This is a genomic window from Herbiconiux oxytropis (genome assembly GCF_024979315.1).
In the GTDB taxonomy this organism is placed as follows: domain Bacteria; phylum Actinomycetota; class Actinomycetes; order Actinomycetales; family Microbacteriaceae; genus Herbiconiux; species Herbiconiux oxytropis.
On record NZ_JANLCK010000011.1, the window covers coordinates 1 to 55,260 of the forward strand.

The 55,260-nt window shown below is 71.1% G+C and carries 53 protein-coding genes, 1 tRNA gene and 1 pseudogene; 20 read left to right on the forward strand and 35 right to left on the reverse strand.

Annotated elements, in window-relative coordinates; all coding sequences use genetic code 11:
• Positions 1–4,047 (reverse strand): beta-L-arabinofuranosidase domain-containing protein (locus tag N1028_RS16255; RefSeq protein ID WP_259530442.1); only part of this gene is annotated, 4,047 nt, incomplete at its 3' end.
• A 278-nt stretch (positions 4,048–4,325) separates the two neighbouring features.
• Between N1028_RS16255 and N1028_RS16260 the strand changes: the two genes are divergently transcribed.
• Positions 4,326–4,568 carry a hypothetical protein gene (locus N1028_RS16260; RefSeq protein ID WP_259530443.1) on the forward strand — a complete coding sequence of 81 codons (243 nt, stop codon included), beginning with the start codon at positions 4,326–4,328 and terminating at the stop codon, positions 4,566–4,568.
• 13 nt (positions 4,569–4,581) lie between these two features.
• Here the strand turns inward: N1028_RS16260 and N1028_RS16265 are convergent, their stop codons facing one another.
• The 4 genes from N1028_RS16265 to N1028_RS16280 all read right to left on the reverse strand — a co-directional run bounded on the left by N1028_RS16265 (position 4,582) and on the right by N1028_RS16280 (position 6,870).
• Positions 4,582–5,241 (reverse strand): MBL fold metallo-hydrolase, encoded by a 660-nt coding sequence (locus tag N1028_RS16265; RefSeq protein WP_259530444.1) that lies wholly within the window; start codon positions 5,239–5,241, stop codon positions 4,582–4,584.
• A gap of 71 nt (positions 5,242–5,312) precedes the next feature.
• Entirely contained in the window at positions 5,313–5,447 is a 135-nt protein-coding gene (locus N1028_RS16270; RefSeq protein ID WP_259530445.1) for a hypothetical protein, read from the reverse strand.
• Positions 5,425–5,811 carry a hypothetical protein gene (locus N1028_RS16275; protein WP_259530446.1) on the reverse strand — a complete coding sequence of 129 codons (387 nt, stop codon included), beginning with the start codon at positions 5,809–5,811 and terminating at the stop codon, positions 5,425–5,427. The genes N1028_RS16270 and N1028_RS16275 overlap by 23 nt, the downstream gene beginning before the upstream one ends.
• Before the next feature lie 105 nt (positions 5,812–5,916).
• Positions 5,917–6,870 (reverse strand): helix-turn-helix domain-containing protein, encoded by a 954-nt coding sequence (locus tag N1028_RS16280; RefSeq protein WP_259530447.1) that lies wholly within the window; start codon positions 6,868–6,870, stop codon positions 5,917–5,919.
• A 153-nt stretch (positions 6,871–7,023) separates the two neighbouring features.
• On the opposite strand from N1028_RS16280, the gene N1028_RS16285 reads away from it, so the two are divergent.
• From N1028_RS16285 to N1028_RS16295, 3 genes are all read left to right on the forward strand, one after another.
• Complete coding sequence (locus tag N1028_RS16285; RefSeq protein ID WP_259530448.1) at positions 7,024–8,784, forward strand: alpha/beta hydrolase family protein; 1,761 nt, start codon at positions 7,024–7,026, stop codon at positions 8,782–8,784.
• Positions 8,785–8,788: 4 nt separating this feature from the next.
• Positions 8,789–10,333, forward strand: a complete 1,545-nt coding sequence (locus tag N1028_RS16290; RefSeq protein WP_259530449.1) for a M1 family metallopeptidase — start codon at positions 8,789–8,791, stop codon at positions 10,331–10,333.
• Between the two features lie 108 nt (positions 10,334–10,441).
• The gene (locus N1028_RS16295; protein ID WP_259530450.1) at positions 10,442–10,666 is read left to right on the forward strand and encodes a hypothetical protein; all 225 of its coding nucleotides are present in this window, start codon (positions 10,442–10,444) and stop codon (positions 10,664–10,666) included.
• Between the two features lie 26 nt (positions 10,667–10,692).
• Here N1028_RS16295 and N1028_RS16300 read toward each other — a convergent pair whose 3' ends face one another.
• The gene (locus N1028_RS16300; RefSeq protein ID WP_259530451.1) at positions 10,693–11,433 is read right to left on the reverse strand and encodes an SDR family oxidoreductase; all 741 of its coding nucleotides are present in this window, start codon (positions 11,431–11,433) and stop codon (positions 10,693–10,695) included.
• A gap of 102 nt (positions 11,434–11,535) precedes the next feature.
• On the opposite strand from N1028_RS16300, the gene N1028_RS16305 reads away from it, so the two are divergent.
• On the forward strand, positions 11,536–11,955 hold the full coding sequence (locus tag N1028_RS16305) for a MerR family transcriptional regulator (RefSeq protein WP_259530452.1): 420 nt from the start codon (positions 11,536–11,538) through the stop codon (positions 11,953–11,955).
• A 34-nt stretch (positions 11,956–11,989) separates the two neighbouring features.
• On the opposite strand, the gene N1028_RS16310 is transcribed toward N1028_RS16305, so the two are convergent.
• Genes N1028_RS16310 through N1028_RS16325 form a run of 4 tightly spaced genes read right to left on the reverse strand, consistent with a single transcriptional unit; the run spans position 11,990 to position 16,780 of the window.
• Complete coding sequence (locus N1028_RS16310; RefSeq protein WP_259530453.1) at positions 11,990–13,042, reverse strand: ABC transporter substrate-binding protein; 1,053 nt, start codon at positions 13,040–13,042, stop codon at positions 11,990–11,992.
• Positions 13,039–14,031 carry a helix-turn-helix domain-containing protein gene (locus N1028_RS16315; RefSeq protein WP_259530454.1) on the reverse strand — a complete coding sequence of 331 codons (993 nt, stop codon included), beginning with the start codon at positions 14,029–14,031 and terminating at the stop codon, positions 13,039–13,041. The genes N1028_RS16310 and N1028_RS16315 overlap by 4 nt, the downstream gene beginning before the upstream one ends.
• The gene (locus N1028_RS16320) at positions 14,028–14,960 is read right to left on the reverse strand and encodes a hydroxyquinol 1,2-dioxygenase (RefSeq protein WP_259530540.1); all 933 of its coding nucleotides are present in this window, start codon (positions 14,958–14,960) and stop codon (positions 14,028–14,030) included. Before N1028_RS16320 ends, N1028_RS16315 begins: the two co-directional genes overlap by 4 nt.
• 5 nt (positions 14,961–14,965) lie before the next feature.
• On the reverse strand, positions 14,966–16,780 hold the full coding sequence (locus tag N1028_RS16325; protein WP_259530455.1) for an FAD-dependent oxidoreductase: 1,815 nt from the start codon (positions 16,778–16,780) through the stop codon (positions 14,966–14,968).
• Between the two features lie 212 nt (positions 16,781–16,992).
• On the opposite strand from N1028_RS16325, the gene N1028_RS16330 reads away from it, so the two are divergent.
• Positions 16,993–18,249, forward strand: a complete 1,257-nt coding sequence (locus tag N1028_RS16330) for an acyl-CoA dehydrogenase family protein (protein WP_259530456.1) — start codon at positions 16,993–16,995, stop codon at positions 18,247–18,249.
• 30 nt (positions 18,250–18,279) lie between these two features.
• On the opposite strand, the gene N1028_RS16335 is transcribed toward N1028_RS16330, so the two are convergent.
• Positions 18,280–18,969 (reverse strand): hypothetical protein, encoded by a 690-nt coding sequence (locus N1028_RS16335; protein WP_259530457.1) that lies wholly within the window; start codon positions 18,967–18,969, stop codon positions 18,280–18,282.
• A gap of 92 nt (positions 18,970–19,061) precedes the next feature.
• Between N1028_RS16335 and N1028_RS16340 the strand changes: the two genes are divergently transcribed.
• Positions 19,062–19,808, forward strand: coding sequence for a DUF429 domain-containing protein (locus N1028_RS16340; RefSeq protein WP_259530458.1), 747 nt, complete (start codon positions 19,062–19,064; stop codon positions 19,806–19,808).
• A gap of 58 nt (positions 19,809–19,866) precedes the next feature.
• On the opposite strand, the pseudogene N1028_RS16345 reads toward N1028_RS16340, so the two are convergent.
• From N1028_RS16345 to N1028_RS16365, 5 genes and pseudogenes are all read right to left on the reverse strand, one after another.
• Positions 19,867–20,244, reverse strand: a pseudogene (locus N1028_RS16345) (VOC family protein); the annotation flags it as partial.
• An 88-nt stretch (positions 20,245–20,332) separates the two neighbouring features.
• Positions 20,333–22,102, reverse strand: coding sequence for a cation:proton antiporter (locus N1028_RS16350; protein ID WP_259530459.1), 1,770 nt, complete (start codon positions 22,100–22,102; stop codon positions 20,333–20,335).
• A gap of 54 nt (positions 22,103–22,156) precedes the next feature.
• Positions 22,157–23,338 (reverse strand): ABC transporter substrate-binding protein, encoded by a 1,182-nt coding sequence (locus N1028_RS16355; RefSeq protein ID WP_259530460.1) that lies wholly within the window; start codon positions 23,336–23,338, stop codon positions 22,157–22,159.
• A gap of 63 nt (positions 23,339–23,401) precedes the next feature.
• Positions 23,402–24,028 carry a flavin reductase family protein gene (locus N1028_RS16360; protein WP_259530461.1) on the reverse strand — a complete coding sequence of 209 codons (627 nt, stop codon included), beginning with the start codon at positions 24,026–24,028 and terminating at the stop codon, positions 23,402–23,404.
• A complete protein-coding gene (locus N1028_RS16365; protein WP_259530462.1) occupies positions 24,021–25,115 on the reverse strand; it encodes a DUF1989 domain-containing protein in 1,095 nt (364 codons plus the stop codon). Before N1028_RS16365 ends, N1028_RS16360 begins: the two co-directional genes overlap by 8 nt.
• A gap of 98 nt (positions 25,116–25,213) precedes the next feature.
• Between N1028_RS16365 and N1028_RS16370 the strand changes: the two genes are divergently transcribed.
• Positions 25,214–25,927, forward strand: a complete 714-nt coding sequence (locus tag N1028_RS16370; protein WP_259530463.1) for a GntR family transcriptional regulator — start codon at positions 25,214–25,216, stop codon at positions 25,925–25,927.
• Between the two features lie 5 nt (positions 25,928–25,932).
• On the opposite strand, the gene N1028_RS16375 is transcribed toward N1028_RS16370, so the two are convergent.
• The 5 genes from N1028_RS16375 to N1028_RS16395 form a co-directional block, all read right to left on the reverse strand.
• Positions 25,933–26,802, reverse strand: coding sequence for an anti-sigma factor (locus N1028_RS16375; RefSeq protein ID WP_259530464.1), 870 nt, complete (start codon positions 26,800–26,802; stop codon positions 25,933–25,935).
• Entirely contained in the window at positions 26,789–27,313 is a 525-nt protein-coding gene (locus N1028_RS16380; RefSeq protein ID WP_259530541.1) for an RNA polymerase sigma factor, read from the reverse strand. Before N1028_RS16380 ends, N1028_RS16375 begins: the two co-directional genes overlap by 14 nt.
• 273 nt (positions 27,314–27,586) lie before the next feature.
• Positions 27,587–28,276, reverse strand: a complete 690-nt coding sequence (locus N1028_RS16385) for a class F sortase (protein WP_259530465.1) — start codon at positions 28,274–28,276, stop codon at positions 27,587–27,589.
• 47 nt (positions 28,277–28,323) lie between these two features.
• Positions 28,324–29,154 carry a DUF4397 domain-containing protein gene (locus N1028_RS16390; protein ID WP_259530466.1) on the reverse strand — a complete coding sequence of 277 codons (831 nt, stop codon included), beginning with the start codon at positions 29,152–29,154 and terminating at the stop codon, positions 28,324–28,326.
• 101 nt (positions 29,155–29,255) lie between these two features.
• Positions 29,256–30,674: an NAD(P)/FAD-dependent oxidoreductase gene (locus N1028_RS16395; RefSeq protein WP_259530467.1), complete on the reverse strand. Its 1,419-nt coding sequence runs from the start codon at positions 30,672–30,674 to the stop codon at positions 29,256–29,258.
• Between the two features lie 230 nt (positions 30,675–30,904).
• Here N1028_RS16395 and N1028_RS16400 point away from each other — a divergent pair, with 230 nt between their 5' ends.
• Both N1028_RS16400 and N1028_RS16405 read left to right on the forward strand, forming a co-directional pair.
• Positions 30,905–32,632, forward strand: a complete 1,728-nt coding sequence (locus tag N1028_RS16400) for a long-chain-fatty-acid--CoA ligase (protein ID WP_259530468.1) — start codon at positions 30,905–30,907, stop codon at positions 32,630–32,632.
• Positions 32,633–32,691: 59 nt separating this feature from the next.
• Positions 32,692–33,630 (forward strand): NADP-dependent oxidoreductase, encoded by a 939-nt coding sequence (locus N1028_RS16405; RefSeq protein ID WP_259530469.1) that lies wholly within the window; start codon positions 32,692–32,694, stop codon positions 33,628–33,630.
• A 114-nt stretch (positions 33,631–33,744) separates the two neighbouring features.
• Here N1028_RS16405 and N1028_RS16410 read toward each other — a convergent pair whose 3' ends face one another.
• Positions 33,745–35,547, reverse strand: coding sequence for an AMP-binding protein (locus tag N1028_RS16410; RefSeq protein ID WP_259530470.1), 1,803 nt, complete (start codon positions 35,545–35,547; stop codon positions 33,745–33,747).
• Positions 35,548–35,720: 173 nt separating this feature from the next.
• On the opposite strand from N1028_RS16410, the gene N1028_RS16415 reads away from it, so the two are divergent.
• Entirely contained in the window at positions 35,721–36,503 is a 783-nt protein-coding gene (locus tag N1028_RS16415; protein ID WP_259530471.1) for a glucose 1-dehydrogenase, read from the forward strand.
• 79 nt (positions 36,504–36,582) lie between these two features.
• Positions 36,583–36,747, forward strand: coding sequence for a hypothetical protein (locus N1028_RS16420; RefSeq protein ID WP_259530472.1), 165 nt, complete (start codon positions 36,583–36,585; stop codon positions 36,745–36,747).
• Positions 36,748–36,856: 109 nt separating this feature from the next.
• Here N1028_RS16420 and N1028_RS16425 read toward each other — a convergent pair whose 3' ends face one another.
• From N1028_RS16425 to N1028_RS16455, 7 genes are all read right to left on the reverse strand, one after another.
• Positions 36,857–37,600, reverse strand: a complete 744-nt coding sequence (locus N1028_RS16425; protein ID WP_259530473.1) for a histidine phosphatase family protein — start codon at positions 37,598–37,600, stop codon at positions 36,857–36,859.
• Positions 37,597–37,863 carry an HPr family phosphocarrier protein gene (locus tag N1028_RS16430; RefSeq protein ID WP_259530474.1) on the reverse strand — a complete coding sequence of 89 codons (267 nt, stop codon included), beginning with the start codon at positions 37,861–37,863 and terminating at the stop codon, positions 37,597–37,599. The genes N1028_RS16425 and N1028_RS16430 overlap by 4 nt, the downstream gene beginning before the upstream one ends.
• Before the next feature lie 33 nt (positions 37,864–37,896).
• Complete coding sequence (locus N1028_RS16435; RefSeq protein ID WP_259530475.1) at positions 37,897–38,742, reverse strand: PRD domain-containing protein; 846 nt, start codon at positions 38,740–38,742, stop codon at positions 37,897–37,899.
• Between the two features lie 38 nt (positions 38,743–38,780).
• A complete protein-coding gene (locus tag N1028_RS16440) occupies positions 38,781–40,253 on the reverse strand; it encodes a family 1 glycosylhydrolase (RefSeq protein WP_259530476.1) in 1,473 nt (490 codons plus the stop codon).
• Entirely contained in the window at positions 40,240–42,195 is a 1,956-nt protein-coding gene (locus N1028_RS16445) for a beta-glucoside-specific PTS transporter subunit IIABC (protein ID WP_259530477.1), read from the reverse strand. Before N1028_RS16445 ends, N1028_RS16440 begins: the two co-directional genes overlap by 14 nt.
• Positions 42,196–42,383: 188 nt before the next feature.
• Positions 42,384–43,331, reverse strand: a complete 948-nt coding sequence (locus N1028_RS16450; protein ID WP_259530478.1) for an NAD(P)H-hydrate dehydratase — start codon at positions 43,329–43,331, stop codon at positions 42,384–42,386.
• Positions 43,306–44,103 (reverse strand): histidine phosphatase family protein, encoded by a 798-nt coding sequence (locus tag N1028_RS16455; RefSeq protein WP_259530479.1) that lies wholly within the window; start codon positions 44,101–44,103, stop codon positions 43,306–43,308. Before N1028_RS16455 ends, N1028_RS16450 begins: the two co-directional genes overlap by 26 nt.
• A gap of 123 nt (positions 44,104–44,226) precedes the next feature.
• Here N1028_RS16455 and N1028_RS16460 point away from each other — a divergent pair, with 123 nt between their 5' ends.
• The 4 genes from N1028_RS16460 to N1028_RS16475 all read left to right on the forward strand — a co-directional run bounded on the left by N1028_RS16460 (position 44,227) and on the right by N1028_RS16475 (position 49,012).
• Positions 44,227–45,471: a multidrug effflux MFS transporter gene (locus N1028_RS16460; RefSeq protein WP_259530480.1), complete on the forward strand. Its 1,245-nt coding sequence runs from the start codon at positions 44,227–44,229 to the stop codon at positions 45,469–45,471.
• Between the two features lie 62 nt (positions 45,472–45,533).
• Positions 45,534–48,197, forward strand: a complete 2,664-nt coding sequence (locus tag N1028_RS16465; protein ID WP_259530481.1) for an ATP-dependent Clp protease ATP-binding subunit — start codon at positions 45,534–45,536, stop codon at positions 48,195–48,197.
• A gap of 227 nt (positions 48,198–48,424) precedes the next feature.
• Positions 48,425–48,589 carry a hypothetical protein gene (locus N1028_RS16470; RefSeq protein ID WP_259530482.1) on the forward strand — a complete coding sequence of 55 codons (165 nt, stop codon included), beginning with the start codon at positions 48,425–48,427 and terminating at the stop codon, positions 48,587–48,589.
• A 78-nt stretch (positions 48,590–48,667) separates the two neighbouring features.
• A complete protein-coding gene (locus tag N1028_RS16475; RefSeq protein WP_259530483.1) occupies positions 48,668–49,012 on the forward strand; it encodes a hypothetical protein in 345 nt (114 codons plus the stop codon).
• A gap of 22 nt (positions 49,013–49,034) precedes the next feature.
• Here the strand turns inward: N1028_RS16475 and N1028_RS16480 are convergent, their stop codons facing one another.
• Complete coding sequence (locus tag N1028_RS16480) at positions 49,035–49,628, reverse strand: hypothetical protein (RefSeq protein ID WP_259530484.1); 594 nt, start codon at positions 49,626–49,628, stop codon at positions 49,035–49,037.
• A gap of 135 nt (positions 49,629–49,763) precedes the next feature.
• Here N1028_RS16480 and N1028_RS16485 point away from each other — a divergent pair.
• A tRNA-Cys gene (locus N1028_RS16485) sits at positions 49,764–49,837 on the forward strand.
• A gap of 11 nt (positions 49,838–49,848) precedes the next feature.
• On the opposite strand, the gene N1028_RS16490 is transcribed toward N1028_RS16485, so the two are convergent.
• Both N1028_RS16490 and N1028_RS16495 read right to left on the reverse strand, forming a co-directional pair.
• On the reverse strand, positions 49,849–50,421 hold the full coding sequence (locus N1028_RS16490) for a CDP-alcohol phosphatidyltransferase family protein (protein WP_259530485.1): 573 nt from the start codon (positions 50,419–50,421) through the stop codon (positions 49,849–49,851).
• Positions 50,418–50,633: a hypothetical protein gene (locus tag N1028_RS16495; RefSeq protein ID WP_259530486.1), complete on the reverse strand. Its 216-nt coding sequence runs from the start codon at positions 50,631–50,633 to the stop codon at positions 50,418–50,420. Before N1028_RS16495 ends, N1028_RS16490 begins: the two co-directional genes overlap by 4 nt.
• A gap of 53 nt (positions 50,634–50,686) precedes the next feature.
• Between N1028_RS16495 and N1028_RS16500 the strand changes: the two genes are divergently transcribed.
• A complete protein-coding gene (locus tag N1028_RS16500; protein ID WP_259530487.1) occupies positions 50,687–51,019 on the forward strand; it encodes an STAS domain-containing protein in 333 nt (110 codons plus the stop codon).
• Complete coding sequence (locus tag N1028_RS16505; RefSeq protein WP_259530488.1) at positions 51,012–51,431, forward strand: ATP-binding protein; 420 nt, start codon at positions 51,012–51,014, stop codon at positions 51,429–51,431. The genes N1028_RS16500 and N1028_RS16505 overlap by 8 nt, the downstream gene beginning before the upstream one ends.
• 3 nt (positions 51,432–51,434) lie before the next feature.
• Here the strand turns inward: N1028_RS16505 and N1028_RS16510 are convergent, their stop codons facing one another.
• From N1028_RS16510 to N1028_RS16520, 3 genes are read right to left on the reverse strand one after another with little or no spacing between them, the layout of a single operon-like run.
• Positions 51,435–52,634: a PP2C family protein-serine/threonine phosphatase gene (locus N1028_RS16510; protein WP_259530489.1), complete on the reverse strand. Its 1,200-nt coding sequence runs from the start codon at positions 52,632–52,634 to the stop codon at positions 51,435–51,437.
• A 51-nt stretch (positions 52,635–52,685) separates the two neighbouring features.
• Complete coding sequence (locus N1028_RS16515; protein WP_259530490.1) at positions 52,686–53,171, reverse strand: nitroreductase family deazaflavin-dependent oxidoreductase; 486 nt, start codon at positions 53,169–53,171, stop codon at positions 52,686–52,688.
• A 40-nt stretch (positions 53,172–53,211) separates the two neighbouring features.
• Entirely contained in the window at positions 53,212–54,213 is a 1,002-nt protein-coding gene (locus tag N1028_RS16520; RefSeq protein ID WP_259530491.1) for an aggregation-promoting factor C-terminal-like domain-containing protein, read from the reverse strand.
• A gap of 271 nt (positions 54,214–54,484) precedes the next feature.
• Between N1028_RS16520 and N1028_RS16525 the strand changes: the two genes are divergently transcribed.
• On the forward strand, positions 54,485–55,225 hold the full coding sequence (locus N1028_RS16525; protein WP_259530492.1) for an NAD(P)H-hydrate epimerase: 741 nt from the start codon (positions 54,485–54,487) through the stop codon (positions 55,223–55,225).
• The last annotated feature ends 35 nt before the right edge of the window (positions 55,226–55,260 follow it).

A 55,260-nucleotide genomic window follows, 5' to 3' on the forward strand; every position in this document is an offset into this window, starting at 1 on the left:
CAGCAGGATCGGAGCACCCGCGACCGTCGCAGCAGGAGCCGCGGACAGCGCATCCGGGAACACAGCACCCGACGCCACATACACCGTGGACGACCCGTCAGGGAACCCCGCCTTCGACGTGTTCACCGCGACCTCGTACCGGTCCGCACCCGCGATCCGATCCACCGCGGTCGGCTCCGGCTCGGGAGTCGGCTCCTCACGGACGATCGAGATGCGGTACTCCTCGGCGGTGGTGTGGTCCTGAGCCAGCGACCGCAGCACGACCGCCGTGGGTGCGTCACCAGGAGCAACAGCCACCGTGCGAGCGACCGTGTCGTCGATCAGGATGCCGTCGACGTAGATGAGGCCGCTGGGCACCGCCGGGTCGGCGTCGAGCGAGACCGAGGTCGCATCCTTCGGCACGGTGATCGTGTAGTCGTTCACGCCCTCGGTGAGCGCCGGGGCGAGCGTGCCGCCCTCGACGCGGAGCGCCGAGAGGCCGGCGTCGGTGCCGAACGCCGTGGTGGTGGTCGTGTAGACGCCGAACACGCCTCCCACGTAGCTCGTGCCGTTGCCCTGGAAGCGCACGGTCACGACCGGGATCTTCTGGCCCTCGGAGTCGAGCACGTAGGCGCCGTTCTGGTCGCGCTTGTAGCTGTCGGCCTCCTCGATGCCCGCGAGCACGGCGGCCGGGATCTCGTCGTACTGCACGTACCAGGTGTCGGAGCCCTGCGCGTTCGAGACGCGCTCGGTCTTGAGCTTCACGTCGTTGAGGTACACGTCGAAGGTGCGCCCGTCGTCGCCGCCGTAGTAGCGCACGCCGAGGTAGTTCGTCGGCGCATCCGGGTCGACGATCATGTCGTACTGGAAGTACGCATCCGCCGCCCGCTCGCCGTCGCGGTAGCCCTGGCCGCGCCAGACACCCGTGCTCGACTTGTTGAACTCGTAGTTCTTGTCGGCCTCGCTGTTGTTGTTGTCGAACGAGGTCAGCGAGTCCGTCGTCATCTCGGCGATCCGCAGCTTCTCCTTGTCGCTCAGGATGAGCGCCTGCGCCTCGGCCGAGTCGGGCTCGATGAGGTTCAGGTAGATCGCGTAGCGGGCGTCGTAGAGGTTGTACCAGGGGCGGAACACGAGCGCCTCGGAGGCCGGGTCGGCGTTCTGGAGCCCGAACCGCATGGTCGAGGTGCCGTTGAGGTCGGTCCCGTCGTCCAACCGCACGAGGTTCTCGGCGATGGCCGCCTTCCAGGCCTCGGTGTCGGCCACCACGATGTTGTCGTTGACCGACTTGTCGGCCACGCTCATGCGCACCAGCACACCGGCGACGTAGTCGGCGTCGACGTTGGTGCGGTTGAGCTCGGTCGCGAGGAGCACGGGGCCGTAGCGGAACGCCACCCAGTCGGGGTTCTCGGTGCCGTCGTCGACGGTGACCTCGGCGGGGAGCGTGTACTGCAGGCTGTCGCCCGCGCTCACCGGCACCACCACGTAGCCCTCGCTCGTGAGCGCCGCGACATCCTGCTCGACGCCGTTGATGCTGAGCGTCGGGATCGCCGAGGCCCAGCCGGGCACGCGGAGCCGCAGCGTCGTGCCCTCGGGCAGCGCGCCGCCATCGATGCTCTCGACGGCGAAGCCCACCTCGGGGTCGGCCGGCACGTTCGCCGTCTGCGTGAGCTTGAGGTTCTGCGGCTCGGAGGTGAACACCGTCGAACGGAACATGTTCACGTAGACCGTCTCGTCCTTGCGGAAGTAGATCGAGTCGCCGAGCTTGGTGAAGCTCTCGGTGGCGGTGCCGTGGTCGCACCAGAACTCGTCCTCGGGAGCACCGAACACCTTCGCGTAACCCGCCGCCATGGGCTGGAAGTACGTCATCATGCCGGTCTCGGGGTTCTGCTGGGCGAGGATCGTGTTGATGTAGGTGTGCTCGTAGAAGTCGGGGTACTTCACATCCGGATCCAGCTGGAACAGCGCGTGGGTGAGCTTCAGCATGTTGTACTCGTTGCACACCTCGGAGGTGGAGTTCTCGCCATAGCCCGAGGTGACGCCGTTGGTGGCGTGCTCGTGCAGGGTGTCGGCGCCGTGGAAGTGCTCGGACTGGCTGTTGCCGCCGTTGGCGTAGGAGTGGTCGTCGACCACCATCTGCCAGAAGTTCTCGGCCGCGGTGCGGTACATGCCGAGGTCGTCCTTCTCGGCCTGGGTGAGCGTGGCGTAGAGCCGCGGGTTGTCGGTGAAGACCGTGTAGCGCTTCAGCGCACCGATGAGCTTCGGGATGGTCGTGTTGGCGTGACGGCCGTTCAGCACGTCATTGCCGGCGGCGAGCTCACGGAACAGCGAGACCTCGTCGAAGTACTCCGCCGCCCGCTTGTGCACGGGGTTCTCGGTGAGGGCGTAGAGGTTGTAGAGCGCCTCGTTCATACCGCCGTACTCGGTGTTGAGCATGCTCCCCGGATCGGCCTGACGCGAGGCCCAGCCCTGCAGCCAGGTGCCGAAGCCACCGGCCACCTTCAGCGCCTTCGCCGAGACCTCGGGAGTGCCGAGCTCCTCGGCGTCGAGCAGGCCCGCGAGCACCTTGTGCAGGTTGTAGAAGGGCACGAGCAGGCCGTCGCGGCCGTGCGGAAGGTAGCTCGCGGGGAACGGGGAGACGTAGCCCGCGTTGGCGGGATCCTGGGCGGCGTAGGCGGTCTGAGCGCGCTCGAGGCCGTCGACCGCGGCGCTGAGCTTCTCGAGCAGCGCCGCCTTCTCGATGGGATCGGTCGAGGTCGAGTAGGCCTGCGAGAGCGCCGAGATGAAATGGCCGAAGAAGTGGCCCTGGAACCGGGTGCCGGTGGCGCGCTCCCAGCCGCCGTACGGCTCGGCGGTGGGCTCGAGGCCCGCCTCGGTGTAGAAGCCGGTGAGGAACCGCTCGGGGTCGAGGGTCAGCAGGTAGTCGACCATCTTCTGGTTGCCGTTCACGAGATACGGATCCTCGAGCAGCACCTCGCTGAGCTCGGTGTCGTCGATGTAGATCGACTCCGTGGCGCCCTGCCCGGCTACGGTGACCGGGAACTGCTTCGAACGCGTCTCGCTGCCGCCGAAGCTCGCGGTGGCCGTGAGGGTGACCTCGACGTCACCGGATGCGGGGCGCGTCACGTGCGCGAGGGTTCCGTCGACCTCGATCACCTCGGGGTCGGACGACTCCCAGGTGAGGTCGGCGCCGTTCTGTGCGACGTCGGGGAGCGGGAAATCGGCGGCCGAGCTCGCGGGCACCGAGAGCGAGTCGAGGGCACGCTGGGCGAGCGCTGCGGGATCGAAGGCGGGGTCGGTCTCCTGCGCGAGGGCCACGACGTCGGTCGTGGAGGCGACCGAATCGTAGAGGCGGTAGTCGTCGAGCAGTCCCTTGACGTGCGATCCGTTGTAGGTGGGGCCGTTGAAGCCGAGGGTCTTGGTCGAGGTGGCTTCCGAGCCGAGCACGCCGGTCGAGAGACCCGAGGCCGGGAACTTCACCGTGGACGACTGGAGTTCACCGTTGCGGTAGAACGCCACCGCCTTGGTGGCGGGGTCGTAGGTGGCGACCACGTGGGTCCAGGTGTCGGCGGGGAAGAAGTCGGCCCGCGGGGTGTCGACCGCGACCTGGTAGGGCTGCGATCCGCCCGGGCCGATCGAGAGGGCGAGCGGGGTGGTGTCGCTCGCGGAGGTGAGGTACCAGCCGTCGGAGTTGTAGACGGTCTTGCTCCAGCTGAAGACCTGCTCCCCCGCCATGGCGCCGCTCGGCTTGAACCAGAACGAGGCCGTGAGGCTCGAGGGCTGCAGGTAGGCGGGGGTGCCGAGCGAGATGGCGCTCGAGCCCGAGAAGGCGAATGCTTCGCCGCGCGCGCCCTCGGAGAAGGCGGCGTCACCCTTCTGCATCGTCACCGCGGTGCCGCGAGGGCCGGAGTCGGCCAGATCGCCGTCGAAGCGGAGGTCGAGCACCTTCGCGGCTTCGAAGGCCGGGTCGATCGCCGCGACGGCGCTGGGGGCCGGCGCCGTGGCGACGAGGCCGCCGGCGAAGACGAGAGGGGCGGCGGCGAGGGCCACCATCCGGAGGAGTCGAGGCATCGTTGTCTCTCTTGCTGCTGTGTCGGGTGCCGATGGGGCGCTCGGATCGACGGCGTCGTGTGAGCGCTCACATGCGATTGAGACTCAAAGTAGAGGGTGGTCGGGAGACTGTCAACGCTCTCGAATATGTTGTGGAGATCGCTAAATGTGAACGCTCACATGGTGGCGCTAACAGGGTCCATACTGCTCAGTGGCGAGCACGACCCTGGGTGCCCGCCACCGATCGCGACCACCCGACGCGATCGGCACCTCTCAGCCCGAGGAGGACCGCAGTGCAGATGAGCGACGTCGATCGCCTGGACAGACTCCCGACGATCCCGGGCCGGCGGGCGTACTTCCGCCAGTCCGACGTGTCGTACTTCATCTCGGCCCTCGGGCCGGAGGAATGGATCGTGGGGCTGGTGATCACCGGTGAGACGGTGGCCGTGCTCAGCCCGCTGCCCGACGGCGGGTTCGAGCTCGCCGGGCCGGGGATAGACCTCTCCGGCGAGAGCTGGCTGCTGCTCCTGGCACGCCTGTGACCTCCCGTTGCGCTCAGCGACTCCCGCCCGCCGCCACCCGGGCGATGATCTCGTCGATGCGACGCCGCTTCTCCTCCGGGTCGCTCACCGGGAAGACGGGCGCATCGCCCTCCGTGACGCCCCACGGCACGAGCACGTCGAAGTCGAGGTCGCGCACGAGGGCGAGGCTCTCGAGGTAGGAGCCGCGGAGCGCGGGATCGAGCACCACGGCCTTCCAGACGCCGTGCTCGATCCAGATGAAGTCGCCGGTGAAGAGGAAGCGGTGGGCACCGTCGTCCCAGAGGAACGAGCACGTGCCAGGCGTGTGCCCGGGCGTCGGGATGACCTCCAGGTCTCCGTCGATCAGCTCCCTGCCCTCGAAGACGCCGGCGATCTCGAGGTCGGCACCCACCTCGGCCCGGTCGGCGCTGTGCATCCAGACCGGGACGTCGAGCTCGGGGCGCCCGTACATCGATTCATGCGCGTGGTTGACCAGCAGCCTGGCCGGGGAGCCGAGCTCCCGGATCGCGTCGGCCGCCTCGCTCACCCCGGGCGAGTTGTAGACGATGACGTCGCCGGCCGGCCGGCGCAGCAGATACGACCGCAGGAGCACGTCGTGCTGGTACGGCAGTCGGGACGCCGGGGTGGCCAGCAGTCCCTCGAACGGCGACTCGAGTGCGCTTCGATCCGTCACGGTGTCTCCTTCTCCTCGGCGTGGTCGTGGGGCCACGCTAAGAGCTCACCTGCGGTCGAGGTCAAGGGGCCTCAGCCGACGGGCGCGGCCTCGGGCTCCGGGATGATGCGGAGGTCGCCACGGTCGGCGGCGGCCGAGAGCTGCTTCAGCCACTCCCGGTTCAGGGGCCGCCCGTGCGGGTCGTCAGCGCAGAGCAGGACGCCCACGGTCGATGTCTTCTGTTCGCGGGGCCTCGACCCGATGGAGCTCCTCCCGCTCGCGGGACCTGATCTCGAGGAAGTCGCAGAGGAGGGAGGCGGTCTTGAGCTCTTCGCTCAGCAGCAGGAGCTCGAGGGAGTCGACCGTGATGTCGGCGTCGGTGCGGGTCAGGGTGATCACGAAGCGCGATGCACCGGGCGAGGCCGGCTCGAGGTAGAGCTCGGTGTCGACTCCGCGCGGCCGCAGCACGACGAGTCCCGTGTCCTCGTCGAAGCCGTCCTGGCGGAGCACCTCGATGGTGCTCGAGGTCGTGTGGGCGGCCGTGAACTCGGAGACCCATCTCGAGAGGAGGGTGTGGGTGCGGTACGGCATGGGGTGCTCCACTTCGTGACGCACCCGGGAAGTGCGCAGGAGACAGTGGAACCCACGCGACTTGCGGTCTGCTGGGATCTGTACCGAAAACGCGTCGGAGCGCCGTCAGCGGGAGAGGGTGCGGCGGGGGTACTCGCCGAAGCGGGCGACGTACGCCCCGGCGAACCGGCCGGGGTTCGTGAACCCCCACCGCGCGGCGACCTCGGCGACGGTGCTGTGCTCGGGGGCCAGGTTGGCGAGCTCGGCCCGCACCCGGTCGAGCCGGATGCCGCGCAGATACTCGGTGGGGCTCACCCCGAGCTGCCGCTGGAAGGCCTGCTGCAGGCTCCGCGGCGACAACCCCGCCTCCTCCGCCACCGCGCTCGTGCTGAGGGGTTCGTGCGCGTGGGCGTGCAGGAAGTCGACGGCCTGGCGGAGCCGGTGGTTGCGCGGCAGCAGCAGCTCTGGCGGCAGCACGGTGGTCTCGTGCGGAAAGGTGTCGAGCAGCGTCACGGCGGTGCGCCGGGTGAGTTCGGCCATCTGCAGCGTCGTCGGCGCCTTCTGCAGGATGTGCAGGGCGGTCTCGTCGACCACCGCCTTCCAGCGCGCGAGCGCCGCCGGCGCCGGTTCGGCGGTGTGGTCGAAGCGGATCGGCGCCTGCAGCGCGCCCTCGTGCTCCGCGGCGACCAGCTCGAGGAAGCCGGCACGGAAGTGGATGAGGCTCTGCCGGTAGTCCTTGAAATCGAAGGCGAACGGCCGTCCCGTGGGGAACATCGCGGGGCGGCCGAGGGTCAGTTCCGTCTCGTCCCGGCCGACGTCCATCACTCCGGAGCCCCCGAGGATCCACGACACCACGTACTCGTTCTCGGGCTGGATCGAGCCCTGGATCGAGCCGAGGAACATCGACGACCGCAGGGTCATGTTCTCGTCGCCCACCACGGTGTAGCGGTAGGCGAACGACTCGTCGCTGAGCTCGGCGACGAACCCCGATCCGGTGTAGTCGTCCTCGTACAGGGCGCGGGCCTCGTCTAGGTCGCGGCCGCCCATCCCCGTCCGGGAGACGGAAGCTTCCTCACTCATCGAGACGAATCATGACACACGGCAGGCCGCGAGTCAGGCCCGCGTGGGCCTCTCGTCCGATCCGGAGCGAGGGACGCACCGCGAGGCCCGGAACCGCGCCCGCACAGGATGCCCGTGCATCGATATGCTTCGGAGAACACCAGGGGGAGAACCATGTTCAGGCGCGGGACGAAGACGACCGACGGATCGATGACGGGTGCCGGGGCGCACCAGGTCGACGAGGAGAAGATGCGGGGCCTGAACAGGCGCGCACTGCTCGGCCTCGCCGCCGCCGGAGGGGTGGGAGCGGCGCTCGGCGCCGGCAACCCCGCCGCCGCTGCCGCGGCCGTGCGAGGTGCCACGATCGGGTCGGTCCCTGCCGCGCCTGCGCCCGCACCGGCTCCCACGACCGCCGTGAGCCTGGTGCCGTTCCCGCAGCAGGACGACCTCAACTTCCAGACCCTCTTCAACTACGGAGAGATCGCCTACCGTTCCGGCGAGGCCGGCGAGGTCTCGGTCGCGGTCGCCGCCGTGCAGGCCGCGATCACGGCGGCGGGCACCACCGCCATCCCCGCGTACCAGCCCTACAATGTCACCTTCGAGGCGCTCGCTGCTCGAACCAAGGCCGAGGCCGACGCCGAGCTCGCCGCCGGCCGCCTCACGACCGCGCGCGACCGCTACCTGCGGGCCGCCGCCTACTACAACAGCGTGATGTACTTCATCACCGGCGGCGACACTCCGGGCCGCGAGGGCGAGGTCTACGGCCTCATGCAGGCGTGCTGGGCCTCTGCCGCCGCCCTTCTCGAGCCGGTCTTCGAGCGCGTCGAGATCCCGGCGATCGTGCGGTTCCCGAACAAGGACGGCGTTGTGAGCACCCGCTCCGTCACCCTCCCGGCGTACTGGTCGCGTGCTGCCGGCGAGGGCCGGCCCACCGTGATCGTGAACAACGGCAGCGACGCCCAGCTCATCGACACGTACTCTTTCGGGGGCGCCGCCGGAGTCGACCGCGGCTACAACGTGCTCATGTTCGAGGGCCCTGGCCAGGGCTCGCTCCTGTTCGAGCAGGACATCCCGTTCACCCCCTACTGGCAGGACGTCGTGACCCCGCTGGTCGACTTCATCGTCGCCCAGCCGGGCGTCGACGCCTCGAAGATCGCGCTCACCGGCTGGAGCTTCGGCGGCGCTCTCGTGATGCGCGCGGCCGCCGCCGAGCCCCGCCTGGCCGCCGTCGTAGCCGACCCCGCCTTCTACGACGTGGGCGCCGAGTTCGACGAGCTCAAGAACGCGGTCATCGGCGCCTTCGGCAGCTTCAGCAACGAGAACTGGGCCGAGCTCTACAACTACTCGGACGTCCATGGCCCTATGGGACAGCTCTCGCTCAACTTCCTGGTGAACAAGCGCGGCGAGATCTTCTCGTCCGAGATCCACCAGCTCGCCCTCACGAAGACCTTCAACACCGACATCGTGGGCATGCTCGACCTCATCGCCACCTACGACGTGACCCAGGAGCAGTTCGGCGCCATCACCGCGAACGCACTCCTCGTGCGGTACGCCACCGATCAGTTCGCGCCCGAGGACCCCTCCCCGCAGGTCGCCGCCTGGCTCACGAAGGCCGCGTCGGTCGAGCGCCTCGTGCTCACGCCCGAGCAGGGCGCCGACCAGCACTGCTCCCCCGCCGCGCCCCAGGTGCGCAACGAAGCCGTGTTCGCGTGGCTCGACCGCGTGCTCGCCGTGGTGCCGGGACCGACCCCCGTGCCCGTTCCCATCGTGCCTCCCGCCCCGCCCGCTCCCCCGGTGGGGCCGGCCGGCGGCGGCGAGCTGGCCGCCACGGGAGCGTCGGCCTCCGCCGCGCCGGTCGCCGCCATCGCCACGGGGCTGGCCACGGCCGGCGCCGGAGCTGCCGCCCTCGCCGCGCGGCTCACGCGCAAGGCCTGACCGGGTGCGGCGCACGGTCGCTGCCGGAGCGGTCGCGGTCGGAGCGGTTGCGGCCGTGCTGCTCGGCACCGGATGCACGGCGGTTCCGGCGCCCGCCGGCACCTTCACGGCCGGCGCCCGCGGCATCGGCGACCCCTACTTCCCGCTCGACGGCAACGGCGGCTTCGACGTGCGGCACTACGAGCTCGACCTCGACTACGACGCCAGGACGGGAGCGATCGAGGGCAGCGCCACCCTCTCGGCGACCGCCACCCAGAACCTCTCGGCCTTCGACCTCGACTTCGACGACCTCGAGGTCGATGAGATCTCGGTCGACGGAGATCCGGCCGAGTGGAGTCTCGAGACCACCCCGATCAGTGCGCTGACGGGCCAGCCCGACGCGCCGGGCAGCGACGATCCGCTCACCACGCCCGGCCGCACCGAGCTCACGATCACGCCGGCAGCGGGCATCACCGAGGGCTCGGAGTTCACCGTCGAGGTGACCTACAGTGGCGTGCCCGAGCTGATCGAGGACGAGTTCGGGCAGGCCGGAGTGTTCCGCGACGACCGCGACGGCGGGATGCTCGTGGCCGGCCAGCCGCGCGTGGCCGCCACCTGGTTCCCGGTCAACGACCACCCCTCCGACAAGGCGACGTTCTCGGTGCGGATGGCGGTGCCGCAGGGACTCACGATGGTCTCGAACGGCCGCCTGGTCGAACAGACCACGGAAGAGGCCGGCGCAGAAGGAGCCAGCACCGAAGGAGCCAGAACCGTGTGGCACTGGGCCGCCGAGTCGCCCATGGCCCCGTACCTCGTGACCGCGAGCGTCGGCCGGTTCGAGCTCACGACCTTCAGCGTCGACGGCGTCGACTACTGGAACGCGATCGACCCCGCCCTGTTCGAGCAGGGCGTTCCCGGTGCCACCGAGACCTACGGGCAGGTGGCCAGGCGCATGTTCGAGGCGCAGCCCGAGATCGTCGCGTTCCTCTCCGGCGTGTTCGGCCCGTACCCCTTCACGGAGGCCGGAGGGATCGCCGACGACGTGCCCGAGCTCGAGTTCGCGCTCGAGAACCAGACCCGCCCGATCTACCCGGTCTGGGCGTGGGAGGATCCGGACGACCTGGGCCTCGTCGTGCACGAGTACGCGCACCAGTGGTACGGCGACAGCGTCTCGATCGAGCGGTGGTCCGACATCTGGCTGAACGAGAGCTTCGCCACCTACGCGGAGTGGCTCTGGAGCGAGCACACCGGAGGGCCGGGCCCTGCCGAGCAGGTCGAGTGCCTGATGGCGCTCCCGGGCGACGACGGGTTCTGGCAGGCCGAGGTCGCCGACCCCGGCCCCACCGGCATCTTCGACGACGCGGTCTACCAGCGCGGGGCCATGACCCTCGAGGCGCTCCGCACCGAGGTCGGCGACGACGCGTTCTTCGAGCTCGCGCGGTCCTGGGCGAGCTCGAACGCCGGCGGCACGGTGGGCACCGCCGACTTCGTCTCGTTCGCCGAGCAGAGCACGGGGCACGACCTCGACGACCTCTTCGCGCGCTGGATCTTCAGCACCGGCAAGCCCTGACGCTCCCCGGCCCGAACGGGGGGTACCCCGCGGGCGACGCGCACCCCTAGCCTTCGAGTGATCGGTCGTGCGACGAGACGGCCGGCAGCGACGGAGGAGAACCCACGCATGTCCACCGAGGATCCCTACGCCAACCCCCTCACCCGCAAGACCCCCCTCGGTGGCCGCACGGGGGTGGCCATCGTGTCGATCGTCCCGCTGGTCGCGCTCGTCGTGTTCCTCCTCATCGGATTCCTCGCCGACGGCTGGGCCTGGGCCTGGGTGTTCTTCCTCGCCGTGCCTATCGCCGCGATCGTCGTCTACGGCCTCGGCGGGCGCCCGAACGGGCGCTGAGCGCCTCGCCCGGGCACCCGGGCGGCTCAGGGACGCACGGTGCTGCCGCTGAGCGCCTCGGCGTAGAACTCGGCGGGGTCACGCGAGAGCGACGCCTTCACCAGGCGCGACCAGTCGTCGACGAGCACCTCGATCGCATCCGCCTCGACCCCGTCGAGAGCCGCCGCCGCGACCTGGCGCGGGCTCGCCATCGGGCCGTCGTAGCCGGCCATCATGTCGGTGTCCGCGGCTCCGAGGTGCACGCCCTGCACGAGGGTACCCTGGCCGGCGAGCTCGAGGCGCACGCCGTTGGTCATCGCCCACTCGGCGGCCTTCGCCACGCTGTAGGCGTTCGCACCGTCGATGGAGAACCACGACAGCGCCGAGTGGATGTCGACGATCGCGCCGCCGCCGTTCGCCGCGAGCACCGGCGCGAAGGCGCGGATGACGCCGAGCGTGCCGAAGAAGTGGGTGTCGAGCTCGAGCCGGATGTTCTCGAGGGCGCCCTCGGCCAGGAGGTTCGTGCCCGTGGTGATGCCGGCGTTGTTGACGAGGAGGGTGACGTCGGTGGCGCGGGAGGCGGCATCCGTGACGCTCGCGGCGTCGAAGAGGTCGAGCCGCAGCACCTCGACCCGCTCGTCGGCGAAGGTCCCCGCCGCCAGCTGACCGGGCCTGCGCACGGCCGCGTAGACCTTCGCCGCGCCTCGAGCGAGCAGCTCGTCGACGAAGCCGCGGCCGATGCCGCGGTTCGCGCCGGTGACGAGTGCAACGGATCCTCGGATGTTCATGGGTGTCCTTTCTCACGGGGCGCTCGCGGTCGCGATCGCCTCCATCCGCTACGCTAAGACCTCACGTTGACGTCAAGGGCAAGTCGGCGGAGAGGATGCGCGATGCAGAACATGAGGATCGGCGAGCTGGCGGCGCGCGCGCACGTGAGCACCCGGGCGCTGCGCTATTACGAGGAGCAGGGCATCCTGCACTCGGAGCGCACCCCGAGCGGCCAGCGCGTCTACGGCGAGGCGGCGGTGGAGCGCGTGCGCCTCATCCAGCACCTCTACTCCGCCGGGCTCGCGAGCCGCACCATCGCGCTCATCCTCCCCTGTGTCGACACCGGTCACGCCCCGCCCGAGATGCTCTCGAGCCTGCACACCGAGCGCGATCGCATCAGCACCGTGATCGCCGATCTCGAGCAGGCCCGCCGGCGCCTCGACCAGGTCATCGAGCTCACGGAGCACCCCGACCCGGAGCACTGCGCGATCGTGCGCGACGCGGCCGGTCGCACCACGGCGATCGCGGGCGTCGCGGCTTGATCGGCCGGCAGGCCCCGGGCCAACAGCCGCCGGGTCAGCAGTCCTCGGGCATCGGGATGGTGATGCTCGCCATGTCGAACTCCTCCTCGATCGAGCCGACGTTGAGGTAGATGTCGGCGTTCTTCTGCAGAGCGTCGGCCCGGCTGCCCGAGATGAAGGCGGGCGGCACATCCGCCTTCGCGGCCTCCGGGGTCATGCCGAAGACCGCGGTGAGCTCGCCGAGGTAGGTCTCCTCGTCGTCGAGCGCGAGCTGCGCACTCGCGGCGAGCGTGCACTGGATGGCCGCCGTGGTGTTCGGGTTGGCCTCCACGAACGAGCGCTTCATGATGTAGCCGGACTCGGCCATGCCCTCGTACTCGCCCGATCCGTAGTCGAACACCGTGACCGTGCCGAGGTCGTTCTTCGCGGCGGCGAGCGCAGCCCCCACCGCGCTCGAGGCGTCCACGGTGCCCTGCTCGAGTGCCGTCGCGACCTCGCCGTAGGGCAGCTCGACCCAGTTCACGTCGTCGGGGTCGAGGTCGGCCTTCAGCAGCTGGTCCTTGAGCTTGATGGCGTGGCTGCTGTTGAGCGACACGACGGCCACGGTCTTGCCGATCAGATCCTCCACCGACTCGATCCCCGAGTCCGGCATCGTCTCGAGCGAACCGGTGCCCGGCGCACTCGCCCAGCCCTCGGTCACCACCACGATGTCGAGCCCCTGCAGGGCGGCGTCGATCACGCCGAAGTAGCTCGAGTTGGCCGCCACGAGGTCGCCCGAGAGCACGCTCGTGACCGCGATGCCGCTGTTGTCGACCCACGAGGGGGTCCACTCGAGGCCGTAGTCGGCGGCGATGCCGGCGCTCTGGGCGAGCGAGAGCGGGGCGAGGCCGGGGGCGCGGATGCCGCCGACGGCGACGTCGGTCTGCTCGGGGGCGTGCGGATCTGCGGCGGCACCGCCTGAAGCACCGTCTCCGGTTCCGGTGGCGGCGGGGTCTCCGGATGCGCCGGAGCAGCCGGCGAGCACGAGCGCGGCGGCCGCGGTGAGCGCGAAGGCCGGCACGAGCCGGCGGGAACGGGAACGGGCGAGGGAACGGGATGCAGACGTCATCGTGTACTTCTCCTGGTGTCGGAACGGGATGGGGTGAGGTGGCGGATGTGCGGGCTCAGCCGGTGGTCAGAGGGCGAGCAGCCGAACTGCGCGCGGTAGGTGCGCGAGAAGTGGGCCAGGGAGCGGAAACCGCTCTGCTCGGCGATCTCGCCCAGCGCGAGGCCGGCGTGCTCGGGAGAGCTCAGGCGGCTGCGAGCGAAGCGCATCCGGGCCTCGCGGATGGCCTGCGGCACGCTCTGCCCGCTGCGGGCGAAGATGCGGGAGAGCTGACGCACCGAGACATTGATCGCCGCGGCGATCTCCTCCGCACCGAGCTCGGGATCGGGAAAGCGCTCGGCGATCACGGTTCTCGCGGCGTGCAGACTGGCCGCTTCGGGCTGCTCGTCGTCGAGCAGGGAGCGCAGGCAGTCGAGCATGCGGGACTGGAGGTCGGCGTCGGCCAGGGCCGGTCGGCCGGTGACGGCGGAGGCGAGCCGCGCGAGGTGAGCGCCGGCGACGGCCGCCCGCCCGGGTGAGCGGAGGTCGACCGAGGCGACCCCGCGCCGGCATCCCGCATCCGGGGCGAGCACGGCGGGCAGCGAGTCGCGCGGCATCGTCACGACGTACTCCGCGAGCCCGCGGGGGAAGCTCCGGCGGAACGGGGTGTCGCCGTCGACGACGATCATCGAGCCGGGCGACAGCACCGTGCGCCCCGCGGCCACCTCGAACGTGCTCGTGCCGCGGAGTGCGAGGTAGGCGACGAGCCCGTCGACGGGCGCCTCCGCGATGTGCGCGGCCGATCGCGACACGTCGTGGGAGGTGGCCGCGACCCGCGCCACCCGCAGCCGCGGCAGGGTCACCGTGAGCTCCTCGGCGTGCAGCGGCGCTCCCGAGCGAGTGCGGGCCGCGAGGGAGACGAGCTCCGCGTCGTTGTGGCTCTCCCAGGCCGCGGTGCGCCGCTCCGGCGGCACGCCACGGGTGGAGAACCACGTGACGGCGGGGCTCGTCACGCGGCACCGCCGGGGGCGGGCGCGAGCACGATGTCGAAGCGCGAGCGCGACCAGGTGCCCTCGGCCGCCCGGCCGTCGGGGGTGGCGGTGCCCGCCGGCTGAGACTCGAACCGCTTGATCAAGGAGTCCTTCACGCCGAACACACTGTCGCCGATCTCGAGCCGCTCGTCGCCCTCCACGAAGATGTGGGTGATGAGCGGGCGCATCCTGGGCGCCGTCACCATGAAGTGCAGGTGCGCGCACCGGATGGGCGAGCGGCCGGTCGCCGCGAGCATGGCTCCGACCGGTCCGTCGTCGGGAATGGGGTAGGGCGTGGGGGTGATGCCCCAGAACGAGTACCGCCCGGCGTCGTCGGCGAACAGATGCGCGCGGCCGGCCAGGCGCCCGTCGGAGTACTGCACGTCGTAGAAGCCGTCCTCGTCGGCCTCCCACACCTCGATCCGCGCTCCCGGCACGGGCGCGCCCGCGAGGTCGGTGACGCTCCCCTCGATCCAGCACGGCTCCCCCGGAGCGCCTCCGGCGATGTCGCCGCCGATGTCGATGAGCGGGGCGTCCTCGAGGAAGAACGGGCCGAAGACGGTCGCCTCGGTGGCGTCGCCGACCTTCTCGTTGTTGATGTTGATGGTCTGCATCGAGAGGCCGAGCACATCCGAGAGCAGGATGAACTCCTGGCGGCGGTCGTCGGTGATGTTCCCGACCGCGGTGAGGAAGGCGATGCCGGCGTTCCACTCCTCCTCGGTGAGCCGCACATCGCGGGCGAAGGCGTGCAGGTGGTGCACGAGCGACGTCATGATCTGCTTCAGCCGCGGATCGGGCGTGCCGGCGAAGCTCTCCACGACCTTCCGGAGCAGCTCCTCCTCCACGACGGTCTGCTCGGCCGTGACCGGCTTCGGCTCCGGCCCCTGCTCCGGTTTCGGTTCTCCTGCGATCTCGGTCACGGCGTCTCCTCCGTTCGGCCGAGCACCCTCAGCAGCGCCTCGCGCAACCGGGTGCCGGGTTCTCCTGGCAGGGCGGAGGCCCGCCACGCCACGTGCTTGTCGGGCCGCACCAGCACGGCTCCGCCCTCGTCGACCCCGTCGGCCTCGCGCAGCCTCGCCCAATCGAAGTAGAGGTCGGCAGTCTCGGTCCCGGGGGCCACGACGACGGTGCGCACCGCGACGCCGAGGCTCGCCGTCGCCTGCTCCGCCGCCTCCACCCACGGCGCACCGAGCGCTCCCGTGAAGAGGGTGAAGCCGTCGTAGGGCGCCACGTCGTGGGTCGAGACCTTGCGCTTCTCGTCCCCCACCCACGCGTGCGGCAGCCGGCCGCCCGGGCGGGTCGAGGGTGCGTAGTAGAGCTCCGGATCGCGGAGCGGCGGGGGAACGTGCGACCCGTCGGCCACGATCGCCGCCGACTCGTAGACCTGCCCGAGCTCCACGCCGTGCGCGTTGAACTCGTAGTCCTTCAGCTCGAGTGCCGACCGCAGGGCCGCGCGCTTCTCGGCACCCGCCTCCGTCGCATCCTTCCGGCTCTCGATCGCCCGCAGCATCTCCTCCTCGCTCTGCCCCGGCTCGAGGCCGAGGGCCTCGAAGATGCCACCGAACTCCCGCGCCGAGCGATTGGCGCGCAGCACGATCTGCCGGGCGACCGGCGCCCGCTCGGCGGTGTAGGTGTCGAGGAGCGCCGGCGAGGCCTGCCCACCCAGCACGGCCGCGAGCTTCCAGGCGAGGTTGTAGGAGTCCTGGATGGAGGTGTTCGAGCCGAGGCCGTTCGACGGCGGATGCTTGTGCACGGCGTCGCCGGCACAGAACACGCGCCCCCTCTGCAGCACGGTCGCGTACTGCTCGTTGTTGCCCCAGAGCGAGATGCCGGTGATCTCGGCCTCGAGCTCGGGCACGCCGATGAGGTTGCGCACGATCTGCAGGGCCTCGGCCTCCGAGACCTCGGGGGTGCCCTGGGCGATGTCGAAGCCCCAGACGATGAGCCACTCGTTCCAGGGCCGCACCATGCGCACGAGCCCCGCGCCGATGCCGCCGATGTCGGAGCCCGGCTGCACGACCCAGTAGAGGATGGAGGGCCGGTGGGCCACGAGGTGCGAGAGGTCGGCGGTGAACGTGATGTTCATCGATCCGGCGATGTCGGTGCGGCCCTCGTAGGGCAGATCGATGTCGGCGGCGACCCGGGAGCGCGATCCGTCGGCACCGATGAGGTACTTCGCCCGGATCGTGTACTCGTCTCCCGAGAGCCGGTTGCGCACCCGCACGCTCACGCCGTCGTCGTCCTGCTCGTGCGAGAGGTACTCGGTCGAGAACTGGGTCTGCGTGCCGCGCTGGGTGGCGTTCTTCAGCAGGATCGGCTCGAGATAGGTCTGCGGGATGTCGCAGTTCATCGACGGCGACGCCAGGCGGTAGTCGGCGTGCCGGGCGGGGTGGGTGCCCCAGGTGAGGATGCGGCCGATCTCCTCGCCGGCGACCGCCGTGCAGAACACGGTGTCGCCCATCAGCTCGTGCGGGGTCGCCTCCTGGAGCACCTGCTCCTCGATCCCCACGTCGCGGAAGATCTCCATCGTGCGCTGGTTCGTGATGTGGGCCCGCGGTGTGTTCGCGGTCCACCGGTACTTCGTGACCATGATGTTCGGGATGCCGAGGGTGGAGAGGAACAGGGCGGCCGATGCTCCCGCGGGGCCCGAGCCCACGATCAGGACGTCGGTGGTGACCACCCGGGAGTCGGGCAGCTCGGTCTGTGCGACGCCGTCGTCGAACTCGATCACGCTACTCCTTCGTATCGCTCGTGCTGGCTTCGTATCGCTCGTGCTGGTCGTCTCACAGAACCCCAGCGCACGCGGCCGGGGCAAGCCGAGAGGCCCGACCTGGCGGAAATGTGCAAATTGCGCCGCATTTCGTATGACAATCATGCAGACATTCGAAATCGGCGTCTAGGGTGGCAGGAGATTCCGCTCAGCAACGACGCCGAGGAGCCGCCATGACCGAGAGCCTGTACGCCCCGCCCATCCCCTCAGCCACTGCGGCCGCGGCGTCCGTCTCGCAGCCGGACGCCGACGGGCTCGTCCGCACGGCCGCGGCCCTGCGCCCGCTCATGCGGGAGAAGCAGACGGAGCACGAGGCGCTCGGCGGCTACGGCCGCGAGGTGCACGAGGCGTTCCTCGAGGCCGGCTTCTACCGCATCCTGCAGCCGCGCCGGTTCGGCGGTCTCGAGCTCGGCCTCGACGCGTTCATGCGCGTGGGGATCGAGATCTCGCGCGGCGATCCGGGTGTCGGCTGGGCCTTCATCCTCGGCGCCGGCCACGCCTTCCACGTGGGCTCGTTCTACTCGGAGGAGGGGCAGGCCGAGCTGTTCGGCGGCGGCGACTTCATCGCCCCCTCCCGCACCGTGCCCTCCGGCCGGGGCGAGAAGGTCGACGGCGGCTATCGGCTGAGCGGCACCTGGGACTACTGCTCGGGCTCGATGTGGAGCACGCACGCCCTCGTCGTGGCGCCCACCTTCGACGGCGAGCGGATGATCGGGATGCGGATGTACGCGATCCCCCGGAGCGACTACGAGATCCTCGACGACTGGGGTGGCGACACCACGATCGGCATGCAGGCGTCGAGCTCGAACTCGATCCGGGTGGCCGGGGCCTTCGTGCCCGAGCACCTCTCGATCGTCTACGAGTTCCGGGAGCACGAGCTCGGCGAGAGCGGCACCGTGGGCTTCGGGCTGCACGGCGCCGCCGAGTACGTGGGGCGCACGATGACGTTCTTCAATGCCGAGCTCATCGCCACTCAGATCGGCGCGGCCTGGGCGGCGCTCGACGAGTTCGAGGAGCTCATGACCTCGAAGAAGGCGAGCTTCCCGCCGCGCGGGCCCCGGCTCGACACCCCGGAGTACCACCGCTGGTTCGGCAAGGTCCTCGCGCTCACCGATGCCGCCGAAGCACTGCTGCTGGCGGGCACCCGGCAGTACATCGCGCTCGCGCAGCGCTGGATCGACACCCGCGAGGAGTTCACGCCCGAGCAGGACGCGAGGCTCCGAGCCGTGCTGCAGCAGGCCGCCCGGCTGGCCGACCAGGCGGTCGACCTCGCCTTCACGACCGCGGGCACGACCTCGGCGAAGAAGGGGTCGCGACTGCAGAAGTACTTCCGCGACGTGTCGATGTACCGCACGCACATCGCGGCGCAGTGGGACGTGACCTACTCCTCGGAGTCGCGGTTCCACTTCGGGCAGCCGCTCACGTTCTGAGCCGCCGGGTCGGCGATCTGCGATCCGCGATCAACGGTCGGTCTGGGCGTCGAGCACGGTCTCGAGTGCCGACTCGAAATCCGCCGCCTCCGCGGGCGTGAGGGTCTCGGAGAGGTAGGCCTGCACGAGCGTCCATGACCCGTCGTCTTCGGCCCACCAGGAGAGGTCCTCGCCGTCGTCGCCGGAGGCGGGACCGCGCACGCCCCGCCAGTCCCCGTGCTCGACCCGCGACTGGGCGGAGCCGTCGAGGCAGGTGTCGACCTCGGCGTCGATGCGGGCCACGATGCCGGCGGCGTCGGGATTCTGCACCACGGCCACGGCGACGGAGCCGATGAAGTCGGGGTCCTCCCCGAAGCCGTCGGCGAGATCGAGCGTGACGACCTCGGGCTGCACCTCGCGCCAACCGTCCCAGTAGGCGGCCTGGCGGGCAAGGTCGCAGGCCTCGGAGGTGTCGCCCCAGTCGGGGGCGTCGATCACGGAGGTGAAGACGGAGTACGACCAGGCGCGGCCGTCGAGGGCGCAGAGCTCGGTGGGCGTGACCACGGGGGTGCCGCCGTCCGAGCCCGAGGGCGAGGCGGGGGCCGAGATCGGGACGGGGCAGGGATCCGCCGTGGCGGCGCCGGTCTCCGCGGGAGTCACGGTCGCGCAGGCGGCCAGCGGAGCCGCCACCGCGAGCACGGCGATCGCCGCAAGGCGCCGGGTCACGTGTCGTGCAGTCATGCCCTCACGCTAGCCCCGGGGCGGCGGGGCGCCGATGGGGAGTTCTCACCACGGCCGCAGGATCCGGGCCCCGCGAGGGCTAAGGTGACCGCATGCGCACCGCCGGAGTCGACCTCGCCGCCGAACCGAAGGGAACGGCGCTCGCGGTGATCGAGTGGGGGCCCGACGCGGCCGCGCTCGTCGAGCTGCATCGGGGAGTCGCCGATCCGCTCGTCGTGGAGACGGCCCGGACAGTCGACAAGCTCGGCATCGACTGCGCGCTCGGCTGGCCCGACGCCTTCGTGGAGTTCGTCTCCCGCCACGCGGCGGGCCGCCTCGACGGCCCGCCGGCCGATGGCGGCATGGAGTGGCGGCGAACCCTCGCCTACCGCGAGACCGACCGCCGCACCCGCGCGGTGACGGGGCGCTGGCCGCTCAGCGTCTCGACCGACCGGCTCGGGCTCACGGCCATGCGCTGCGCCGGACTGCTGGCGCGGCTCTGCGAGGCCGGCCTCGACGTCGACCGCTCGGGGGCCGGCGACATCGCCGAGGTGTACCCGGGGGCGACGCTGCGCGTCTGGGGCTTCGACACCACCGGGTACCGGGTGGATGCCGGCGCTCGCGCACGGCTCGTCGCGCAGCTGGCGGCCGCCGCACCGTGGTTCGACGCCGCGGCGTTCGCGGAGCCGATGGCGGCCTCCGCCGACGCGTTCGATGCCGTGATCGCCGCGCTGGCGGCGCGAGGCGCCGCGCTGGGCCTCTCTGAGCGGCCCACGCCGGATGTGCTCGACCAGGCCCGTCGAGAGGGCTGGATCGCGCTCCCCGGCGCTGCGCTCGGCGATCTCCTGCCGGTCAGCTGAGGCCGGAACCCGCGCCCTGCCCGGCCGAGTCCGGTGTCGTCGAACCGGGCATCAGCGGCACCGGCGCCAGCCGCGCCCGCAGCAGGCAGAACTCGTTGCCCTCGGGGTCGCTCAGCACGTGCCACGACTCCTCGCCCGTCTGCCCCACGTCGGCCGGCTTCGCTCCCAGGGCGAGGAGCCGCTCGAGCTCGACATCCTGATCCTGATCGGTGGGATTGAGGTCGATGTGCAGCCGGAGCTGCTCCCGCTTGGGCGCCTCGTTCCGGCTCAGGTAGATCGTGGGCTGCGACCCGCCGAACCCGTCCCGCGCCCCGATCTCGACCGATCCGTCCTCCGCCCGGTCGACCACCACGAAGTCGAGCACCGCGCACCAGAACTGCGCGAGGGCTTCGGGGTCGCGGGCTTCGAGGACGAGTTCGCCGATGCGGGAGGCCATGCCAGGCAACCTACTCCGGTTCCTCCGACTCCGAACTCCGTCCGGGTCCCTCCCGCCATCGGCACCGAAGAGCTCGGAAACTGCTCGCTCACGACCCTGGCAGTCTGCTGCGCATCTCGAGCGCGATCTCGGAGGCGTCGAGGTTGGCGAGCTCCTCGGCGAGGATGTCTGCATCGAAGGTGCCGTTGTCGCGGGCGTCGAGGAGCGCCGAGCGCTGAGCGGAGAGCACCTGGAGCCGGTACCTCTTGGCGATGTCGAAGACCGCGGGCGACCGATCGCCCGAGCGCAGTTCGGGCGGCTCCGGGATGTCTTCGAGGCAGGAACGGAGGAGCGCGAAGAGCTCGGTGCGCTCGGCCTCGAGCTCGGACTCCTCGACCGAGGCCGCATCCTCGACCGCCGCGGCGCGCTGGGGCGAGAGCCTCCGCACGAGCGGCCCCACCGTGCCGCCCTGCACGACGAGCGACAGCGCCGCCACCGCGAACGCGATGAGCACGAGGGCCGAGCGCTGCGGTGTGTCCTCGGGCAGCGTCTGGGCTGCCGCGACGGTCACCGCTCCGCGCATGCCGGCCCACACGACCACCGTGCCCTCCCGCCAGCCGAGCGGCTGCCTCAGGAAGTACTTGATGTCGGCGAGCCCCTGCGTCACCCGCCGCGCGAACTGGTCGAGCTGCCGCCTCGATGTCGGCCGAGCCCGATCCGCTCGCGAGACCCGGCCGGCCGGACCATCCCGGCCGCCCGAGACGCCCCGGCGACCCCTGCGAACCCGCCCCGCCGTCAGCTCCTCGTAGGCCGACTGCGCACCACCGGGGCCGTCGAGCGTCGCCTTCATCTGCTCCAGCCGCGGCTGCAGCTGCTCGTTGCGTCGGCTCCGCCACGCGAGCACGCCGAGCAGGGGGAACACGTAGGCGGCCCGCACGAGCACGGTCAGCAGGAGGGCTCCGAGCGCGACGAGCAGGGCGGGCCCGACCCCCGAGTGGTCGCGCTCGACATCGGCGATGATCGACGAGATCTGCAGCCCCATGATGAGGAACACCGCGCCCTCGAGCGTGAGCTCGACCGTGCGCCAGTTCTGCGTATCCGACAGGCGGTTCTGCGGCGAGAGCTCCCGCGGTGCCCGGATGCCCGTGACCAGCCCCGCCACCACGGCCGCCACGAGCCCGGATGCGCCGAGCAGCTCCGCAGGGACGGCGGCCAGGAACGGCACGGCGAACGAGATGACGGTGTTGACGGTGGGATCGGTGACCCGCCTGCGCACGGCGAGGTTGAGCCAGCCGACGAGGCCGCCGAGCACGACGGCCACCACCACGGAATAGGCGAACGTGCCGACGGCACCCCAGAACGAGAACGACGCGGCCGTCGCCACGATGGCGGTGCGCAGCAGCACGAGGGCGGTGGCGTCGTTCAGCAGGCTCTCGCCGTCGAGGATCGCCACGACCCGCCGCGAGACCGGCGTGCGCTTGATGATGGAGGTCGCCACGGCATCCGTGGGGCTCACGATCGCGCCGAGCGCCACACCCCAGGCGAACCCGAGGTCGGGGATGACGAGCAGGAAGAACACGCCGAGCAGCAGGGCGGTGCCCACGACCAGCAGCACCGACAGCCCGCTGATGGCGCCGAACTCGCGCCGGAAGTTCATGGCCGGCATCGACACCGCCGCCGAGTAGAGCAGGGGCGGGAGGATGCCGGCGAGGATCCACTCGGGTTCGATCTCGATCCCGCCGAGCAGTGGGATGAAGCTCGCTCCCACCCCGACCGCCACGAGCACGAGCGGCGAGGCGATGCGCAACCGCGGGGCGATCAGGGTGGCGGCGGCGATCACCAGGAAACCGCCGACGAGCACCACGAGGAGTTCGGTCATGCCGACAGCCTGGCAGGCGAAGGCCGGTCCGGACGACCGGACCGACCTGATCCGTCAGAAGCCGATCGCCGGGTCGATGAACTCGTTCGTGGTGATCGTCTCGGGCGTGAGCCCGGAGGCGGGCGGGGTCCCCTGCTCCTCGAACAGCGGGGTCGTGATGTCGATGATCTCCTGCACCCGGTCGAGGTCGAAGTTGCCGACGGTGTCGTCCGATCCGTTGCCCACGAGGCCCAGGTCGACCTGCGCCTTCACGGAGTACTCGGCCACACCGGGGGTGTAGACCCAGCCGTTGTCGAACTCCTCGACCGCCTCGAGGATGAGCTCGTTCGTGACCGCGGGGTCGGCGTAGTAGTCGACCGTGGCCTGCTGGATGACCGGCACGAGCTCGGTGAGGCACGGCGAGAGCTCCTCGAGGTCGCCCGAGCGCACGGAGAGCGCGGAGGCGTAGATGGGGTAGCCGGCGTCGTGGATGAGCTCGAACGCGACGGGCTTCTCCCAGTCGGCGATCTCGTTCTCGTAGACGAAGGGCTCGACCGTGGCGAAACCCTGCTGCGCATCCGCCCCATTCGCCGCGATGAAGCTCGCCGGCGTGCCGTCGTAGCTACCGTCGACGTGGTCGGCGGGGAGGACGCCGCTGCCCATCAGGTACTCCATGTAAGCGGCGCCCCCGAAGTAGCGCACCACGGCGTCGGTCTTGCCGAGGTCGGCGATGGTCTCGACGTCGGGGTAGGTCTCCGGATCCCACATGATGATCTGCGGCCCCACCTCGAACGGCGCGAAGACGGCCGTCGTGGGCATCTCGTCCGAGAGCTGCACCGCCTCGTCGGTGTTGGCGTAGCCGAGCGTGATGTCGGGGTCGGTGTACTGCTGGCTCGTGACGGTCTGGAAGCCGATGGCCGGGCCGCCGGAGCGCACCTCCACGTTCACGCCCGTGTACTCGCCGCTCGCGAACAGCGGGCCCGAGACGGCCTTGTTTTGCGCATCGATCACGGCATCCGGGCCGATCAGCTGGTAGAGGTTGCCCTGCTCGGCCTCGGGGTTCCAGTCGGTCTGGATCACGACGTTCGCGGGGCAGCCGGCCGCCGCGAGGTCGACCGCGCCGATCTCGAGGTCGGCGGCGGCCGTGCTGCTCGTGGCGGTGCTGCTCGACGCGCAGCCGCTGAGGGCGGCGACGGAGGCGACGAGTGCGCCCGAGGCGATGGCGGCCCGGAGGCGGGGGTGGCGGGTGCGGTGCATGGGATCTCCTTCAGGGGGTGGGACTGGTGCAGGGGCGGGGATGGAATGGGGCGGATCGGGCGGTCAGAGCTCGTCGGCGTCGGCCAGGGCCGGGGCGCCGCGCAGGGTGAAGCGGTCGCGGGTGGTGGTGTAGAAGCTCGCGCCGAAGCGGGCCACGGGCGCGTAGTCGGTGAGGCGCACGCGCCAGGCCTCGGTGTCGATGAGGTCGTCGCGGGTGTGCAGCGACACGATCCGGCCGAGGAACACCTCGCGGCTGGTCGTCTCGAGCTTCTCGTGCAGCACGCATTCGAACGCCACCGGAGCCTCGACGATCGTGGGCGGCTGCACCCTGCGCGAGGATCGTGTGGCGAGGCCCACGGCCGCGAGCTCGCTCACACCGTGCGGGAGCGAGTCACCGCAGCGGTCGGCGGCCTCGGCGATCGGCTCGTCGACCATGTGCACCACGAACTCGCCCGAGGAGTCGATGTTGCGGGCCGTGTCGCGGCGGCCGTGCTCACCCGTGCGGTTGAGGCTGATCAGCACGAGCGGCGGCTCCTCCCCCAGCATGCAGAACATGCTGAAGGGCGCGGCGTTCGCCGATCCCGCGGGGTCGACCGTCGTGACGAGCGCGATCGGCCGCGGCACGATCAGGCTCGCCATGAGCTTGTAGCGCTCGTACTCGCCGAGGGTCGTGAAGTCGACGTCAGGCACGGTGCGCCGCCGCCCACCAGGCGAGCAGCACGTCGCGGAGGGCCTCGCCCTCGGTGGCGTAGAGGTCGTGCCGCCAGAGGCCGGCGAAGGCCTCGGCGGTCTCGGTGTCGAGCTGCACCTCCACGGCCTCGTCGTGGATCGGGGTGTTCGCGAACGCCGGCACGTAGGAGAGGTCGCGCTGCAACGCGCGCTCCTGGCGGATGACGGGCTGCCGGAACTGCTCGACCGTGCGCTGGGTGTCGTAGGCGCGGAGCTCGGGCACGGCGTCGAGATCGGCCGCTCCCGCCCGCCAGCGTTGCACCAGCACCGGCTTGATCGAGAAGTTGCTCGTCTTCATGACGTCGGCGCCGCAGATGTTCGGCACGGCCAGCACGTCCATCAGCGCGAGCAGCTCCACGTGGTCTCCGGGCTTCGACGACTGGTGGTGGATGCCGGGCATCCCGTCGTCGACGCTCGTGGCCATGAAGAGGTTGAACGAGTCGTGCACGTCGTCGGGCGTGAGGCCGTACTCGCGCTGGGCCTCGGCCTGGATGTCGGCGCAGTTGGTGTGCGTGGCGAAGCCGTACGCGGTCTCGTAGAGGTTGGCGCTGCAGCGCGGGAAGACGACGTCATTGCAGTGCACGGTGTCGGTGAGGATGAACATCATCGCGCGCTCACGGGGCGGAGACGACCACAGCACGTCGCCCGCGCCGGGGTTGATGCCGTGCAGCGTGCGGGTGCGGCCGGTGTGGAAGAACTCGCGGTAGTCGTGCAGGTTGAAGACGTTGAAGTCCACGCACTGGGCGCCCTCGATCTGCTCGATGCGCACGAGCTCGCCCGCTCGCACCTCGAGGGCCTTGCCGGTGCCGGGCTCGAGCACGAACTCCTCGAGCAGTTCGCGTTCGGTGGGCACCGGATGCGCCAGGCGGCTCCGCCAGTCGAGAGCACGCCCCGAGACAGCCGGCACCGTGAGCGCGGAGACCTCGCCGCGGGCGGTCTCGAGCACTGCTCGCTTGAGCAGGGCGGAGAGGTCGTCGGCCTCGTCGGCGTCGAGGCTGCGGGCGAGGAGCTCACGCTGCTGGGCGTTGAGGTGGAGGGTTCCGGTCATGCGTTCAGTATGCCGTTGATCTTGTTTCGGTATACGTAAACTCTATGTTTCGCATGCGTTTCCGTCGTGGTTCGTCGGCCGTCCTCTATGATCGGCTCATGGACACCCTCGGCCCGAGCACGGAGAACCGCAGCGCCGCGGCCTACGCCGCCCTGCGGGAGGCCATCATGGAGAACGCGCTGAAGCCCGGCACGAAGCTGCCCGAGGGCGACCTCGGCGTGCACTTCGGGGTGAGCCGCACGCTCATCCGCGCGGCGATCGCCCGGCTGGCGGCCGAGGGACTCGTCGACGTCGGCAAGACGAAGTCGGCCACGGTCGCAACGCCCAGCCGCGAGGAGGCCTTCGAGGCCTTCGAGGTGCGGCGCGCCCTCGAGCGCGAGGTGGTTCGGCTCGTGGCGCTGCGGTGGGACGAGCCCCTGCACGCTGCGCTGCTCGCGCAGATCGACCAGGAGCGCGAGGCCTCCGAGGCCGGACGGCACAAGCTCTCCGTGCGGCTCGCGGCCGAGTTCCACATCCTCCTCGCCGAGATGACGGGCAACTCGCTGCTCCGGCGCTACGTCTTCGAGGTGCTGGGGCGCACGACGCTCATCCTCGCCGTGTACGGCGTCGCGCATCCGCAGGACGACAGCCTGGCCGAGCACGTCGCCCTCGTGGAGGCGCTCGCCGCGGGCGACGTCGGAGCGGCCGAGCGACTGGTCGACGCGCACATCGCGTCGGTCGAGGGCCGGGCACTGCAGCCGCTCCCGGCCGAGGAGCCCGCCGGCCTCGGCGAGATACTGGGGCGGTTCTCGGGGCGCAGCGTAGGTGCCTGACCGGGTCAGAGCTCGCTGAGCTCGCCCCGCAGGATCGAGTCGCCCGAGTGGGTGGGGTCGCCGTCGTCGGTCTCGGCCGAGATGTCGACCAGGGAGTACTGCGCCAGATCGATCCCCGAGGGGACGTCGAAGCGGCCCTCCCGGCCGTCGAGGAAACCGATGCTCACAAGGCCCGTGCCGTCGCCGCGGATGAGCCAGACCTCGCGGAGCGGTGCCTCGCCACCTCCGGCTGCCGGGTCGACGGCCGGATCGACGGCGGCGTCGACATCGACCACGACCTGGCGGCGTCCGTCGCCCGACTGCTCCACGACCGCGCTGCCGCGCGCATCCGGCCAGTCGGGGAACGGGGCCAGTTCGGCTCCTGCCACCGCGATACCGCGCGGGGACTGCTGCGAGCCCTGCCACCAGACGCCGACGCCGGCGCCCGCGACGAGGCCGAGCACGAGCGCCGCCCCGGCGAGTGGCGCCCAGAGGCGGGCGCGACGGCGGGAGGCAGGCTTCCGGGTGGCCAGGTGGGACGAGGCGGCGGGCGCTGCCGCGCGGGTCGCTGCGGGGCTGGTCGCTGCAGGGCTGGTCCCTGCGGGGCTGGTCGCCGCGGGGCTGGTCTCTGCAGGGCTGGTCGCTGCGGGCGCCGATCCGCTCGCCGGGAGGTCGATGGAGAGCTGGAGCTCGTCGTGGATGCGGGCCCACACCGCGGCGGCGGGGTCGACGAGGGGTTCGGCGTCGGCGGCGCGAGCATGCTGCACCGTGCGGGTGAGGGCGTCGAGCTCGTCGGAGCACACGGCGCAGGAGGCGAGGTGCGCGCGCTCGCGGTCGGTCGCCGTCGTGTCGCCCAGCGCGATCAGCGCGAGCGCATCCGGATCAGTGTGTTCCATCGTTCACCTCCAAACGTGTTCGTAGCCGACCGAGACTTCGGCGGATGTGACTTTTCACCGTGCCGAGCGGCAGCCCCAGTCTGTCGGCGATCTGGGCGTGGGTGAGATCGGCGTAGAAGGCGAGTCGCATCACGCGCTGCGGTTCCGGAGCGAGGCGGGCGAGCTCGTCGGCCACCTGCAGGCTCTCGGCGAGACGGGCCGCGGCGTCCTCCTCCGGCGGCGGCAGCTGGGCTGCATGGGCCTCCTCGGCCCGGCGGGCCCGGTTGCGGGCCTCGAGGGCGTCGGCGATGCAGTGCCGGGTGATGCCCACGAGCCACGCGCCCAGCTGCGCCCGCGAGGGGTCGTAGCGGGTGCGACTGCGCCAGGCCTCCACGAACACCTTCTGCGTCACGTCCTCGGCGTCGCGCGGATCGCCGAGGGAACGGAGCGCGAGGGTGTGCACGAGGGCCGACCAGCGGGCGTAGGCCGCGGCGAGCGCGGACTCGTCGCCGTCGCGGAACGACTCGGCCATCGCCGCCTCGACGATCACCGCCGCTGCACGCTCGGCCTCGACGAGGTCGGCAGGATCGACGAGGTCGGCAGGATCGGCGGGTCGTGCGGCGTCGGCGGGCAGGGCGCCCCGCGCGGCGCCGGCGGCAGGAGCGGGCCTGTCCTCGGTCTCTCGGTCTGTCACGTCAGAGCGCTGCCTCCTGGTCGTGGCCGCTCCGTCGCGGGCCGGACCGCTCGGGCGGGGGCGACGCGCAGTCGCCGGCCCCGCCTTCGGTCCGAGCATACTCGCGGCCCCTCACGCGGCCGGAACGGGGACGGCGGTCACGATCACATTGCTGCGGTAGTGCCCGGTGTCGTAGTCGAACTCGCCGCCGCAGGTGATGAGCACGAGCCGGGCGGGGCCCTCGCGGTCGAACACCTGACCCCAGTCGATGCCGTCCTTCTCGGCGAGATCGACGTGCTGCACCTCGAAGTCGGCGACCCGGCCGTCTGCGGCGGTGACGCTGATCCGAGTGCCTGCCGTCGCATCCGGGAGCCGCGCGAACTGGCCGAGGCCGTACTCGAGCGAGTCGACGTGCGAGGCGATCACCGTGGCGCCCTCGGGGTTCCACGGCGACGGGCCCCAGCGGTACCAGGAGGCGACGTCCGGGTTCTCGGGCAGGGCCAGGGCTCCGGTGTCGTCGACACTCTCGGCCGCGATCGAGATGTCGATCCCGAGCGAGGGCACCTCGACCCGCACGGGCGGCACGGTCGGAGCGGTGGCCGCGGCGCCGAGGCTCGCGTCGGAGAGGGGCACGGAGGGTGCGGGTGCAGGTGCAGGTGGGACGTCCGGCGGGGCCGACGGCGTCGGGGACGAGGAAGGGGTGGAGGCCACCCTGTCATCGGACGCCGTGGCACCGGCGCCGGGCGCGGTCGCACCGACGGCGCATCCGCTCAGCACGAGCGACGCGGCGAGGGCGATCGCGGCGGGGAGGGCGGGCCGCACGGCCGGAGCCGAAGCCCCGGCCGTGGGCCGACCGGGGCGCCGAGCGGTCAGAGCCCGGCCTTCGCGGTGGTCCGGCGACGCAGCAGAGCAGCGCCGGCGAGTCCGGCCAGCACGAGGAACGCGGCGCCGATCCACAGCGGCGCACCATCGGCGGGCTGGTTCGTCGCGACGAGACCGGCGCTGCCCGCGGGCACTCCACCCGGGTTCGAGTGCAGGCCGTCGATGGTCTGCACGGCGAGTGCGAGGTTGCCGTCGGCGAGGCTGCCCCAGGCGTAGACGATCGTGTTGCTGCCCTCGGCGACCGTGACATCCGCCGGGCCGATCACGGGGTCGGTGGTGCCGGTGGCGGCCACGGTGGCCGAGACGGTGCCGGCCGGGAGGGTCAGAACCGACTCCCCCGGGTTCGACAGGTTGCTCACCACGGCGGCACCGCCGGCGAGCACGTCGACCGCGGGGGCCGCGGCGTCGTGGCGCACCGTGAGGCGTCCCTGGCCCGCGGCGAGGGTGGAGGTGTCGTTCGTGTAGAGCGTGGCCGTGGGTGCGCCGGCGGCGTCGAGGTGGGCCACGGCGGTGTAGTTGCCGTTCGCGGCGAGCGGCAGGTCGATCGGGCCGATCAGGGGTGCGCTGGCGTCGGCCGCGTCCGAGGCCGTGATCGCCACCGAGTAGGAGCCGGCAGGCAGCGCGAGGGGCCCGGCGAGGGTGCCGGGGGTGAAGTCGTCGAGGGTGAGCGCGCCGTCGACGTAGACGTCGACCGTCACGCCGGGCACGGCATGCAGCACCGAGAGCGATGCGTCGCCGTCGGCCGCGGCGGCCGGCAGGGCGGCTCCGGTGGCGATGAGGGCGCCGGCTGCGATGCCGGCGAGAATGGTCGTGCGCATGAGTACCTCCAGATCGTGCTCCGGGGAGCAGGGGATGACTTACACCCCCACTTCTCCCGCTCACCCCGATCTGGATGCACCTGCGACGAAAAAGTTCTGCGCTAGGAGTCGAACCCGATCCCGAAGGCGTCGGCCGCGCGGATGAGCAGGCCGTCCCGCCCGCCGTTCGCGTCCGACCGCGCGATGGCCCGGCGCATGACGGTGATGGCTGGGGTCGCGAGCGGCTCGGGCGGGATCGGGATGGGCTTCGACCGCACGAGCTCGAGCTCGGTGAGCTCGGTCGAGCGCCCGCTGAGGAGGTCGAGCACGACCTTCGCGCCGAAGCGGGTCGCCCCCACGCCGAGCCCCGTGTAGCCCGCGCTGTAGGCCACGCGCCCGCCGAACGCCGTGCCGTAGTAGGCCACGAACCGCGTGCACATGTCGATCATCCCGCCCCACGCATGCGTGAACCTCACGTCGAGCTGTGGGAAGGTCGTGAAGAAGTGGTCGGCGAGCGTCTCGAACGTCTCGGGCCGCTGGTCGTAGGCGGGGCGGATGCGGCCACCCGGGTGGTAGACGGCGTCGTAGCCGCCGAAGAGGATCCGGTCGTCGGCGCTCTTGCGGTAATAGTGGAACTGGCGCGAGGAGTCAGTGATGCCGAACCGGTCGGTCCAGCCGATCGACTCGAGCTGCTCCGCGGAGAGCGGTTCGGTCATGAGCACGTAGTCGTAGACGGGCACCGTGTAGAGGCGGCTGCGCTTCACGAGCGACGGGAAGCCGTTCGTGGCGAGCACGACGTGGGTGGCGAAGACCTCGCCGCCCGGCGTCTCGACCTTCACGCCTCCGGGCGACTTCGCGAGGGAGGTGGCGCGGGTGCGCTCGAAGATTTTCACCCCGAGGGCCAGGCACGCCGCCTTCAGGCCCCAGGCGAGCTTCGCGGGATGGATGAGCGCGTTGCCGTGCATCTCGAGGCGCCCGGCGCGGTAGGCCGGCGAGTCGACGAGGGCGCGGAGGGCGTCGCCCTCGTAGAAGCCCTCGGGCCCCCCGGCCCGCAGCTCCTCGACCTGGTGCGGTTCGGTCGCCACGGTGAGCGTGCCGGTGGGCTCGTACTCCGCATCGATGCCGTGGCGCTCGAGAGTGGCCACGAACTCCTCCACGTTCTCGTCGGCGAGGCGGTGCAGCTCGTCGAGCTCGCCGCCGAAGTGCCGCTCGCCGTTCTCCTCGCCGTGGGTGAGGCTCGACTCGAAGAAACCGCCGTTGCGGCCGCTCGCCGCCCAGGCGATCTCGGCGGCCTCGATCAGCACGACCGAGCGCGCGGGGTCGGCCTCCTTCGCCATGAGCGCGGCCCACAGCCCCGAGTAGCCACCGCCCACCACGAGGAGATCGGCGGCGTGGGCACCCTTCAATGGCGGTTCCGTCGCCGGCCGATCAGGGCTGTCGAGCCAGAACGGCGTCGACGACGCGCCCTCGAGCGAACGGCGGATGCGCTCCGCCGGGTTCCGGCGCTCGTGGCTGTAGGTGGGTGGCACCGGTGCGGTCATGGTTCCCCTGTCGCCGTGGCTTCGGTCTGTGCGGCCTGTGCGGCCTGTTGTCTGTGCGGTCTGCGGTCTGTGGTCTGTGCGGTCTGCGGGTCTGCAGGTCCGGCATCCACTCTGCCACCTCCGTAGGGCCGGGGGCGCGCCGGTTGCACACAGGGGGCCGGCCGGCGTCGGCTCTGCACAGATCCCTGATCATTCCGCCGGCTGAATGCGCGGCCGGGCAGGATGGGAGCATGACCACCCCCGAGCAGAGCCCCTACGCCGACCGACCGTGGCTCGCCGCCTATGCAGAGGGCGTGCCCCATGAGATCGACGAGCCGCACGAGACGCTGCCCGAGATGATCGCGGCGAGCGTCAAGCGCTACGACAAGGCGACCGCCCTGGAGTTCTTCGGTGCCACCACGAGCTACCGCGAGCTCGGCGAGCAGATCGAGCGCGCCGCCGAGGGCCTGCGCCGGCTCGGCGTGGGCCACGGCGATCGGGTGGCGATCGTGCTGCCCAACTGTCCGCAGCACGTCGTGGCGTTCTACGCGGCGCTCCGGCTCGGCGCCATCGTGATCGAGCACAACCCGCTCTACACGGCCCGCGAGCTCCGGCACCAGTTCGAAGACCACGGCGCGCAGGTCGCGATCGTCTGGGACAAGGCGTTCGACACCGTGGCGGAGTTCCCCTCCGACGTGGCGCTCGAGCACATCGTGAGCGTCGACATCACGACCGCGCTGCCGCTCGGCAAGCGGATGGCCCTCCGGCTGCCGATCCCCAAGGCGCGCACGGCGCGGGCGCAGCTCACGAGCACACCGCGGGCACGGCATCCGCTCACCTGGGAGAAGCTGCTCGACCACCGGCGGCTCTCGCGGAGAGTCGCCGCTCCCACCCTCGACGACATCGCGCTGCTGCAGTACACGAGCGGCACCACCGGATCGCCGAAGGGTGCCATCCTCACCCACGCCAACCTGCGGGCCAACGCCATGCAGGGGCGCGCCTGGGTGCCGGGGCTCCGTGAGGGCGGCGGCCGAGGCGGCGCGCAGGAGACGTTCTACGGCGTGCTCCCCCTCTTCCACGCCTACGGCATGACGCTGTGCCTCACGTTCGCCATGAGCATCGGCGCCAAGCTCGTGCTCTTCCCCAAGTTCGATCTGGGGCTCGTCACCGACGCGGCGCGCACGAGCCCGCCCACGTTCCTGCCCGCGGTGCCGCCCATCTACGACCAGCTGGCGCGAGCGGCTTCCCAGGGCGACATCGACCTCTCGACCGTGCGGTTCGCCATCTCGGGCGCGATGAGCCTGCCCGTGGCCACGGTCACGCGTTGGGAGGAGGCGACGGGCGGCCTCCTCGTGGAGGGCTACGGCATGACCGAGACGTCGCCCGTGGCGCTCGGCAACCCGATCGGGCCCTCCCGGCGACCGGGCACGGTGGGGGTGCCGTTCCCGAGCACCGAGATCCGCGTGGTCGATCCCGACGACCCGGCGGTCGACCGGCCGTTCGGCGAGGCCGGCGAGCTGCTCATCCGGGGGCCGCAGGTGTTCCAGGGCTACTGGGGCCGGCCGGGCGACACGGCGGCGGCGCTGCTCGACGGCGGGTGGCTCCGCACGGGCGACATCGCGTCGGTCTCGGCCGACGGGTTCGTGACGATCGTCGACCGACTGAAGGAGCTCATCATCACGGGCGGCTTCAACGTGTCGCCGAGCGAGGTGGAGGATGCGCTCGCGTCGCACCCCGATGTCGAGGCGGCCGCCGTGGTGGCGCTGCCGCGGGCATCCGGGGGTGAAGACGTGGCGGCGGCCGTGGTGCTGAAGACCGGCGCCGCGCTCGACGTCGAGGCGCTCCGTGACCACTGCCGCACGCGTCTCGCGGCGTACAAGGTGCCGCGGCGCATCGTGGCGGTCGACGACCTCCCGCGCTCCCTCATCGGCAAGGTCCTCCGTAAGCAGGTTCGCGAGCGCCTCCTCGCCGACCTCTGAGCGGAGCGCAGTCCGTCGCACCGCCCCGCGCCGGGCGCGCGCGGCGTAGCGTGGTGGGCATGGCCAGACAGTGGATCGCACGCGACTTCGGAGACCTCGACGTGTTCGAGGAGGTGGAGGTCGACGTGCCGGCGCCCGGGCCAGGTGAGGTCACGATCGAGGTGCGGGCCGCCGGCATGAACCCCGCCGACTTCAAGCACGTTGCCGCCGGCACCGACCGCAGCCTGCTGCCCGTGGCGGTCGGCTACGAGATCGCCGGGGTCATCTCCGCCGTGGGGCCGGGCACCGAGATCGCGTCGGGCGGGGGTGCCGTCGGCGACGAGGTGCTCGCGTTCCGCATCAAGGGCGGTTATTCGTCCGCCCGCACCGTCCCGGCGAAGGACGTCTTCGCCAAGCCTGCGAACGTGCCCTTCGAGCAGGCCGCCAACCTCCTGCTCGCCGGAGCGACCGCCGCCGAGATGCTCGACGTGACCGCCGTGAAGGCGGGCGACACCGTGCTCGTGCACGGCGCATCCGGATCGGTGGGGGTCAGCATCCTGCAGCAGGTGCGCCTCATCGGCGGCGTGCGGGTGATCGGCACGGCGAGCGAGCAGAACGCCGACGTCGTGCGCGGGTTCGGCGGGGAGCCCGTTGCCTACGGCGAAGGGCTGGAGGCGCGCGTGCGGGAGCTCGCTCCCGAGGGCATCGCCGCGGCGCTCGATTGCGTGGGGACCGACGAGGCCGTCGACGTCTCGCTGGCGCTCGTGCCCGACCGCGACCACATCGTCACGATCGCCGCCTTCGGCCGCGCGAAGGAGACCGGCATCCGGGCCATCGCGGGCGCCATGCCTGCGAGCGCCGTGTTCCGCGACGCCGTGCGACAGCACCTGATCGACCTCGCCGGCCGCGGCGACCTCGTGGTGCCGATCGCGCGCACGTACGCGCTCGACGACGCCCGCGCCGCCCTCGACGAGCTGGCGGGCCAGCACCCGGGTGGCAAGCTCGCGCTCATCCCCTGACCTGGCGCCGCGCCGCGCCGCGCCGCGAGTGCTCGATAGGCGGACTTCGCCGATCCTCCTGACCTCCGAGCTGCATGAACGCCCGGTAGCACGCAGACGTGGCGAAGTCCGCCGTCAGGCGCGGTCGCGGTCCCGCAGGCGGTCGTCGCGGTACTCGTCGCAGGTCTCGGTGCCTGCCGCGATACGCTCCTCGCGCTGGCGCAGCTCCACCCGGCGGATCTTGCCCGAGATCGTCTTCGGCAGCTCGAAGAACTCCACCCGCCGCACCCGCTGGAACGGAGCGAGCGCCTCCCGGGCGAACAGCAGGATCGACTCCGCCGTCGCCGCATCCGGAGCATGACCGGCCGCGAGCGCGATGTACGCCTTCGGCACGGCCAGCCGCAGGTCGTCCGGTGCCGGCACGATCGCCGCCTCCACCACCGCCGGGTGCTCGATCAGCACGCTCTCGAGCTCGAACGGGCTGATCTTGTAGTCGGAGGCCTTGAAGACGTCGTCGGTGCGGCCGATGTAGGTGAGGTACCCATCGGCGTCACGCGACGCGAGGTCGCCCGTGTGGAAGCGCCCGCCGACGGTCGCCTCGGCGTTCCGCTCCTCATCGGCCACGTAGCCCGTCATCAGGTTGAGCGGTCGCGATCCCGAGAGCTCCAGGCAGATCTCGCCCTCGTCGGTGTGCTCCCCCGTGAGCGGATCGACGAGCACCACGGGGCAGCCAGGCAACGGCCGCCCCATCGACCCGTCCTTGATCGGCTGCCCGGGCGAGTTCGCCACGATCGCGGTCATCTCGGTCTGGCCGTAGCCGTCGCGGATGTCGATCCCCCACTGACGCCGCACCTGCCCGATCACCTCGGGGTTCAGCGGCTCGCCGGCCGAGACGAGTTCTCGCAGCACCCCGCACCCCTCACCCGCCGTGAGGTCGCTCTGGATGAGCATCCGCCACACCGTCGGCGGCGCGCAGAAGGAGGTGATGCCCTCGGTGCGGAGGGTCGTGAGCATCCGCTCGGGGTCGAACCGGGTGTAGTTCGACACGAAGATGGTGGCCTCGGCGATCCACGGCGCGAAGAAGCAGCTCCAGGCGTGCTTCGCCCACCCCGGCGAGCTGATGGCGAGGTGCACGTCGCCCGGGCGGAGCCCCAGCCAGTACATCGTGCTGAGATGCCCCACCGGGTACGACACCTGGGTGTGCTCCACGAGCTTGGGCTTCGACGTGGTGCCCGACGTGAAGTAGTGCAGCAGCGGGTCCCCGGGCGCGGTGCCGGGATGCCCCAGCGGCCCCACCTCCTTCTCGAAGGCTTCCTCATAGACCGCCCACTCCCGACCTTCCCTCGAGACGTCACTTCTCACGCCATCCCGGGCGTCTTCGTGTGAGAGGTGACGGCTCGGCTGAACGCGGATGCCGGTGAACGGGAGGGTGACCTGGTCGAACTTGGGGGTGTCGTCGGCCGCCGCGATCACGAAGCGCACCCGACCGCGCTCGAGGCGGTTCTGCAGCTCGTCGCCGCCGAAGGCGACGGTGGTGGGCAGGATGACCGCGCCGATCTTGATGAGCGCGAGCATCGACTCCCAGAGCTCCACCTGGTTGCCGAGCATGAGCATGACCGCGTCGCCCTTCGAGACGCCGACGTCGCGGAGCCACACTCCGAGCTGGTCGGAGCGGGTGGCCATCTCGTCGAAGGAGCGCGTGGTGCGCGATCCGTCCTCCTCCACGATCACGAGGGCGGGCGCGTCGTTGCCGCGGGCGATGGCATCGAACCAGTCGATGCCCCAGTTGAAGGCCGGGCCGATGGCGGGCCAGGCGAAGCCGGCGGCGGCCTCGACCGGATGCTCGCGGAGCCTGATCAGCCTGTCCCGCACCGAGCGGATGGCCTCGGTGGCGGGGGCGGGAGCGGGGTTCGGGGCCGTGGCGGCGGTGCCTGTCATGGATCGTGCTTCCTCGTGGCGGGTGTCTGTCGACCCTACCCGGCCGAGCCGGCGGCCCGGTCGAGCACCCGCAGCCGATCCCTCCTACGAAGCAGATACCGGTAGTTACAGGCGTAAACTGGAGGCACAGATCGCCGGGTGAACCGCACCCGACCCCGTCGAAAGGTCAGTCCGTGAACCGTTTCACCGATCGTGTCGTCCTCATCACCGGCGGAGGCTCCGGCCTCGGCCGCGCCGCCGCCGTGCGCCTCGCCGAGGAGGGCGCGACGCTCTCGCTCGTCGACGTCTCCGAGCCCGGCCTCACCGCCACCGCGGAAGCCATCGCCACCGCCGCCCCCGACGCGAAGGTGCTCACCCTCGTGGCCGACGTCTCGAAGGAGGAGGACGTCGAGCGCTACGTCTCCGAGACCCTCGCCGCCTTCGGCCGCATCGACGGCTTCTTCAACAACGCCGGCATCGAGGGCCGTCAGAACCTCACCGAGGACTTCACCTCCGCCGAGTTCGAGAAGGTCATCGCCATCAACCTCAGCGGCGTCTTCCTCGGGCTCGAGAAGGTGCTGAAGGTCATGCGCGAGCAGGGCTCCGGCATGGTCGTGAACACGGCGAGCGTCGGCGGCATCCGCGGCGTCGGCAACCAGTCCGGCTACGCTGCCGCCAAGCACGGCGTCGTCGGCCTCACCCGCAACTCCGCCGTGGAGTACGGGCAGTTCGGCATCCGCATCAACGCGATCGCCCCCGGCGCCATCTGGACCCCCATGGTCGAGAACTCGATGAAGCAGCTCGACCCGGAGAACCCGCGGGCCGCCGCCGAGCAGTTCATCCAGGCCAACCCCACCAAGCGCTACGGCGAGGCCCCCGAGATCGCCGCCGTGGTCGCGTTCCTCCTCAGCGACGACGCGAGCTACATCAACGCCGCCGTCGTCCCGATCGACGGCGGCCAGTCGTACAAGTACTGAGAGTGCCGGGCGGGCCGGGCCCCGCGCGAGTAGGTTCTGGCTCGACGGGGAGATGCCTTCCCCACGAGCAGGAGACACCATGAGCGACGAGAAGCAGCCCGGCACCGACGGCCCCAACCTGGGCGGCGACGGGACCATCCCGAACTCACGGGACGGCATCGCGCTGGGCCACGACCCCGACGGTTCGAACTTCAACCAGGAGGAGGACGCCGGCGACGCCGCCGGCGATCCCGCCGACGACTGAACCGAGGCGCAGCCCCGCCGTCCCGTTCAGAACCGCACTCGTCGCGGCAACCGACGCCTCATAGGGCCCGGATGCCGCGACGAGTGCGTTTTCGAACCAGAAAGTCGGCTCAGGGCAGCTGGAGAGCCGGAATCGAAGGCTCACCGGCGCAGGATGCGTCGAGTGCACCGACCTCCGCGACACCGGCAGACCCGACGGCCGGCAGCGACACCGTCGTGACGCCGCAGTTCGGGTAGCCGGGGGCCACGCGCGCTCCCCGCACGAGCAGCGGCACGAGCGACTGCAGCACCGCCCCGTGGGTGACCACGAGCACATCTCCCGAGCCCACGGCCAGGAGCGCCGCGACCGCACGGCGGAGCCGCTCCCGCACGTCGGCAGACGACTCGGCGAGGCCGGAGGGGTCGCTCGCCGCGATGGCGTCGAGCACGGTGTCGGGGCCGTCGGCGGTGAGCTCGTCCCAGTGCCCGTCCGCGCCGTAGGTGTAGCCGTGGGCCTCGAACAGCGGGCCCCACAGCGCGGGGTTGGGCTGGCCCTCCCAGCCGCCGAAGTTCCACTCGCGGAGATCGGGCGTGTACACGGGCTCGAGCTGCGGATGCCCCGCGAGCGCCGCGAGGGCCGTGGTGCGGGTGCGCGTGAGATCGCTCGCGAAGGCCGCCACGAGCGGCACCTCGCGGAACCGCTCCCCCAGCGCCTCGATCTGTCGGAGGCCCCGCGGCGTGAGCGGCGAGTCGCACCAGCCCTGCAGCTGGTGCCGCACGTTGAAGAGCGTCTCGGCGTGCCGCACCAGGTGCAGCCGCAGAGCCGGAGCGGAGGCGGCGGACCCGGGTGCGGGAGCGGAGGCGGGCCCCGTCACTCGGCGTCGAGGTCCGAGGCGAGCAGAGCCGCGAGCTCGTCGGCCACGCGCGCCTCCTCGTCGCCGGTCACCTCGATCGTGACCTCCTCGCCCTGCGCGATGCCGAGCGACATCACGCTGAGCAGGCTCGCCGCGTTGATCGCCTTCTCCTTCGCGGTGAGCTGCACGGCGTGGCCGGAACCGGCGGCCGCCTTCACGAAGAGTGCGGCGGGGCGGGCGTGGAGGCCGGTGCGGGATCCGATGGTGACGGTGCGGGTGGTCATGGTCGTCCTTTGGTTAGGGGTGGATGGGGAGGCTCACGCGTCGAGCACGCGCGCGATGTGCAGCGCGAGGAACGCGATCTCCTCGTTCGGCAGCCGCTCGCCGTACTCCTGCTCGACGAGCGTGCGCACGCGCTCCGCCGCCGCGACGGCCGCCGGGTACCGCGCACTGAGGCTCGTGAAGAGGAAGTCGTCGGGGCTCGTGGCGAGCTTGCCGTCGAAGAAGCGCCTCGCGAAGTACTGCAGGTGCGCCACGAACCGGGCCCCGTGCAGATCGTTCCCCTCAGGATCGGAGCCGTGCAGCTGCACACCCGTGGAGTGCGTCACGATCGAGGCCACCTGGCTCACGAGCGTCACGATCCTGAGCGAGTCGACCCCGGCGTTGCCGGCGTCGGCGTTCACGAGGTGGAAGGCGATGTTCGCCCCCTCCTCCTCGGGCAGCTCGACGCCGAGCCGGGACTGCAGCAGTGAGACCCCGCGCACGCCGATGGCGTACTGCCGCGGGTAGATCGCGCGCACCTCCCAGGCGAGCCGGTTCACGGTCACGAGCCCCTTGCGCTGCCGCTCCACGGCGAACCCCAGGTGGTCGGTGAGCGAGAGGTAGATGTGCGGGTCGAGCTCGAGGCCCTCCGCCGAGGCCAGGGCCACGATCGAACGGGTGACCTCCACGATCTCGCCCGGGATCTGCGTGAGCAGCTCCACGAGGTTCTGCTGGTCGCTGTCGGGCAGCGACACGAACACCTGGTTGGCGTCATCCGGAGCCACGATCTCGCCGGGCTTCCGGCCGTAGCCGATGCCCTTGCCGAGCACCACGAGCTCGGAGCCGTTCTCGTCGACCGCGAGCACGACGCTCGAGTTGAGCACCTTCTTGATCGTCTGCACGGGCACCTCCTCTCGCGTGTCGACTCGGACAGCGACGCTCACGACAGGTCGGCTCCGTTGGAGGCTATGACCTTCTGGTACCAGAAGAACGAGTCCTTCCGCCGACGCTCCAGTGTGCCATTCCCCAGGTCGTCCATGTCGACGTGGATGAAGCCGTAGCGCTTGGTGATCTGCGACGTCGAGGCGCTGATGAAGTCGATCGGCGACCAGCTCGTGTAGCCGAGCAGGTCCACCCCCTCGTCGACGGCGCGGATCATCTCCTCGAAGTGCGCGCGGAAGTAGTCGATCCGGTACGGGTCGTGGATGCGGCCATCGGGCGTGACCTCGTCGCGCATGCCGAGCCCGTTCTCCACGATGAAGAGGGGCTTGTTGTAGCGGTCGTAGAGGTCGATCAGCGAGATCCGCAGCCCGACGGGGTCGATCTGCCAGCCCCACTCGCTCGAGGGCAGGAACGGGTTCTTGACACCCAGGATCGTGTTGCCCGGCGTGCGCTCGGCATCCGGGTTCACCGACTCGGTCATCGACATGTAGTAGCTGAACGAGATGTAGTCGACGGGGTGCGCGGCGAGCAGCTCGGCGTCGCCCTCCTCGAACGGGATCGTGACGCCCTGTCGCGCGAGCAGGTTGAGCGCGAGCCGTGGGTAGGCGCCGTCGGCCTGCACGTCGGTGCAGAGGTAGAGCAGGCGCTCCTTCTCCTGGGTGGCGGCCACGTCGTCGGGGTGGCAGGTGTTCGGGTAGGTGGTCAGCATGGTGAGCATGCAGCCCATCTGCGACTCCGGGAACATCTCGTGCAGGAGCTTCGTGGCCGCCGCCGACGCCACGAACTGGTGGTGGAGCGCGGTGTAGCAGGCCTGCTCCAGGCCGCTCTCGCCGTTCGCGAGCGGGGGCACCTTCTCTTCGATGATGCCGCCCGAGGTGAAGGGGTGGCGGATGATGCCGTCGATCTCGTTGAAGCTCAGCCAGTAGGTGACGAGGTGGCCGAAGCGCTCGAAGCAGGTGCGCACGAAGCGCTCGAAGAGGGGCAGGATGCCGCGGTCGACCCAGGCGTTGTTCTTCAGCGCGAGGTGCAGCGGCGGGTCGTAGTGCGCGAGGGTCACGAGCGGCTCGATGCCGAGGCGTCGCATCTCCTCGAAGAGCCCCAGGTAGAAGGCGATGCCCTCCTCGTTGGGCTCGAGTTCCTCGCCCGTGGGGTAGAGGCGCGTCCAGGCGATCGAGACCCGGAGCACCGTGAAGCCCATCTCGGCGAACAGCGCGAGATCCTCGGGGTAGCGGTGGTAGAAGTCGATGCCACGGCGCTTCGGGTAGTAGGTCAGCTCGTCCGGGTCGGCCAGGGCGGCACGGATGCTCTCCACGGTGTTCACGTGGTGGATCGCGTACTGCTTCGGGTCGGCGCCCGGCTTGAAGGTGTTGACGTCGGTGACCGCGGGGCCGCGGCCGCCCTCCTTCCAGGCGCCTTCGGCTTGGTTGGCGGCGAGTGCGCCGCCCCAGAGGAATCCGTCAGGCAGTGCCACCGGTGAGCTCCTTCTCCGTGATCGTGGCGAACGGTTCGCCGGTCGTGATGTCTCCCGCGGCCGGCACCTCGACCGTGAACCGGTCGGAGTTGGTGACGACGACGGGGGTGGTGAGGTCGTAGCCGGCGTCGCGGATGGCGTCGAGGTCGGCCTCGATCACGAGCTGGCCCGCCTCCACGCGGTCGCCCTGGGCGACGTGCACGGTGAAGGGCGCTCCGGCGAGCTTGACGGTGTCGATGCCGACGTGCACGAGCACCTCGACCCCCTCGTCGGAGGTGATGCCGATGGCGTGCTTCGAGTCGAGCAGCGAGGTGACGGTGCCGGCGAGCGGGGCACGCACGCTGCCCGAGACGGGGAGGATCGCGGCGCCGTCGCCGAGCACACCGCCGGAGAACACCGGGTCGGCCACGTCGGCGAGGGGCACGACGGTGCCGGTGAGGGGTGACACGAGGCGGATGGCGTGTGCCTGGCCGCGCGGCGCATCCGTCGACGATGTCGACTCGTTCGTCGAGGCGATGGCGGTGGCGGCAGCGGCCGCCGCAGCGGCCTCGTCGCGCTCGCCCTTCAGCGAAGGCGACGTGGCGTCGTTCCAGAACACGATCGAGAGCACGAACGCCACGGCCAGCGCGATGAGCGCACCGATCACGGCGTTGACGAGGTTCCACGGGTTGGCGGCGTCGACGAACATCGTGATGCTCGCAAGGCCCGGGCCCACGACCGCGAACGAGGTCACGAAGGTGAGGCCGAGGTAGGCGCCACCCGCGAACGCTCCGGCCATGACCGAGAGAAGCACCTTGCGGTTCTGCAGGGTGACGCCGTAGATGGCGGGCTCGGTGATGCCGAACAGCGCCGAGATGCCGGCCGAGACGGCCGTGGAGCGGAGCCGGGTGCTCTTCGTGCGGATGGCGACGGCGAACATGGCGCCGGACTCGGCGATGTTGTGGGCGAGCGAGGCCACGAGGTAGAACGACTCCCGGCCGTTCTGCGCCATGGTGGCGATGGTCGGCGGGATGAACGCCTTGTGCATGCCCACCGAGATGATGAGCGGGAGGATGGCGGCGAGCACGGCCACCGCGACCCAGCCGAGCGTGTTGTAGAGGCCGATCATGGCGGCGGTGAGCAGCGATCCGAGCCAGTAGCCCACGGGTCCGAGCACGAGGATGAGCAGGGGCGCCACGATGATGTAGCACATCAGCGGGGTGAAGAACACGCGGATCGGACCGGGAGAGACCTTGTTGAAGAAGCGCTCGAGCGGCCACAGCGCGAGCACCGCGAGGATCGAGGGGAAGACCTGCGAGTTGTAGTTCACGACCTGCACGGGGATGCCGAACAAGGCGACGCCGCCCTCCTGGTTGACCAGGGTCGTGAAGTTCGCGAACATCAGCACCGCCACGACGCCGAGGGCGAGCGGACGGTTGACGTTGAGCTTCTTGGCCGTCGTGTAGGCCACGAGGAGCGGCAGGAAGGCGAAGACGGCATCCGGAATGGCCGAGAGCAGCAGGTAGGACTCGCTGTCGGTGGGCAGCCAGCCGAGGGCGCCCGCGCCGACGAGCAGCGACTTGAAGATTCCGGCACCGGCGATGGCGGGGATGAGCGGGGTGAAGACGCTCACGATGAAGTCCATGAATACGCTGCCGGCTCGCTTCCAGCTGAGCGGCTTGCGGGGGCCTGCCGGGGCATCCGCCGCGCCGCCTCTGCCGCCGCGCTCCTTCTCGACCGCGTTGTAGACGTTCACGACGTCGTTGCCGATCACCACCTGGGTCTGCGATCCGCTGCGCACGGCGCTGATGACGCCGGTGAGGGACTTCAGGGTGTCGAGGTCGGCCTTGCCGTCGTCGACGAGGGTGAAGCGGAGGCGGGTGCTGCAGTGGGTGAGGCCGGCGACGTTCTGGCTGCCGCCGACTCCGTCGAGGATGGCTTTCGCCTCGTCCTGTCGCGTCATGGGTGGGTCCTTCCTTGGATCCGGGTGCTCGGGCGTCATCGCGCCGGGGTGGTGCGGGCGTGCATCCGGGCACAAAAAAAGGACCCGAAGGCGCTCGCTCTCGCGATTGCGTTCGGATCCTGCCTGCGTGACCAGTTACATGTCCTGGAAGGGAAAATAGCACACGTTCCTGGGACGCCTCAAACTCTTCAGCCGATCTCGACGAGCACGCGGGGAAGCTCCTGCAGGAGCTCGCGGGCGAGGAAGCCGAGTGGGCCGACGTCGACCGCGAGCCGGTCGCCTGCGGCGGCATGGGCGTGGGTGGCCCAGACCGCGGCCTGCTCGGGCGAAGCGCCGCGTGCGCAGAGGCCCGCGATCGCGCCGGCGAGCACGTCGCCACTGCCCGACGTGCCGAGGCCGCCGTGGCCGGTGCCGATCTGCCACGACCGGCCGTCCGGATGCGCGATGAAGCCCTGGCACGACACGACCGCCCCGTAGCCGCGCGCCACCTCGAGCGCGAGCGCGGCGGGATCGTCGCCCCCATCACCCTCGTCGTGTGCCTCGTCATCGTTCAGGCCGTCACGGAGGAGGCCGGCCTCACCCGTGTTCGGGGTGAGCACGAGGCGACCGGCGAACGCGTCGCCCACGGCCGACTGCGGCAGCACGCCGAGGGCGTAGGCGTCGAGCACCACCACGGTCTCCTCCCCCACGAGCCCCGGCAGCAGGTCGAGCAGGCGGCGGGCCTGGTCGGCGTCGTCGAGGCCGGGGCCCACGAGCACCGCGTCGGCGTTGCCGAGGTCGTCGGCGGCGGCCTCGATCGAGGTGCCGTCGATGTGGAGCAGTCCACCCTGCTCCGTCTCGGCGAGGGCCACGACGCCGCTCTCGGGCAGCGCCACCGAAGCGGCCACAGCCACCCCTTCCGCGATCGCCACCGTGAGTCGTCCGGCGCCCACGCGGAGCGCCGCCTCGGCGGCGAGCAGCGCGGCGCCGGGCGAGCGCCGGTCGCCGCCCACCACCACGACCTGCCCCCGGTCGTACTTCGACGAACCGGGACCGGGCAGCGACCACTCGCGCAGCAGCAGGAGCGTCACCGCCTCAGCGTGCGGTCGCGCGGAGGCCTCCGTGGCGTCGTCAGCGGGCGGGTTCTGCGGACTCATCGGTGTCTCCTCCGTGTCGTGTGGCCTCGACGTCGAGGCGGTCGAGGTGCCCGTGATGGGCGAATTCGGCGAGCTGCCAGTCGGCGGCAGACGTCGGCGATGCTGCGCCATCGGCGCGCACGAGCCGCGTGATCGAGGCGTTGACCACCACGTTCTCGCGTGCGAAGCCGAGCAGCTCCTCCTCGCTCCAGCCGAGGCACACGAAGAGGAACAGCATCACGACGGCGTCGTGCGCCACCACGAGCAGCGGGCCGCTCTGCGCTGACGGAGCGGAGTCCTCGGCATCACGCAGGAACGAGCGGATGCGCAGCGCGACATCCGCCCACGACTCTCCTCCCGGCGGCCGATAGTAGAACTTGCCGAGCCACCGCCGCCGCTCGGCCTCCTCGGGATGCAGCGCCTGCACCCCGGCCGCCGTGAGCAGGTCGAGTATGCCGAGCTCGCGATCCCGCAGCCGCTCGTCGACCCGCACCGGCACCGCCGCTTCCATCCCAGCCTCGGCGCCGGCTCCGGCGCCGGCGAGCGCGATGGCCGTCGTCTCCCGGGCGCGGCGGTAGGGCGAGCTCCACACCACCGGCGAGCGCCCGGACGCGTTCTCGCCCAGCCAGACCCCGAGCGCCCCCGCCTGCTCGCGACCCGTCGGGCTCAGCGGCACGTCGGCGTCACGCCACTCCACGACGATCCGTTCCTCCCCCGCGCGCTGCGCCTCGGTCGCGACGACGTTCGCCTCGCTCTCCCCGTGCCTCACCAGCCAGATCTCGGATGCGCCCATCCGCTCACGCTATTCCGGTCCCGGGCAGTTGCCACCCCCCTCCGGGCGGCCGGTCTGGTCACCGTGGGCTCGCTGCTGCGGGTCGCCGATATAGTTATCGCGTTATAACCATTTGAGGAGACCATGCAGAAGCCGGCCCCGTCGACATCCGCGTCCGCGTCCACGGCCCGGGACGGGCGTGCGGGCATCACCCCAGGCCTCCTCGTCGTGCTCGCCCTGCTCTCGGCGATCGCGCCGATCGGCACCGACCTCTACCTGCCCGCCTTCACGCAGATGACGGGTGACCTGGATGCCAGCGCCACCGAGGTGCAGCTCTCGCTCACGGCGTTCCTCCTCGGCGTGGCGGGCGGCCAGCTCGTCTTCGGCCCCCTCTCGGACCGCTTCGGCCGGTTCCGGCCACTCCTCATCGGCTCCGTCATCTGCGTGGTCGCGAGCGCCGCCGCGGCCCTCGCCCCCACCATCGGCGTCCTCGTCGTCGCGCGCCTCGTGCAGGGCATGGCGGGGGCGGCCGGCATGGTGATCGGCCGCGCGATGGTCTCCGACCTCGCCTCCGGCCGGGCCGCCGCCCGAGCCTTCAGCCTCATGATGATCGTGGGCGGGGTGGCACCCGTGCTGGCCCCGTTCATCGGGAGCCTCCTCACCGACGTCGTCCGCTGGCGCGGGATCCTGTGGGTGGTCACGGGGCTCGCCGTCGTCATGCTCGTGGCCGTCGTCGTGGTGGTGCGCGAGACCCACACCGGGCGACGCCCGCTCGACCGGTCGGCCGGCGTGGGAAAGCGGGCGCTCCTCTCCCGCACCTATCTCGGCAACCTGCTCGCCTTCGGCTTCGGGTTCTCGGTCATGATGGCCTACATCTCGGCGTCGCCGTTCGTCTACCAGGTGATGGTGGGCATGACTCCGCTGCAGTACGGCCTGAGCTTCGGCGTCAACGCCGTGGGACTCGTGGGCATGAGCGCCATCTCGGCCCGCCTCACCTCCCGCTTCGCGCCGCGGCGCCTGCTCGGCACGGGGCTGACCCTCGTGCTCGCGGCGACCGTCGTTCTCCTCACCCTCGTGCTGACCGGCGCTCCCGCCGCCCTGCTGCCGATCCCGATCTTCGTCGCGGTGGCGAGCCTCGGGCTCGTGATGGGCAATGCCACGGCGGGTGCACTGTCCGCCGTTCCGCACATCGCGGGCCTCGGATCGGCCGTCCTCGGCGCGCTGCAGTTCGGTCTCGCCGCTCTCGTCTCACCGCTCGTGAGCCTCGGCGGTGAGGCGAGCGCCCTGCCGCTCGCGATCGTGATGTGCAGCTCGGCCGTGATCGCCGTCACCGCCTTCCTCGTGGCCGGTCCGCGACGAGGATCGCTCACAGCGATCTCCCGGGAATAACCTCGCCTCCCCGGCGTTGAACTTGAGCGTAAGGCACTCAAGTTTTCAAACCAGGAGGTTTCGTGCCCGAGAACTTCACCCCAGACGGCGCCCAGGAGAACGGCGGCAACTCGTTCGACGAGTTCCTCGCCCGCTACCTCGAGGGCGAGCAGCGCGCGGCACGGGCCGGGCGCTCCATCGACCTCAGCAAGCTCATCAGCCGCCGCACGCAGGAGCTGCTCGCCGAGGCCGGCCAGTATGCCATCGGCCGCGGCCACCGCGAGCTCGACGCCCTGCACATCCTGCGCACGATCGCGCCCCAGCAGCCGGCCTCCGACGCCATCCGCGGCGTGGGCGCCGACCCGGCGGCCATCGTGCGTGCCGCCGAGTCGCGCCTTCCCGCGCAGAGCGGCGACCCGGTCACGGCCCCGGCTCTCACCCAGAGCGCTCAGCGCGCGCTGTTCCACGCCTACCAGGTGGCACGCGCATCGGGATCGACCTACATCGACCCCGAGCACCTCTTCTTCGCGCTCGTCATCAACCAGGACTCCCCCGCCGGCCAGGTGCTGGCCCAGGCCGGCGTGACCCCGGATGCGCTGCAGGAGGGCCTGCGCCAGAACCTCGGTGCGTCCTCCGGCGCGGCCGGACTCGGTGACCCCGCCGCACAGGCGGCCGCCGCATCCGGAGCGTCGGACGACGCCTCGGCCACCCCCACCCTCGACAAGTTCGGCACCGACCTCACCGCCCTCGCGGCGGCCGACGAGCTCGACCCTGTCATCGGCCGAAAGGACGAGATCGAGCAGACCGTCGAGATCCTCTCGCGCCGCACCAAGAACAACCCGGTGCTCATCGGCGAGGCGGGCGTCGGCAAGACGGCCATCGTCGATGGCATCGCCCAGGCGATCGTCGACGGCGCGGTGCCCGAGCAGCTGCGCGGCAAGCGCGTGGTCTCGCTCGACCTGCCCGCGATGCTCGCGGGCACCCGGTTCCGCGGCGACTTCGAGGAGCGCCTGACCACGCTGATGGACGAGATCGCGGCTCACAAGGACGAGCTGATCGTGTTCATCGACGAGATCCACACCGTCGTCGGCGCCGGCGGTTCCGGCGAGGGCGGCATGGACGCGGGCAACATCCTGAAGCCTCGTCTGGCCCGGGGTGACCTGCACCTCGTGGGCGCCACGACCCTCAAGGAGTACCGCGGCATCGAGAAGGATCCCGCCCTCGAGCGCCGGTTCTCGCCCGTGACCGTGGGCGAGCCCTCGGCCGACGACGCCGTGCTCATCCTGCAGGGCCTCCGCCCCGCCTACGAGGAGCACCACGGCGTGAGCTACACCGATGCCGCCCTCTCGGCCGCCGTCGAGCTCTCGGCACGCTACGTGAGCGACCGCTTCCTGCCCGACAAGGCGATCGACCTCATCGACCAGGCCGGCGCGCGTCTGCGGCTCTCGCTCGGCACGGTGCCCGAAGTGGTCGACATCTCGGCGCTGCAGGCCGACCTCGCCGCCCTCGAGGGCGCGAAGAACGCGGCCGTCTCGGCCGAGCACTACGAGGAGGCCTCGCGTATCCGCGACGAGATCGAGGACATCCAGCACCAGCTCGCCGAGGCCACGTCGGTGGCCCACCGCGTGGCGTCGGAACGCGCCTCCGGAGGTGTCGACCCGCACGCGGTGGTCGATGAGGCCGAGATCGCCGCCGTCATCTCCCGGGCGACCGGCATCCCCGTGTCACGCCTCGGAGACGTCGACCGCACCCGTCTGGCCGCCCTCGAGGGCGAGCTGCACGAGCGCGTCATCGGTCAGGACGACGCCGTCACGGTGGTCGCCAAGGCCGTGCGCCGCAACCGCACGGGCATGGGCGACGCGAACCGGCCGATCGGCTCGTTCCTGTTCCTCGGCCCCACGGGCGTCGGCAAGACCGAGCTCGCGAAGTCGCTCGCGGAGTCGCTGTTCGGCGACGCCTCGGCGATGCTGCGCTTCGACATGTCGGAGTTCGGCGAGCGCCACACGGTCTCCCGCCTGGTCGGCGCCCCTCCCGGATACGTCGGCTACGACGAGGCCGGCCAGCTGACCGAGCGCGTGCGCCGCAACCCCTACTCAGTGGTGCTGTTCGACGAGATCGAGAAGGCGCACCCGGATGTCTTCAACCTGCTCCTGCAGGTGCTCGACGACGGGCGGCTCACCGACTCGCAGGGTCGCACGGTCGACTTCCGCAACACTGTCGTGATCATGACCTCGAACCTCGGTTCGGAGTTCCTGGCCTCGCGCTCAGGCGCGATGGGCTTCGTGGCCGCCGCACCCGACGGCTCCTACGACGCCACGGGCTTCGGCTCGGACAAGGCGCTGCGCGACCGCGTGATGGGCAAGCTCCGTGAGGCCATGCGGCCGGAGTTCCTCAACCGGATCGATGAGATCGTGCTGTTCCGGAAGCTCGAGAAGGCGCAGCTGCGTCAGATCGTGTCGCTGCTGCTGGGCGCCACCCGCGCCCGGCTCGGCGCGCGGGAGATCACCCTCGAGGTCACGGAGGCCGCGATCGACTGGATGGCCGACAACGGCTACGAGCCCGAGTACGGAGCGCGTCCGCTCCGCCGGGTCATCCAGCGCAACGTCGACGACCGCATCGCCGACCTGCTCGTGGCGGGCACCCTCGCCGACGGCGGCACCGTCACCCTCGACGCCCCCGCCGGCGCCCTCACGGTCACCCCGGGCACCACGCCAGCGGTGACCCCGGAGCAGCTCCTGGCCGCCTGACCCCCGCCCCCACCCAGACGCACCTGTGAGTCGCGTCGAAGTGTCCTCATTCCGCCCGAGAAGGGCCGGGTGACGACACTTCGGCGCGACTCACCTGCATGTGGGCGGGGGCTTATGGGACGGGCCGGGTGGCGGCGGGGAGATAGGGCAGACGGCGGAGGTGGACCGGGGTGCTCAGCGAGCACCGTGGAGGTATCGCAAGTCCATCTCCACGGAAGGTGCTCCTCATGCTGTTCTTCGTCGTCGTCCTCACCGGGCTCGTGCTGTGGGCGGTCTTCGCGGCCGTCGTCGCCACCACGAGCGACACCGACCGGCACACCCATCACCACGCGGATGCCGACACGTGGCACCTGGGTACCGCCGAGCACGCGGCATCCGGGACCCGGGACTGATCCGCGGGCTCCGAGGCTCCGGGAGGATCGGGGAAAGACGATCCGGGAGGTCAGGCCATGTCGGAAGTGTGGTGCATCGTGAGCGAGGACAACGTCGGCGGGAGGGCTCTCGCCGAGGCCCTGCTCGAGGAGTCGCAGGAGGTCGCCGTGCTCTCGCGCGACGTCGAGCCGTTCGCGTTGCTCGTCAACTCCTACGCCGACTCGATCGTGCCGGCCGAGCTCCGGCACGCCGACCTGCCCACCATCACCGAGGCGCTCACCTGCATCGAGCAGAGCCTCCCGGCCGTCGACGTCGTCGCCCTGGTGGGCGCAGACGACGACGAGCGGATGCGCGCGGCCGGCGACTTCCTGCTCGCCAGGTGGCCGGAGGCGGAGCTGGTCATCGTGTCGGCGGCCCGGCCGCTTGCGGCCGTCACGGCCTGATCAGCGGCGCGACCCAGCCGGTCTAGACGGGCGCAGCGGCGCCGGAGCGAGGGCGATGCGCTGCCGCCCGACGCTCGGCCAGGTGGAGGCGCTTGGGGTCGTGCAGGAGCACCTCGTCGGGCGCCCGCAGCCGATCGATCAGCACCTCCAGCAGCGGATGCCGCTCGAACCCGGCAGGTTGCTGCAACGGTGCCGCAGAGAGTGCCCGGGACGGCTTCCGGCGCACCGACGCCCACGCCGCGATGCCTCCCGCGACAGCGGGCACCGGCACGATCCAGAGCACCACCCAGAGCTCGGGCACGAGCGCGACGGCCGTCACGATGGCCGCGACCACCACGAACAGCGCGGCGCCGATCCCGACGAGCACCGACCCGAGCCGGGTCGGCAGGAGGCGCGCGCCGTTCCGCCAGCCGAGGGCCGCGCCCACCGCGGAGCAGGCCGCGAGGAGGAGGGCGATCTGCACGCCGAGGACGAGGAACGACCCCGAGAACCCGAGATCGGCCTTGGCCGACAGCACCACGACGGCCTGGATCGAGAGGAAGCTGGAGAGGAAGGTCGCGACTCCCCCGGCGGTGGAAAAGCGCAGGACCGCCCGCCTGTGTGACTCCGTTGTCATGTCCCTACCCTGGCACGACCTCCCTGGCCACCGCCAGCGCCGCCGCTGCCCCGCCGAGGGCCGCCGGGACGAGCACGGGGGTTCGTAACAATGCCGATCGCCGCCGCAACGTCGACTAGGGTCGTGGAGCACCCCGGCGCCTTGGCGGAGTGGCTACGCAGCGGTCTGCAAAACCGTGTACACGGGTTCGAATCCCGTAGGTGCCTCCACGAACCGACCTCTACCCGCGGGCCGCCCGGTCCGCTCGCACCCGAGGGCCGGCTGCCCGCCGGTCGCGCAGCAGCTGCACCGTGTAGTCGAGGTTCGCGATGGCGTGCAGCAGCACCGCCACACCCACCCACGCCAGCCCGAACAGCACGAGCGCGCCGTTCGTGGGTGCGAGCCATTCGATCAGGAGCAGCAGCGGGAACCCCACCATGAGCAGCACGGTGCGGAGCCGCCCGATGACGCGCACGGGCACGATGCCGGGCTTCGTGACGAGCACGGTGACGCCGAGCAGCAGATCGGCCACGAGCAGCACGGCCGCCATCCACATCGGGACGATCCCGGCCGCGACGAGCGTCACGCACACCGCGAACTGGCTCACCCTGTCGGCGATCGGGTCGAGCTTCTTGCCGAGATCGGTGGTGAGGTCGAAGCGGCGCGCGATGAAGCCGTCGGCCCAGTCGGTGATGCCGAGCACGATCAGCACGACGAGCGCCCAGAACGGGCTCTCCCAGACCAGCAGCACCACGACGAACAACGGTGTCAGGACGACGAGGCGCCCGATCGAGATGGTGTTGGGGACGTTCACGCGTCGGGAAGCGGCTCGGTCGTCACGATCGTGCCGGTCCAGCCGGGCTGGGCGGCGATGATCCCGATGAGCTCGGCGTTGAGGTAGAGCGTTCCCCCGTCGGCGCCCGCCTGATGGAAATAGGAGTCGGCGAACACCATGTCGCTCAGCACGACCTTCACGCCGGGATAGGTCTGCACGATGCGCGCGATGGCGCGTTCCGGGTCGGGCATGACCTCTCCTTTCGCTAGCCTGGGACCAGCTTACTTCGAGGGGGTATCCGGCAATGGAGTTCCAGACCGAATCGATCGGTGACGACATCGTCGTCATCCGTGGCGACGGGCGGTTGAACATGGTCTCGGGCCCCGCCCTCCGGGAGGCGGTCAAGCGCTCGGTCGAGGCCGGGCGCGCGCGCGTCGTCGTCGACCTCAGCCGCATCCCCTTCATGGACTCCTCCGGCCTCGGCGCCCTCATCGCCGGCCTCAAGACCGCCAGGGAGAAGGGCGGCGACCTCCGGATCGTGCGGCCATCGACGCAGGTCTCGATGGTGCTGAAGCTCTCCAACGTCGACAGGATCCTGCCCGCCTTCGACAGCACCGAGGAGGCCTACCGTGACTGAGGAGCGCCAGAACCTCGTCTTCAGCGCACCGCCGGACGACGTGGACGCCGTGCACGAGTTCCTCGAGACCGTGTGGGAGGCGAACCCCGGGGTGAGCGAGTTCGACCGGATGGCGTTCGAGACCGCCCTCATCGAGCTCGCCTCCAACGTCATCCAGCACGCCGCGGGCGAGGGCGGCGTCACGTGCGTGCTGACGGTCGACGCCGACGAGAACGGCCTCTCGGCGTCGCTCGCCGACACCGCGGATGCGGGCGGCATCGTGCTCATGGACCGCTCGATGCCCGACGAGCTGAGCGAGTCCGGCCGCGGCATCGCGCTCATCCAGGCGCTCGTCGACGACCTCCGCTACGAGCGGGTCGACGAGCGCAACGTGTGGTCGATCAGCCGCGCGCGGGAGTCCGGCGGCAGCTGACCCTCAGCTCCTGCGGAAGACGATCACGGCGGTGACGTCGTCGTCGCCGCCACCGCTGCCGGCGACCAGCGCCGAGATCGTCTCCGCCGCCGCAGCCGGCGACTCGGAGCCCGCCACGATGGCGGTGATGTCGTCGAGCGAGTCGAGCGTGCCGTCGTAGAGGTCGAGGAGCCCGTCGGTGAAGGTGATCAGCCGGTCCCCCGGCGCGAGCGTCGTCTCGGCGGCCGTCCACAGGCCGTCCTGCACGATGCCGATCGGCAGCCCGGTGGCGTCGAGCCGCTCGTAGCCACCGTCCGGGTGCACCACGACGCTGAGCCCGTGACCGGCGTCGGCGAAGCGGATGCGTCCGCTCGCGGTGTCGATGCGGGCGTGGAAGAGGGTGGCGAACGAACCGGTCTGGCCGAGGTCGTTCGCGAGCTGCGCGTTCACGTGCTCGATCGCCTCCACTACGTCGAAACCCGTCTGCGACTGGAACGCCGCGCGCACCGTGGCGGCGAGGATGGCCCCGGCGGTGCCCTTGCCCATCACGTCGGCGAGGGTCAGCTCGATGCCGCCCTCCGAGCCGTGCCAGGAGTAGAAGTCGCCGGCCACCGTGCGCGCGGGGAGGCACACGCCCGCCACCTCGAAGGCGGGGAGCCCCGGCTGCGCCTGCGGCAGCAGTTGCTGCTGCACCTCGGCGGCGCGGTCGAGGTCGGCGGAGTCCTGCAGTTCGCGCTCCACCCAGTCGCCTAGCTCCTCGAGCAGTCGCTCCTGGTCGGCGCTGAACTCGCGCGGAGCCGTGTCGACGAGGCACAGCGTGCCCACGCGGTGGTCGTCGCCGAGGCTGAGCGGGCGTCCGGCGTAGAAGCGGATGTGCCGCTCCCCCGTGACGGTGTCGCGCCACGAGAAGCGGTCGTCCTTCGTCGCATCCGGCACCACGAGGATCTCGGGGCGCTGGATGGTGATGTCGCAGAACGACTGCGAACGCGGGCTGAACGGCTCCGCATCCTTCGGCTGGGGCGACTTCGTGAACTGCCGCGTCGCGTCGAGCAGGTTGATCTCGGCCACCGGAACGGCGAACAGCTCGCGGGCGATGCGGGTGATGCGGTCGAATCGCTCCTCGCCTGGTGTGGCGAAGAGGTTGAGCCGCTCCACCGCCGCGATCCGCAGCTGCTCGAAGCGCTCCCGATCGATGGCCTCGTCGTCGATCCCTGTTTCACCCATGACTGCCAGCGTAGTCAAGCCCTTGTGCTCCGGTGGGACGGATGCCGCCGCTCAGGGCATCCGGGTGAGGCGGAAGATGCGGAGCGTGCGGCCCGAGGCGCGCTCGTAGCCGCGGTAGCCCGGCCACTGCGCCTCGATGAAGGCCCAGACGGCTTCCCTCTCGTCGTCGCCCACGAGCTCGGCGCGCACGCGGATGCTCCGGCGCCCCACCTCGACGACCGCGTCGGGATGGGCGATCAGGTTGGCACTCCAGGCGGGATGGTTCTCTCCGGCGAAGTTGCTGCCGGTCACGAGCAGCGCGCCGTCCGGCTCAGGGCAGTACATGAGCTCGGTGGAGCGGGGCAGCCCGCTCCTCGCTCCGGTCGTGTGCAGCACGAGCGAGGGCACGAGCACGCCGCTGAGAGGCCGGCCGCCTCGGTTCAGGACCTTCCAGACGCGCTCGAGCGGTGGCATGACGGCCGGCCCGAACCGCCGGAAGAACCGGGAGCGCGAGAATCTCGCCACGGCCCTGCGGATGCCGCGCTGGAGCGATGCCATACAACCATCCTGCACCGCGCGATCGTGGGCAACCGTCGGATCAGTACCAGTTGACCGACTGCGAGTGCGACCACGCGGAGCACGGGGTGCCGTAGCCGCGCGAGATGTAGTCGAGCCCCCAGGTGATCTGCGTGACAGCGTTGGTGGCCCAGTCGTCGGCGACCGACGCCATCTTGCTGCCGGGCAGCGACTGCGGGATGCCGTAGGCACCGCTCGAGGCGTTCTCGGCCTGGTAGTTCCAGCCGGACTCCTTGGTCCAGAGGGAGTCGAGGCACTGCATCTGGTCGCTGCCCCAGCCGCGCTCGGCCACGAGGTCGGCGGCCACGGCGCGGGCGCCGTCCGGCGTGTTCGCCAGGGCGAGGCGCTCGGCAGCGGCCTGCGCTGCCGCTTCCGCCTCAGCGGCAGCAGCGGCTTCGGCGGCAGCAGCGGCGGCGGCCGCCTCAGCCGCAGCGTCGGCGACGGCCTTGTCGACGGCCGCGGCCTGCACGGTGGCCGCACCGGTGTGCACGGCGGCGGCGGTGGTGAGGGTCTGCACGGTCGTCGTGTCGAGGTAGGCGTAGTTCGCGAGCGACGCCAAGGAGGCCACGAGCGGGGCGGTGTCGACTTTGCCCGCCACCGCGCCGAGTGTCGCGTTGCCGGCATCGAGTGCTGCTGCGGCCCGGGCGTCGGCCTTCTCCGAGGCGCGCACGAAGAAGGCGGAGGAGCCGTCGGCAGGAGCGTCGGCCGAGGCCGTCGACACCACGCGGGTGCCCGTGACGCTCTCGGCGTGCGCCATGAGGGGGTTCGTGAAGGCGCCGCCGGTCACGAGGAGGCCCGCCACGAGGGTGGCGGCGACGGGAGCGATCGCGGCGCGACCGCGGTGGCCGGAGCCGCGGACCGAGCGGGCCTCCGCCTCCCGGGCGTCGCGGAGCGAGCGGCGCGTGGGGTGGCCCGCGGCCGCGGTGCCGGGGGTGGAGGTGCTGCGGGTTGCGGGGGTGCTGCCGGGGGCGGGCGTGCCGGTGGTGGCGGATGTCTCAGGCCGTGCGGGTGGAGCCGGGTTCATGTCTTCCCTGGGTTCAGGCCACCTGGGTGTGCCTCGGCCGGACGGCGCGGGGGCGCGCGGGTGCGCCAGGCGGGGCGGTGGCGGTGACGGTCGGTGTCGGGTCACGGTGGAGCCACGGCGTCGATGGGTCGATCCGGGCTTCGATGTGTCGTTCGGGGCAGACCGCACCTGGTCACCCGCTCGAACGATTGAAGCCACAAGTATGTGCGCGGTTTCTGGGAGAAGACTCCATGCGCCGCTATCGATACACCTGAGCGTCGAGGATGGGCGCATGACTTCGGGATACACCGCTCGCCAGGTGCGCGACGCCGAGGCGCCGCATCTGGCCGCAGGAGAACCGCTCATGCAGCGTGCCGCTCACGGCCTGGCGACCGAGATCCGGCGCGTGCTCGACGGGGCATCCGCTGCATCGGCGGGGCGGGGCCGGCCCCCGGCCGGAGGCGTGCTCCTGCTAGTCGGGTCGGGCGACAACGGCGGCGACGCCCTGTTCGCGGGTGCCGAACTGGCGGCCTCCGGTGTCGAGGTGCGCGCGATCGGCGTCGGCAGCAGAATGCACGAGGCCGGGAGCGAGGCGGCCCACGCCGCCGGCGTGCGGTTCGTGGAGACCGCGCCGGAAGCACCGCCCGGTCTCCCCGCCCTCCTCCGGGAGACGGCGGTGATCGTCGACGGCATCCTCGGCACCGGCACCACCGCCGACAGCCCTGCCCTCCGCGGTGCAGCGCGCGAGGTCGTCCACGGCATCCGTGCCGAGCTGGCGGCGCTGTCGCGCGAGCTCCCCGAGGGCGTGACAGGACCCCTCGTGGTGGCGGTCGACATCCCGAGCGGGATCGACCCTGACTCCGGCGAGACGGCCGACGACATTGTGCTGCCCGCCGACCTCACCGTGACCTTCGGCGGCGTGAAGGCGGGGCTGCTGCGCGGGCACGGCGCCCGGCTGGCCGGCGAGGTCGTGCTCGTCGAGATCGGCATCGAGGGCGACCTGGCGGCGGTCGAGCCGGCCGTCCGCACGTGATCGAGGGAGCCGGGAGGTTGCGTTTCTGTTGAAGC

Excerpts from the sequence above, each read along its gene's own strand:
- N1028_RS16260 (WP_259530443.1), top strand. The coding sequence starts at position 4,326 with ATGAGCGACGTCGATCGCCTGGACAGACTCCCGACGATCCCGGGCCGG.
- N1028_RS16275 (WP_259530446.1), bottom strand. The coding sequence starts at position 5,811 with ATGCCGTACCGCACCCACACCCTCCTCTCGAGATGGGTCTCCGAGTTC.
- N1028_RS16280 (WP_259530447.1), bottom strand. The coding sequence starts at position 6,870 with ATGAGTGAGGAAGCTTCCGTCTCCCGGACGGGGATGGGCGGCCGCGAC.
- N1028_RS16285 (WP_259530448.1), top strand. The coding sequence starts at position 7,024 with ATGTTCAGGCGCGGGACGAAGACGACCGACGGATCGATGACGGGTGCC.
- N1028_RS16295 (WP_259530450.1), top strand. The coding sequence starts at position 10,442 with ATGTCCACCGAGGATCCCTACGCCAACCCCCTCACCCGCAAGACCCCC.
- N1028_RS16300 (WP_259530451.1), bottom strand. The coding sequence starts at position 11,433 with ATGAACATCCGAGGATCCGTTGCACTCGTCACCGGCGCGAACCGCGGC.
- N1028_RS16305 (WP_259530452.1), top strand. The coding sequence starts at position 11,536 with ATGCAGAACATGAGGATCGGCGAGCTGGCGGCGCGCGCGCACGTGAGC.
- N1028_RS16310 (WP_259530453.1), bottom strand. The coding sequence starts at position 13,042 with ATGACGTCTGCATCCCGTTCCCTCGCCCGTTCCCGTTCCCGCCGGCTC.
- N1028_RS16330 (WP_259530456.1), top strand. The coding sequence starts at position 16,993 with ATGACCGAGAGCCTGTACGCCCCGCCCATCCCCTCAGCCACTGCGGCC.
- N1028_RS16335 (WP_259530457.1), bottom strand. The coding sequence starts at position 18,969 with ATGACTGCACGACACGTGACCCGGCGCCTTGCGGCGATCGCCGTGCTC.
- N1028_RS16340 (WP_259530458.1), top strand. The coding sequence starts at position 19,062 with ATGCGCACCGCCGGAGTCGACCTCGCCGCCGAACCGAAGGGAACGGCG.
- N1028_RS16350 (WP_259530459.1), bottom strand. The coding sequence starts at position 22,102 with ATGACCGAACTCCTCGTGGTGCTCGTCGGCGGTTTCCTGGTGATCGCC.
- N1028_RS16355 (WP_259530460.1), bottom strand. The coding sequence starts at position 23,338 with ATGCACCGCACCCGCCACCCCCGCCTCCGGGCCGCCATCGCCTCGGGC.
- N1028_RS16365 (WP_259530462.1), bottom strand. The coding sequence starts at position 25,115 with ATGACCGGAACCCTCCACCTCAACGCCCAGCAGCGTGAGCTCCTCGCC.
- N1028_RS16370 (WP_259530463.1), top strand. The coding sequence starts at position 25,214 with ATGGACACCCTCGGCCCGAGCACGGAGAACCGCAGCGCCGCGGCCTAC.
- N1028_RS16375 (WP_259530464.1), bottom strand. The coding sequence starts at position 26,802 with ATGGAACACACTGATCCGGATGCGCTCGCGCTGATCGCGCTGGGCGAC.
- N1028_RS16380 (WP_259530541.1), bottom strand. The coding sequence starts at position 27,313 with ATGGCCGAGTCGTTCCGCGACGGCGACGAGTCCGCGCTCGCCGCGGCC.
- N1028_RS16390 (WP_259530466.1), bottom strand. The coding sequence starts at position 29,154 with ATGCGCACGACCATTCTCGCCGGCATCGCAGCCGGCGCCCTCATCGCC.
- N1028_RS16395 (WP_259530467.1), bottom strand. The coding sequence starts at position 30,674 with ATGACCGCACCGGTGCCACCCACCTACAGCCACGAGCGCCGGAACCCG.
- N1028_RS16400 (WP_259530468.1), top strand. The coding sequence starts at position 30,905 with ATGACCACCCCCGAGCAGAGCCCCTACGCCGACCGACCGTGGCTCGCC.
- N1028_RS16405 (WP_259530469.1), top strand. The coding sequence starts at position 32,692 with ATGGCCAGACAGTGGATCGCACGCGACTTCGGAGACCTCGACGTGTTC.
- N1028_RS16410 (WP_259530470.1), bottom strand. The coding sequence starts at position 35,547 with ATGACAGGCACCGCCGCCACGGCCCCGAACCCCGCTCCCGCCCCCGCC.
- N1028_RS16420 (WP_259530472.1), top strand. The coding sequence starts at position 36,583 with ATGAGCGACGAGAAGCAGCCCGGCACCGACGGCCCCAACCTGGGCGGC.
- N1028_RS16430 (WP_259530474.1), bottom strand. The coding sequence starts at position 37,863 with ATGACCACCCGCACCGTCACCATCGGATCCCGCACCGGCCTCCACGCC.
- N1028_RS16445 (WP_259530477.1), bottom strand. The coding sequence starts at position 42,195 with ATGACGCGACAGGACGAGGCGAAAGCCATCCTCGACGGAGTCGGCGGC.
- N1028_RS16450 (WP_259530478.1), bottom strand. The coding sequence starts at position 43,331 with ATGAGTCCGCAGAACCCGCCCGCTGACGACGCCACGGAGGCCTCCGCG.
- N1028_RS16455 (WP_259530479.1), bottom strand. The coding sequence starts at position 44,103 with ATGGGCGCATCCGAGATCTGGCTGGTGAGGCACGGGGAGAGCGAGGCG.
- N1028_RS16460 (WP_259530480.1), top strand. The coding sequence starts at position 44,227 with ATGCAGAAGCCGGCCCCGTCGACATCCGCGTCCGCGTCCACGGCCCGG.
- N1028_RS16470 (WP_259530482.1), top strand. The coding sequence starts at position 48,425 with ATGCTGTTCTTCGTCGTCGTCCTCACCGGGCTCGTGCTGTGGGCGGTC.
- N1028_RS16480 (WP_259530484.1), bottom strand. The coding sequence starts at position 49,628 with ATGACAACGGAGTCACACAGGCGGGCGGTCCTGCGCTTTTCCACCGCC.
- N1028_RS16495 (WP_259530486.1), bottom strand. The coding sequence starts at position 50,633 with ATGCCCGACCCGGAACGCGCCATCGCGCGCATCGTGCAGACCTATCCC.
- N1028_RS16500 (WP_259530487.1), top strand. The coding sequence starts at position 50,687 with ATGGAGTTCCAGACCGAATCGATCGGTGACGACATCGTCGTCATCCGT.
- N1028_RS16510 (WP_259530489.1), bottom strand. The coding sequence starts at position 52,634 with ATGGGTGAAACAGGGATCGACGACGAGGCCATCGATCGGGAGCGCTTC.
- N1028_RS16515 (WP_259530490.1), bottom strand. The coding sequence starts at position 53,171 with ATGGCATCGCTCCAGCGCGGCATCCGCAGGGCCGTGGCGAGATTCTCG.
- N1028_RS16520 (WP_259530491.1), bottom strand. The coding sequence starts at position 54,213 with ATGAACCCGGCTCCACCCGCACGGCCTGAGACATCCGCCACCACCGGC.
- N1028_RS16525 (WP_259530492.1), top strand. The coding sequence starts at position 54,485 with ATGACTTCGGGATACACCGCTCGCCAGGTGCGCGACGCCGAGGCGCCG.